The sequence below is a fragment of the Methylobacterium sp. J-092 genome (genome assembly GCF_022829325.1).
Classification (GTDB): domain Bacteria; phylum Pseudomonadota; class Alphaproteobacteria; order Rhizobiales; family Beijerinckiaceae; genus Methylobacterium.
On record NZ_JAKSXU010000070.1, the window covers coordinates 1 to 57,261 of the forward strand.

Annotated in this window: 51 protein-coding genes and 1 riboswitch (1 of these 52 only partly in view); of the genes, 33 read left to right on the forward strand and 18 right to left on the reverse strand. The window is 71.2% G+C overall.

Going from position 1 to position 57,261, the window contains the following annotated elements; genetic code table 11:
- The coding region (locus tag MKK60_RS07345; RefSeq protein ID WP_243984749.1) for an efflux RND transporter permease subunit at positions 1-787 on the reverse strand (787 nt) is incomplete at its 3' end.
- Between the two features lie 10 nt (positions 788-797).
- The gene (locus MKK60_RS07350) at positions 798-2,009 is read right to left on the reverse strand and encodes an efflux RND transporter periplasmic adaptor subunit (RefSeq protein ID WP_243984752.1); all 1,212 of its coding nucleotides are present in this window, start codon (positions 2,007-2,009) and stop codon (positions 798-800) included.
- 192 nt (positions 2,010-2,201) lie between these two features.
- On the opposite strand from MKK60_RS07350, the gene MKK60_RS07355 reads away from it, so the two are divergent.
- On the forward strand, positions 2,202-2,384 hold the full coding sequence (locus tag MKK60_RS07355; protein ID WP_147841615.1) for a hypothetical protein: 183 nt from the start codon (positions 2,202-2,204) through the stop codon (positions 2,382-2,384).
- Between the two features lie 89 nt (positions 2,385-2,473).
- On the opposite strand, the gene MKK60_RS07360 is transcribed toward MKK60_RS07355, so the two are convergent.
- Both MKK60_RS07360 and MKK60_RS07365 read right to left on the reverse strand, forming a co-directional pair.
- Positions 2,474-3,706: an NAD(P)/FAD-dependent oxidoreductase gene (locus MKK60_RS07360; RefSeq protein WP_243984754.1), complete on the reverse strand. Its 1,233-nt coding sequence runs from the start codon at positions 3,704-3,706 to the stop codon at positions 2,474-2,476.
- Entirely contained in the window at positions 3,703-4,665 is a 963-nt protein-coding gene (locus MKK60_RS07365) for a LysR family transcriptional regulator (RefSeq protein WP_147727027.1), read from the reverse strand. The genes MKK60_RS07360 and MKK60_RS07365 overlap by 4 nt, the downstream gene beginning before the upstream one ends.
- Before the next feature lie 188 nt (positions 4,666-4,853).
- Between MKK60_RS07365 and MKK60_RS07370 the strand changes: the two genes are divergently transcribed.
- The 4 genes from MKK60_RS07370 to MKK60_RS07385 all read left to right on the forward strand — a co-directional run bounded on the left by MKK60_RS07370 (position 4,854) and on the right by MKK60_RS07385 (position 8,345).
- Positions 4,854-5,912 (forward strand): class 1 fructose-bisphosphatase, encoded by a 1,059-nt coding sequence (locus MKK60_RS07370; RefSeq protein WP_243984756.1) that lies wholly within the window; start codon positions 4,854-4,856, stop codon positions 5,910-5,912.
- A 24-nt stretch (positions 5,913-5,936) separates the two neighbouring features.
- Positions 5,937-6,797 carry a phosphoribulokinase gene (locus tag MKK60_RS07375; RefSeq protein WP_243984759.1) on the forward strand — a complete coding sequence of 287 codons (861 nt, stop codon included), beginning with the start codon at positions 5,937-5,939 and terminating at the stop codon, positions 6,795-6,797.
- Positions 6,798-6,904: 107 nt separating this feature from the next.
- Positions 6,905-7,591, forward strand: coding sequence for a ribulose-phosphate 3-epimerase (rpe, locus tag MKK60_RS07380; protein ID WP_147727024.1), 687 nt, complete (start codon positions 6,905-6,907; stop codon positions 7,589-7,591).
- Positions 7,592-7,601: 10 nt separating this feature from the next.
- Positions 7,602-8,345, forward strand: coding sequence for an HAD-IA family hydrolase (locus MKK60_RS07385; protein WP_147727023.1), 744 nt, complete (start codon positions 7,602-7,604; stop codon positions 8,343-8,345).
- A gap of 4 nt (positions 8,346-8,349) precedes the next feature.
- On the opposite strand, the gene MKK60_RS07390 is transcribed toward MKK60_RS07385, so the two are convergent.
- Entirely contained in the window at positions 8,350-9,405 is a 1,056-nt protein-coding gene (locus MKK60_RS07390) for an SDR family oxidoreductase (protein ID WP_243984761.1), read from the reverse strand.
- A gap of 202 nt (positions 9,406-9,607) precedes the next feature.
- Between MKK60_RS07390 and MKK60_RS07395 the strand changes: the two genes are divergently transcribed.
- Entirely contained in the window at positions 9,608-10,354 is a 747-nt protein-coding gene (locus tag MKK60_RS07395) for a YebC/PmpR family DNA-binding transcriptional regulator (RefSeq protein ID WP_147727021.1), read from the forward strand.
- Positions 10,355-10,378: 24 nt separating this feature from the next.
- Here MKK60_RS07395 and MKK60_RS07400 read toward each other — a convergent pair whose 3' ends face one another.
- Positions 10,379-10,669 carry a hypothetical protein gene (locus tag MKK60_RS07400; RefSeq protein ID WP_243984763.1) on the reverse strand — a complete coding sequence of 97 codons (291 nt, stop codon included), beginning with the start codon at positions 10,667-10,669 and terminating at the stop codon, positions 10,379-10,381.
- A gap of 178 nt (positions 10,670-10,847) precedes the next feature.
- Here MKK60_RS07400 and ruvC point away from each other — a divergent pair, with 178 nt between their 5' ends.
- Positions 10,848-11,411 (forward strand): crossover junction endodeoxyribonuclease RuvC, encoded by a 564-nt coding sequence (gene ruvC, locus MKK60_RS07405; RefSeq protein ID WP_147841608.1) that lies wholly within the window; start codon positions 10,848-10,850, stop codon positions 11,409-11,411.
- 6 nt (positions 11,412-11,417) lie between these two features.
- Here the strand turns inward: ruvC and MKK60_RS07410 are convergent, their stop codons facing one another.
- Positions 11,418-12,044 carry a YceI family protein gene (locus MKK60_RS07410; RefSeq protein WP_243984766.1) on the reverse strand — a complete coding sequence of 209 codons (627 nt, stop codon included), beginning with the start codon at positions 12,042-12,044 and terminating at the stop codon, positions 11,418-11,420.
- Between the two features lie 176 nt (positions 12,045-12,220).
- On the opposite strand from MKK60_RS07410, the gene ruvA reads away from it, so the two are divergent.
- From ruvA to bfr, 3 genes are all read left to right on the forward strand, one after another.
- Entirely contained in the window at positions 12,221-12,838 is a 618-nt protein-coding gene (gene ruvA, locus MKK60_RS07415) for a Holliday junction branch migration protein RuvA (RefSeq protein WP_147841607.1), read from the forward strand.
- Between the two features lie 230 nt (positions 12,839-13,068).
- A complete protein-coding gene (locus MKK60_RS07420; protein ID WP_147841606.1) occupies positions 13,069-13,347 on the forward strand; it encodes a bacterioferritin-associated ferredoxin in 279 nt (92 codons plus the stop codon).
- Between the two features lie 48 nt (positions 13,348-13,395).
- Positions 13,396-13,893: a bacterioferritin gene (gene bfr / locus MKK60_RS07425; protein ID WP_147727192.1), complete on the forward strand. Its 498-nt coding sequence runs from the start codon at positions 13,396-13,398 to the stop codon at positions 13,891-13,893.
- 46 nt (positions 13,894-13,939) lie between these two features.
- Here bfr and MKK60_RS07430 read toward each other — a convergent pair whose 3' ends face one another.
- Complete coding sequence (locus MKK60_RS07430) at positions 13,940-14,569, reverse strand: pyridoxamine 5'-phosphate oxidase family protein (RefSeq protein ID WP_279604016.1); 630 nt, start codon at positions 14,567-14,569, stop codon at positions 13,940-13,942.
- Positions 14,570-14,824: 255 nt separating this feature from the next.
- Between MKK60_RS07430 and MKK60_RS07435 the strand changes: the two genes are divergently transcribed.
- On the forward strand, positions 14,825-15,817 hold the full coding sequence (locus MKK60_RS07435) for an NAD(P)H-dependent flavin oxidoreductase (RefSeq protein ID WP_243984768.1): 993 nt from the start codon (positions 14,825-14,827) through the stop codon (positions 15,815-15,817).
- Here MKK60_RS07435 and MKK60_RS07440 read toward each other — a convergent pair.
- The 5 genes from MKK60_RS07440 to MKK60_RS07460 form a co-directional block, all read right to left on the reverse strand.
- The gene (locus MKK60_RS07440; RefSeq protein WP_243984771.1) at positions 15,802-17,001 is read right to left on the reverse strand and encodes a sensor domain-containing diguanylate cyclase; all 1,200 of its coding nucleotides are present in this window, start codon (positions 16,999-17,001) and stop codon (positions 15,802-15,804) included. The genes MKK60_RS07435 and MKK60_RS07440 overlap by 16 nt on opposite strands.
- 177 nt (positions 17,002-17,178) lie before the next feature.
- A complete protein-coding gene (locus MKK60_RS07445; RefSeq protein WP_147841603.1) occupies positions 17,179-18,477 on the reverse strand; it encodes an HlyC/CorC family transporter in 1,299 nt (432 codons plus the stop codon).
- Between the two features lie 113 nt (positions 18,478-18,590).
- The gene (locus MKK60_RS07450) at positions 18,591-19,850 is read right to left on the reverse strand and encodes a glycosyltransferase family 87 protein (protein WP_243984773.1); all 1,260 of its coding nucleotides are present in this window, start codon (positions 19,848-19,850) and stop codon (positions 18,591-18,593) included.
- A gap of 81 nt (positions 19,851-19,931) precedes the next feature.
- Positions 19,932-21,050, reverse strand: a complete 1,119-nt coding sequence (gene aroB / locus MKK60_RS07455) for a 3-dehydroquinate synthase (RefSeq protein ID WP_243984775.1) — start codon at positions 21,048-21,050, stop codon at positions 19,932-19,934.
- 7 nt (positions 21,051-21,057) lie between these two features.
- Positions 21,058-21,663, reverse strand: a complete 606-nt coding sequence (locus MKK60_RS07460) for a shikimate kinase (RefSeq protein WP_243984778.1) — start codon at positions 21,661-21,663, stop codon at positions 21,058-21,060.
- A 338-nt stretch (positions 21,664-22,001) separates the two neighbouring features.
- Between MKK60_RS07460 and MKK60_RS28585 the strand changes: the two genes are divergently transcribed.
- The 6 genes from MKK60_RS28585 (at position 22,002) to MKK60_RS07490 (ending at position 29,800) form a co-directional block, all read left to right on the forward strand.
- Positions 22,002-22,154, forward strand: a complete 153-nt coding sequence (locus tag MKK60_RS28585; RefSeq protein WP_147730042.1) for a histidine kinase — start codon at positions 22,002-22,004, stop codon at positions 22,152-22,154.
- Positions 22,151-23,137 carry a site-specific tyrosine recombinase XerD gene (locus tag MKK60_RS07470; protein WP_313901115.1) on the forward strand — a complete coding sequence of 329 codons (987 nt, stop codon included), beginning with the start codon at positions 22,151-22,153 and terminating at the stop codon, positions 23,135-23,137. The genes MKK60_RS28585 and MKK60_RS07470 overlap by 4 nt, the downstream gene beginning before the upstream one ends.
- 61 nt (positions 23,138-23,198) lie before the next feature.
- Positions 23,199-24,434: an App1 family protein gene (locus tag MKK60_RS07475; RefSeq protein ID WP_243984781.1), complete on the forward strand. Its 1,236-nt coding sequence runs from the start codon at positions 23,199-23,201 to the stop codon at positions 24,432-24,434.
- Positions 24,435-24,518: 84 nt separating this feature from the next.
- Positions 24,519-24,727, forward strand: a riboswitch (cobalamin riboswitch).
- A gap of 335 nt (positions 24,728-25,062) precedes the next feature.
- A complete protein-coding gene (locus MKK60_RS07480) occupies positions 25,063-27,234 on the forward strand; it encodes a TonB-dependent receptor (protein WP_243984943.1) in 2,172 nt (723 codons plus the stop codon).
- A gap of 1 nt (position 27,235) precedes the next feature.
- Complete coding sequence (locus MKK60_RS07485; protein WP_243984783.1) at positions 27,236-28,726, forward strand: PepSY domain-containing protein; 1,491 nt, start codon at positions 27,236-27,238, stop codon at positions 28,724-28,726.
- 144 nt (positions 28,727-28,870) lie between these two features.
- Positions 28,871-29,800: a 3-keto-5-aminohexanoate cleavage protein gene (locus MKK60_RS07490; RefSeq protein ID WP_243984786.1), complete on the forward strand. Its 930-nt coding sequence runs from the start codon at positions 28,871-28,873 to the stop codon at positions 29,798-29,800.
- Positions 29,801-29,806: 6 nt separating this feature from the next.
- Here MKK60_RS07490 and MKK60_RS07495 read toward each other — a convergent pair whose 3' ends face one another.
- The gene (locus MKK60_RS07495; protein ID WP_243984788.1) at positions 29,807-31,192 is read right to left on the reverse strand and encodes an FAD-binding oxidoreductase; all 1,386 of its coding nucleotides are present in this window, start codon (positions 31,190-31,192) and stop codon (positions 29,807-29,809) included.
- A 224-nt stretch (positions 31,193-31,416) separates the two neighbouring features.
- Here MKK60_RS07495 and MKK60_RS07500 point away from each other — a divergent pair, with 224 nt between their 5' ends.
- The gene (locus MKK60_RS07500) at positions 31,417-31,674 is read left to right on the forward strand and encodes a hypothetical protein (RefSeq protein WP_147729370.1); all 258 of its coding nucleotides are present in this window, start codon (positions 31,417-31,419) and stop codon (positions 31,672-31,674) included.
- 103 nt (positions 31,675-31,777) lie between these two features.
- Here the strand turns inward: MKK60_RS07500 and MKK60_RS07505 are convergent, their stop codons facing one another.
- Positions 31,778-32,479: a hypothetical protein gene (locus tag MKK60_RS07505; RefSeq protein ID WP_243984790.1), complete on the reverse strand. Its 702-nt coding sequence runs from the start codon at positions 32,477-32,479 to the stop codon at positions 31,778-31,780.
- 42 nt (positions 32,480-32,521) lie between these two features.
- Positions 32,522-35,218 carry an ABC transporter ATP-binding protein gene (locus tag MKK60_RS07510; protein ID WP_243984792.1) on the reverse strand — a complete coding sequence of 899 codons (2,697 nt, stop codon included), beginning with the start codon at positions 35,216-35,218 and terminating at the stop codon, positions 32,522-32,524.
- Between the two features lie 177 nt (positions 35,219-35,395).
- Between MKK60_RS07510 and MKK60_RS07515 the strand changes: the two genes are divergently transcribed.
- From MKK60_RS07515 to MKK60_RS07560, 10 genes are all read left to right on the forward strand, one after another.
- The gene (locus MKK60_RS07515) at positions 35,396-36,700 is read left to right on the forward strand and encodes a glycosyltransferase (protein WP_313901116.1); all 1,305 of its coding nucleotides are present in this window, start codon (positions 35,396-35,398) and stop codon (positions 36,698-36,700) included.
- The gene (locus MKK60_RS07520) at positions 36,697-38,007 is read left to right on the forward strand and encodes a glycosyltransferase family 4 protein (protein ID WP_243984794.1); all 1,311 of its coding nucleotides are present in this window, start codon (positions 36,697-36,699) and stop codon (positions 38,005-38,007) included. The genes MKK60_RS07515 and MKK60_RS07520 overlap by 4 nt, the downstream gene beginning before the upstream one ends.
- Entirely contained in the window at positions 37,995-39,944 is a 1,950-nt protein-coding gene (locus MKK60_RS07525; RefSeq protein ID WP_243984796.1) for a glycosyltransferase, read from the forward strand. The genes MKK60_RS07520 and MKK60_RS07525 overlap by 13 nt, the downstream gene beginning before the upstream one ends.
- Complete coding sequence (locus MKK60_RS07530; protein WP_243984799.1) at positions 39,941-41,782, forward strand: ABC transporter ATP-binding protein; 1,842 nt, start codon at positions 39,941-39,943, stop codon at positions 41,780-41,782. Before MKK60_RS07525 ends, MKK60_RS07530 begins: the two co-directional genes overlap by 4 nt.
- Entirely contained in the window at positions 41,779-42,693 is a 915-nt protein-coding gene (locus MKK60_RS07535; protein WP_243984800.1) for a hypothetical protein, read from the forward strand. Before MKK60_RS07530 ends, MKK60_RS07535 begins: the two co-directional genes overlap by 4 nt.
- A gap of 137 nt (positions 42,694-42,830) precedes the next feature.
- The gene (locus tag MKK60_RS07540; protein ID WP_243984802.1) at positions 42,831-44,687 is read left to right on the forward strand and encodes an ABC transporter substrate-binding protein; all 1,857 of its coding nucleotides are present in this window, start codon (positions 42,831-42,833) and stop codon (positions 44,685-44,687) included.
- Entirely contained in the window at positions 44,684-45,700 is a 1,017-nt protein-coding gene (locus MKK60_RS07545; RefSeq protein ID WP_147724992.1) for an ABC transporter permease, read from the forward strand. Before MKK60_RS07540 ends, MKK60_RS07545 begins: the two co-directional genes overlap by 4 nt.
- The gene (locus MKK60_RS07550) at positions 45,700-46,857 is read left to right on the forward strand and encodes an ABC transporter permease (protein ID WP_279604017.1); all 1,158 of its coding nucleotides are present in this window, start codon (positions 45,700-45,702) and stop codon (positions 46,855-46,857) included. Before MKK60_RS07545 ends, MKK60_RS07550 begins: the two co-directional genes overlap by 1 nt.
- Positions 46,858-46,933: 76 nt before the next feature.
- A complete protein-coding gene (locus MKK60_RS07555; protein WP_243984805.1) occupies positions 46,934-48,076 on the forward strand; it encodes a dimethylmenaquinone methyltransferase in 1,143 nt (380 codons plus the stop codon).
- 159 nt (positions 48,077-48,235) lie between these two features.
- On the forward strand, positions 48,236-48,739 hold the full coding sequence (locus tag MKK60_RS07560; protein WP_147724998.1) for a MarR family winged helix-turn-helix transcriptional regulator: 504 nt from the start codon (positions 48,236-48,238) through the stop codon (positions 48,737-48,739).
- A gap of 114 nt (positions 48,740-48,853) precedes the next feature.
- Here MKK60_RS07560 and MKK60_RS07565 read toward each other — a convergent pair whose 3' ends face one another.
- Positions 48,854-49,216 (reverse strand): c-type cytochrome, encoded by a 363-nt coding sequence (locus MKK60_RS07565; protein WP_147725000.1) that lies wholly within the window; start codon positions 49,214-49,216, stop codon positions 48,854-48,856.
- 306 nt (positions 49,217-49,522) lie between these two features.
- Here MKK60_RS07565 and MKK60_RS07570 point away from each other — a divergent pair, with 306 nt between their 5' ends.
- Together MKK60_RS07570 and MKK60_RS07575 are read left to right on the forward strand one after the other, a co-directional pair.
- Positions 49,523-50,956 carry an FAD-linked oxidase C-terminal domain-containing protein gene (locus tag MKK60_RS07570; protein WP_243984807.1) on the forward strand — a complete coding sequence of 478 codons (1,434 nt, stop codon included), beginning with the start codon at positions 49,523-49,525 and terminating at the stop codon, positions 50,954-50,956.
- A 154-nt stretch (positions 50,957-51,110) separates the two neighbouring features.
- Positions 51,111-53,891 carry a PAS domain-containing protein gene (locus MKK60_RS07575; protein ID WP_409567375.1) on the forward strand — a complete coding sequence of 927 codons (2,781 nt, stop codon included), beginning with the start codon at positions 51,111-51,113 and terminating at the stop codon, positions 53,889-53,891.
- Between the two features lie 24 nt (positions 53,892-53,915).
- Here MKK60_RS07575 and MKK60_RS07580 read toward each other — a convergent pair whose 3' ends face one another.
- Positions 53,916-55,322 carry a TAXI family TRAP transporter solute-binding subunit gene (locus tag MKK60_RS07580; RefSeq protein WP_243935511.1) on the reverse strand — a complete coding sequence of 469 codons (1,407 nt, stop codon included), beginning with the start codon at positions 55,320-55,322 and terminating at the stop codon, positions 53,916-53,918.
- 107 nt (positions 55,323-55,429) lie between these two features.
- Between MKK60_RS07580 and MKK60_RS07585 the strand changes: the two genes are divergently transcribed.
- The 3 genes from MKK60_RS07585 to MKK60_RS07595 form a co-directional block, all read left to right on the forward strand.
- Entirely contained in the window at positions 55,430-56,020 is a 591-nt protein-coding gene (locus tag MKK60_RS07585; protein ID WP_243984810.1) for a regulatory protein RecX, read from the forward strand.
- Between the two features lie 95 nt (positions 56,021-56,115).
- On the forward strand, positions 56,116-56,547 hold the full coding sequence (locus MKK60_RS07590) for an OsmC family protein (protein ID WP_147725009.1): 432 nt from the start codon (positions 56,116-56,118) through the stop codon (positions 56,545-56,547).
- Positions 56,548-56,659: 112 nt separating this feature from the next.
- Positions 56,660-57,261, forward strand: partial view of a putative DNA modification/repair radical SAM protein gene (locus tag MKK60_RS07595; protein WP_147725011.1) — the 5' end (the start) only. Its footprint extends 610 nt past the window's final position; 602 of the gene's 1,212 nt are visible here — the first part of the coding sequence; its start codon is at positions 56,660-56,662; the stop codon falls past the right edge of the window.

Below are 57,261 nucleotides of genomic sequence, written 5' to 3' on the forward strand. Positions count from 1 at the left end.
GCGTGGCGAGCTCGTCGAGCCGCACCTTGCGGTTGCCGGAGACGACGATCGATGTGGCGCCGAGCGTGTCGAGGGTCGCCGAGGCCGCGAGCGTGCGGATCGACTGCTCCTGGCCGCCGACCTCGCCGCGTCCGCCGGCCATGTCGGCCGAGGTCAGGCGCAGCTGCCGGTTGACGTCGGCCGCGGTGATGCCGAGCGCGAGCAGCCGGTCGGGCTTCAAGGTGACGCGGACCTCGCGGGCGACGCCGCCGAGGCGCTCGACGCCGCCGACGCCGCGCACGCCCTGGATCGACCGGGCGACCACGTCGTCGACGAACCACGACAGGTCCTCCGGCGTCATCGCGGGCGCGGACGCGCCGTAGACCATGATCGGCAGGCCGGCGATCTCGACGCGGTTGATGATCGGCTCGTCGATGGTCCGTGGCAGGTTCAGGCGGATCTTCGAGACCGCATCCTTCACGTCGTTGACGGCCCGATCGGTGTTCACCTCGAGCCGGAACTCGATGGTGGTGACCGACGAGCCCTCGGTGATGGTCGAGAGGATGTGCTTGACGCCCTTCACGCCCGCCACCGAATCCTCGACCCACTTCGTGACCTGGGTCTGAAGCTCGGAGGGCGCCGCGCCCGACTGGGTGATCGTCACCGAGACGATCGGGATGTCGATGTTGGGAAAGCGCGTGATCGGCAGGGAGCGGAAGCTGACGAAGCCCAGCAGCATCAGGACGAGGAACAGGACGATCGACGGCAGCGGCCGGCGGATCGACCAGGCGGAGATGTTGAGGCGCATGACGTCGCCCCTAGCGCGCGGTCGCGTCGGCGAGCGGCGTCAGGGTCTCCGGCGGCACGGGCCGCACCCGGTCGCCGTCGCGCAGGAAGCTTCCGGCGCGCGCGACGACGGTTTCGCCGGCGGCAAGCCCGCTGCGAACCTCGGAGAACCCCGCGGCGGAGAGGCCGGGCACGACCTTGCGCGCCTCGACCCGCTCGTCCTTCACCACGAGGACCCCGGCGTTGCCGTCGGCCGCGAACAGGAGGCTGGAGACCGGAACCGCGACGCCGGTTCGCCGCGCCACCTCGACGGTGCCGCGGCCGAAGGCGCCGATGCGGAGCGCGGGATCGTCGCCGAGCGCGATGCGGACCTTGCCCAGCCGCGTGGTGCGGTCGACCTCCGGGTAGACCCGGCGGACCTTGCCGACGATCTTGCGCCCGTCCTCCAGGTCGAGCTGGGCCGGATCGCCGATCTTGATCCGCGGCAGCCAGGTCTCCGGCACCTCGCCTTCCAGCTCGATCTCGCCGCGCGCGATCAGGCGGAACAGCGGCTCGCCGGCCGCGGTCGCGGTTCCGCCGACGCGGGCGGTGCGGCGGTTCACGATCCCGGCTTCCGGCGCGCGGATCGCGGCGCGGGCGCGCTTGAGCGCGATCTCGGCACCCGAGGCCTTGGCGGTGGCAAGATCGGCCTCTGAGGCCTGCAGGCCGCCGCGGGCCGAGGCGAGCCTGCCGTCCGCGCCCTGTGCCGCGGAGACGCGCTGCTCGAGGATCGCGGCGGTGGCGTTCCCGGTCTTGATCAGGGCCTGGGCGCGCTCCAACGACAGCCGCGCCTCGGTCTGGGCCGCCTCCGACTGCACGATCTGGCTCTTGGCCTGCACGATCGCGGCTTCGGCCCGGGCGACCGCCGCCGCGTTCGCGGCTTCCTGGGTCGCGATCATCTCGGTGGAGAGTTTCACGAGCACCTGGCCGGCGGCGACCCGGTCGCCCTCCTCCGCCAGCAGCTCGATGATGCGGAAGCCCTCGATCTCCGGCGACACCAGGATCTCGTCGCGGGGCACCAGCGTGCCGGTGATGACCGCCCGCTCGACGATCTCCCGCGTCTGGGCCGGCACGACGCTGATCGCCGGCGCGATGGATTGCGGCTCGGGCACCGCCGCCGTCTCGACCGCGCCGGCGGACGATGCGCCCGCGCAGAAGGCCGCCGCGAAGCCGGCGACACGCAGGGCGGCAACGAAGGATCGCATCACGGCAGTGGTCTCGTTGGCGGCCGCGGGCTCGCCTGAGCCTGCCCTGTCGCACCGCAGCCCGGCGTTTTGAAGGCACGCGCCGACGCCCCGGGGAGCGTAGACGACGGCCTGGAAATAGGCGACCGAATACCTGCAACCGCGCCGCATTGAGGACGTTAAGCTTTCAACATCCCATGCGACGGGGCTCCCATGAGCATCTTCCAGATTCGTCAGACCAAGAACGGCATCGTCCTGTGGACCGGCTCGGCCGACGACGAGGCGACCGCCCTCGACGCGATGGCGCGCGAGGCCGGCTACCGCGACTTCCTCGCGCTGCCGGAATCGGTCCGCAGCAACGGCCTCGAAGCCGCGAAGCTCGACCTGATCTCCTAAGGGCGATCGCCCGGCCCGGGCGGGCCGGGCTCATCTCATCCGACGACAATCGACCCCGTTCGGCCCCGGCCGTGCGGGGTCGATGCGTTTTACGCCACCGCGAACGCCTTGAGGTCGAAGGCGGGGTCGGCGGCCTGCTCCGGCGTCGGCGTCCGTCCGGCGCCGAGGATGCGACGGGCCATCATGTGGTCGCCCGCGCGGTTGATCGACTCGACCGCGACCAGGCGCGCCGCGCGGTAGCGGAACACCGAGAACGCCTCGCCGGCACCCCGCCGGACCGACAGGTCCGACGGCCCCGAGAGGCCGGCGATCTGCAGCTTGTAGCGACCCTGGTCGCTCCAGAACCACGGCAGCGCCGCGTAGGCTGCCGGCCGGCCGGCGAGGCGGGCCGCGAGGCACCGCCCCTGGTCGATCGCGTTCTGCACCGATTCGATCCGCACGGTGCCGTCCGCGGACAATCCCGTCGCGAAGGCGCTGGGATGGCGCGTACAGTCGCCGATCGCCGAGATCGCCGGGTCGTCGGTGGCGAGAAACGCGTCGACCCGGATGCCGTCCGCGACGGACAGGCCGGCCTCGGCCGCGAGCTCCTGGTTCGGCAGCACGCCGATCCCGACCACGACGAGGTCGGCCGGCAGCTCGCGATCGTCCGACAGGCGGACGGCGCCGGCGCGGCCGCCCTCCCCCGCGATCGATGCGACGCCGGCACCGAAGGCGAAGCGGACGCCGAGCCCCTCGTGCGCGCCGCGGAAGAAAGCGCCGGTCTCGGTCGAGACCGCCCGCGCCATCGGGCGGTCGGCGGCCTCGATCACCGTCACGTCGAGGCCGCGCGCGGCGGCGACGGCCGCGAACTCGAGGCCGATGAAGCCGGCGCCGACCACGACGATCCGCCGCGCGATCTCCAAGGCCGCGCGCAGGGCGTCCGCGTCGGCGAGGTCGCGCAGCTGGCGCACGCCGGCAAGGTCGGCGCCGGTCACCGGCAGCGGGCGGTTGCGCGCGCCGGTGGCGAGAACGAGGTGATCGTACGGGAGGACGGTCCCGTCGCCGAGCCGCAGCGCCCTGGCCGCCCGGTCGATCGCGACGGCCCGGGTCTGCGAACGGACCGCGATGCGGTGCTCGGCGAAGAAGGCGTCCGGGCGAAGGTGCAGCCCCCCGGCGTCGGTCTTGCCGGCGAGATAGGTCTTCGACAACGGGGGCCGCTGATACGGCAGGCCCGGCTCGTCGGCGACGATGGTGACGGGATCGGCGAACCCGGCCTCGCGCAGCGACGCGGCGACCTGGAACCCCGCCTGCCCGCCCCCGACGACGACGAGGCCGGCGCTCACGCCCTGCCCCCGGCGGCGATCGCTGCGACCGTCTCCTGGCCGAGCACCTCGACCCCCGGCAACCAGCGGGCGCCGTCCTGCATCAGGTATTCCCAGAACGCGGCGGCCGCCGGACCCAGGACCTTGTCGGCCCGGCGGACCGCGTACCAGTCGCGACGGATCGGCAGGCCCTGGACGTCGAGCAGAACCAGACGGCCGGCCTCGACCTCGGCGGAGACCGTGTGCGCGGAGAGCAGCGCGATTCCGAGCCCGGCCATCACCGCCTGCTTGATCGTCTCGTTCGAGCCGGAATCGATCCCAAGCTTCGCCCGCTTGATGATGATCCCGTTCATGAATTCCTCGAACACCGTGCGGGTGCCCGATCCGTCCTCGCGCACGAGGTAGGCTTCCTCGGCGATGTCGGCCTTGGTCAGCCCGCGGCGGCCCGCCAGGGGGTGGTTGGGATCGGCGATCAACACCAGGGGGTGCGGCCCGAAGATCTCGGCCTCGATCGCGAAGTCGCGCGGCGGCCGCCCCATGATCGCGAAGTCGATCTCGTAGTTGCGCAGCGCCTCGACCGTGTTGCCGCGGTTGCGCACCGACAGGTTGATCTCGACGCCGGCATGCGCCTTCACGAAGCCGGCGATCACCTGCGGCGCGAAGTACTTCGCGGTCGAGACCACGCCGAGCGTCACCCGGCCGCCGGCGCCGCCCTTGAGGATGCGGAGCTTGTCGGCGCAGGTCTCCAGCACGGTGTTGATGCTGTCGATCGCCCAGAGCATCTCGCGGCCCGCATCGGTCGGCTTCAACCCGGTCGGCGTCCGGTCGAACAGCAGCAGGCCCGCCTCCTCCTCCAGCTGGCGGATGCGGGCATAGAGGGCGGCCGAGGTGACGTTGAGCTCCTGGGCGGCCCGCGTCATGGTGCCGAGACGTGCCACCGCCGCGACGGCCTGAAGTTGCTTGAGGGACAGGTTGCGCATGCGCTGTTTTTAGTTTTTTTGTAATCGGCCGCAAGAAGTTTTAGATTTCTTGCCCACAGGCGGCGTCGGTCCCTGGTGAAGGGCGACCCGCGTGCGGTATCCTGCCGGCTTTCGGGCAGGTAAGGCGTGCGGCAGGCGCCGTCGCACGCATGACGGCGCGGCAGGATCTCGGGCGGAAAGGCAAGCGGATGTCGACAGGTTCACCGGCACTCGGATCGCGGCTCGATGCATGCCTCGCCGAGGCTGTCGCGGCGGAGCCGCACTTGGCCGACACCGCCGCCGTGATCGCAGCGATCGCGGCGGCCTCCATCGACATCAGCGAGGTCATCGGGCGCGGAGCGCTCGGGGGCGACCTCGCGGCGGCCGGCGAGCACAACAGCGACGGCGACGTGCAGAAGGCGCTCGACGTGATCGCCCACCAGCGCGTCACGGAAGCCCTCCAAGGCGCGCCCGTCGCCGAGGTCGCCTCCGAGGAGGCCGAGGGCGTGATGCACCTCAACGCCGGGGCGCCGCTCGCGGTCGCGATCGACCCGCTCGACGGCTCGTCGAACATCGGCGTGAACATGGCGGTGGGCACCATCTTCGGCATCCGCCCGGCCCTGACCGCCGAGGGCGACCCGATCGCCTCCTTCACCACGCCCGGCACGGCGCAGACGGCGGCCGGCTTCGTCACCTACGGGCCGGCCACGGCGCTGATCCTGACGCTGGGCCACGGCACCCAGGTCTACGTGCTCGACCGTGCCGAGCGCGCCTTCCGCCTGACCCATGCCGCGCTCGAGGTGCCGGCGGCCGCCAAGGAATACGCGATCAACGCCTCGAACGCCCGGCATTGGGACGGCCCGATCAAGGCCTACATCGAGGATTGCCTGCGCGGCGCCGAGGGCCCGCACGACAAGGACTACAACATGCGCTGGCTCGGCTCTCTGGTGGCCGACGCGCAGCGCGTGCTGATGCGCGGCGGCGTGTTCCTGTACCCCGGCGACGGGCGCAAGGGCTACGCGCAAGGACGCCTGCGCCTGCTGTACGAGGCTGCCCCGATCGCCATGCTGATGGAGCAGGCCGGCGCCGGCGCCACCGACGGCGAGCGCCGCATCCTCGACATCGCCGCCGCCGGCATCCACGAGCGCGTGCCGCTGGTCTTCGGCTCGGTCGAGGAGGTCGCCAGCGTCGCCAAGTACTACGACGGGCGCAACCACGCCGCCGGGCGCTCCCCCCTGTTCGGGCAGCGCGGGCTGATGCGCTCGTGACCTCGGGACACGCCCGGTAGCAGCATGTCGGCGCGGCATCCGATCATCTCGGTCACCGGTTCCTCGGGGGCCGGCACGACCTCGGTGCGCAACACCTTCGAGCAGATCTTCCGGCGCGAGGACGTGTCGGCGGTCTACATCGAGGGCGACGGCTTCCATGCCTTCGACCGCGAGACGATGCACGCGATGATGGCGGCGGAGCCGACGCTCTCGCACTTCGCGCCGCGCGCCAACCTCCTGCCGGAGCTCGAGGAGGTGTTCCGCACCTACGGCGAGTCCGGGCGGGGCCGGACCCGGCACTACGTCCACGACGTCGAGGACGCCGCGCGCTACGGGCGGCCGCAGGGCAGCTTCACCGAGTGGGAGGATTTCGCGACCGGCTCCGACCTGCTGTTCTACGAGGGCCTGCACGGCTGCGTCGTCGACCAGACCCTGGACCTCGCGCGCTACCCCGACCTGAAGATCGGCGTCGTGCCGGTGATCAACCTCGAATGGATCCAGAAGCTGCACCGGGACCGGTCGTTCCGGGGCTATTCGACCGATGCGGTCACCGACGTGATCCTGCGGCGGATGCCGGATTACGTGCAGACCATCTGCCCGCAATTCTCCTGGACCGACATCAACTTCCAGCGGGTGCCCACGGTCGACACCTCGAACCCGTTCATCGCCCGCTGGATCCCGACGGCCGACGAATCGATGGTGGTGATCCGCTTCAAGGACCCCAAGGGCATCGACTTCTCGTACCTTCGCTCGATGCTCGAGGGCAGCTTCATGAGCCGGGCCAACTCGATCGTCATCCCCGGCGGCAAGCTCGACCTCGCGATGCAGCTCATCCTCACGCCGATCATCATGCAACTCGTCGAGCGCAAGCGCCGGCTCGCCTGACCGCACGGGTCGTCGCGGGCAATAAGTCCGGCTGTTTTGGCCGGGCTTCCCCACCCCTCATCAGCCCGCGCGAGGGCGTGTCGGCCCCGCGTCTCGGAACCTGCCGCATGCCAAAGGCCATCATCGCCCCCTCGATCCTGTCGGCCGACTTCGCACGGCTGGCGGAGGAGACCCGCGCCGTGGACGCGGCCGGCGCCGACTGGATCCATCTCGACGTGATGGACGGGCATTTCGTGCCCAACATCACCTTCGGGCCGCCGGTGGTGAAGGCCTTGCGCCCGCACACGAAGAAGTTCTTCGACGTGCACCTGATGATCGCGCCGGCCGACCCCTACCTCGCGGCCTTCGCGGACGCCGGCGCCGACGGCATCACCGTCCACGTCGAGGCCGGGCCGCACAGCCATCGCTCGCTCCAGACCATCCGAAGCTTGGGCAAGCGCACCGGCATTGCGCTCAACCCGGGAACGCCCGCCGCGATGGTCGAGCCGCTGCTCGACCTCGCCGACATGGTGCTGGTGATGACGGTGAACCCGGGCTTCGGCGGCCAGAGCTTCCTCGGAAGCGCGCTGGAGACGGTGGCGCGGGTGAAGGCGATGATCGCGGGCCGCGCCATCGATATCCAGGTCGACGGCGGCGTCGACGCCGAGACGGTCGGCCGTGCGACGGCCGCCGGCGCCAACGTGTTCGTCGCCGGCAACGCGGTGTTCAAGGACGGCCCCGACCGCTACGCCGAGCGGATCGCCGCGATCCGCGCCGGCGCCGAGGCGGCGCGCGGCCGGGCGATCCGATGCTGATGGCGACCTCATGCTGAAGGCGCTGATCTTCGACGTCGACGGGACGCTGGCCGAGACCGAGGACCTGCATCGCCAGGCCTTCAATCACGCCTTCTCCGAGCTCGGCCTGCCCTGGCACTGGGACCCGGCGTGCTACGCCGACCTGCTGACGGTGATGGGCGGGAAGGAGCGGCTCGCCCACTACGTCGCGACCCGCCACGGCGATGCCGCGGGCCTGCGAGCGCGCATGCCGGAGATCCACACCCGCAAGACCGCGATCTACGGCGGCCTCGTCGCGGAGGGCGCGCTCGCGCTCCGCCCAGGCGTCGCGAGGCTGATCGCCGAGGCGCGGGCGGGCGACGTCCGGCTCGCGATCGCGACGACCACCACCCGCGCCAACGTGGACACGCTCCTTGCCGTCAACTTTCCGGCCGGCGACCGCCCCTTCGACGTGATCGCCTCGGGCGACGAGGCCGCCCGCAAGAAGCCGGCCTCGGACATCTTCGATCTCGCGGTGCAACGCCTCGGCATCGCGCCGTCGGAGGCGATCGCGTTCGAGGATTCCGCCGCCGGCATCCGCTCGGCGCTCGATGCCGGCCTGCCGGTGCTGGCGACCCGCAGCCGCTACACCGAGAGCCACCGCCTCGACGGCGCGTTCTCGGCGGTGTCGGATCTCGGCGAGCCGGGGCATCCGCACCGGCACGTCTTCGGGTTCGCGTGGGCGGACGGGGTGGTGACGCTCGCGGGCCTGAGGGAGTGGCACGCGAGCGCCTGACCCGTCAGTCGCGACGGGCGAGCCGGCGACCGGCCAACTGCCGGCGCGCATCGTGCCGTCCCTGCGCTTCCGTCGCGAACAGCGTCGTCCCCGCGACGAGGCCCAGTGCCGCGGCAAGCCCGAGCTTCAGCCATTTCGGGTCGGCGCCGGCGACGTGGCCGACGGCGCGGTCGTCGAAACGGCCATGGGCGCCGGGATCGGTGTCCACCGGCTCGTAGAGGTTGTCGGCTCGGTGCTTGTTGGCGCGCACGCTGGTCATCTCCCCGCGATATCCGTGACGGGCGAGATACCCGTCGATCCAGCCCGGGATCACCATGTTGCCGACGATCGCCTTCCAGGCCGACGTCCCGATCCAAAGCTCGCGCGGCGCCGCCTGCGCGGCCGCGTAGACGTGGCGGGCGATCGCCTCGGGCTGGTAGATCGGCGGCACCGGCTCGAGCTTGCGCGGCAGCACCGAGCGGGCCCAATCGAATTGCGGCGTGTTCACCGCAGGCAGCTGCACCATCGTCAGCCGCACCTTGCTGCCGTCGTGCAGCAGTTCGCTGCGCAGCGAGTCGACGAAACCGCGCACCGCCGCCTTGGCCGCGCAATAGGTCGCCTGCAGGGGGATCGAGCGGTAGGCCAGGGCCGAGCCGATATGGACGATGGTGCCGGAATCCTTGGGCACCATGTGCTCGAGCGCCGCGAGCGTGCCGTGGACCTGGCCGAGATAGGTCACCTCGGTGACGCGACGGAACTCCTCGGCGGAGGTCTGCTGGACGGGCGCGTAGACCGTCACCATCGCGTTGTTGACCCAGACGTCGATGCCGCCGAACGCCGCGACGACCTCGGCGGCCACCTGGCTCACCGCGTCCGCGTCGGCGACGTCGGCCGCGAACGCCATCGGGCGTCCGCCGGCCCGCACCACGTCCTCGATCGTCCCGTGCAGGCCGGCCTCGCCCCGGGCGATCAGGCCGACGTTCCATCCATGCCGGGCGAACTCGCAGGCGACCGCCCGGCCGACGCCGGCGCTGGCGCCCGTGACCACGACCGTCCGTTTCCGCTCAACCTGTTTTCGCATTCTGTCCTCGTCGGCGCGCCGGTTGGCCGCGGTTCGTGAACGCCCGTCGCCGCCGATCTTTCCGTCGTCGGCCGATCGCGTTCCCGTGTGCCGCCCGCGTTGCCTCCCCGCGCCGCACGCGCGTATAAACCGCGGCATCCCCGCCCGGCGGCGTCGAGGGCGCGAGCCCTCCGCCGCCAAGACCCAAAGAACGCGCGACGCCATGGCCGGCCATTCCCAGTTCAAGAACATCATGCACCGCAAGGGCCGGGTGGACGCCGTCCGCTCGAAGCTCTTCGGGAAGCTCGCCCGCGAGATCACGGTGGCGGCCAAGCTCGGCCTGCCCGATCCGGCGATGAACGCGCGCCTGCGCGCCGCGATCATCGCGGCCCGCGCCGAGAACGTGCCCAAGGACAACATCGAGCGGGCGATCAAGAAGGCGGCCGGTGCCGACGGGGAGACCTACGAGGAGATCCGCTACGAAGGCTACGGCCCGGGCGGCGCCGCGCTGATCGTCGAGGCGCAGACCGACAACCGCAACCGCACGGCCTCCGACGTGCGCTCGGCCTTCACCAAGTCCGGCGGGAGCCTCGCCGAGACCGGCGCCGTCGCGTTCATGTTCGACCGTGTCGGGGTGGTCGGCTTCGCGGCCTCGGTCGCCGACGCCGACACGATGCTGGAGGCGGCGATCGAGGCCGGCGCCGACGACGTGCGCTCCGACGAATCCGGCCACGAGATCACCTGCGCGCAGGACTCCTTCGGCGAGGTCACCAAGGCCCTGGAGGCGCGCTTCGGCGAGCCGACCCGCACCGGCCTCGTCTGGAAGGCGCAGAACACGATCGACGTCGACGACGAGACCGGCGAGAAGCTGATCCGCCTCGTCGAGGTGATCGAGGACCAGGACGACGTGCAGAACGTCTACGTCAACTTCGCCCTGTCCGACGCGCTGGTGGCCAAGCTCGAGGCCTAGGGCGCGACACGCGGGGCGCGGGCGTCAGCGGGGCGAGGCCGCCCCGCTGCGGTCGCAGCGGTAGGGCGCGACCCCGATCGCCGGGTCCTGCAGCACGCGGCCGCCCGAGGCCGCGCAGCGGACCTGGAAGGAATCGTGCGGCCCCCAGAAGCTCCAGATCGTGAACATCGGCAGCACCATCATCAGGCAGACGCTGCCGATGACCATGCCCGCCGCCCAGGCGTTGCCGCGCAGCGGTTTCGGCGGCTCCGGCCGCATCGGCGGCATCGGCGCGAGGAAGGCCAGGGTCGGCACCAGCCAATCGAGGGTGTTCATCCGCCAGCCCGCCCGCAGTTTCGGCCCGCATCGTGGCGCGCCGCGAAGCCGACGGTAGTTCGATCGCCTCAGTTTCGAAAGTCGGTCAGCCGCGACCGTTTGGCGAAACCCTTCGTTCACGCTATGTGCTCAGACAGAGCCGGTACGGCGTTCCGGCCGTGCGGCCAAGGTCCGGTTCATGACGCCCATCCGCATCCTCGGCATCGATCCGGGCCTGCGCCGCACCGGCTGGGGCGTCGTGACGGTGACGGGGGCGAAGCTCGCCTACGTCGATTGCGGCGTCGTCACCTCGGACGGCGACCTGCCGCTGGCGCTGCGCCTGCGCGAATTGCACGAGGGCATCACCCGGGTCGTGCGGGACTTCTCGCCCGACGAGGTTTCGGTCGAGGAGACCTTCGTCAACAAGGACGCGCAGGCGACGCTCAAGCTCGGGCACGCCCGCGCCATCGCCCTGCTGGTGCCGGCGCTCGCCGGCGTGCCGGTGTTCGAGTACGCGGCGAACCTGATTAAGAAGTCGGTCTGCGGCTCGGGGCATGCCGAGAAGGCGCAGATCCAGGCGATGGTGCGCTTCCTGCTGCCGAAGGCCGAGTTCAAGCTGGCGGATGCGGCCGATGCGCTCGCCATCGCCATCACCCACGTCAACCATCGCGGCGCCCATGCGCTCAAGCGCGCCAACCCGCCGCCCGGCGCGGCCGGGCCGGGCGCCGCGCGGATCGCGGCGGCGTTGGCCAAGCTCGGCTGAGGCCGATCAGTTCAACGCCTTGAACTCGCCTTCGAGGCGCAGGACGACCTCGTCGCCGAGCATCGGCAGGTAGGCGTCGATGCCGAAGTCCGACCGCTTCAGCACGGCGCGGCCGTCGAAGCCGACGGTGTAGGCCTTGTCGACGGGATGGATGCCGGCCTGGTTGAAGGTCGCGTCGAAGGCGACCGGCTTGGTGACGCCGCGCAGCGTCAGGTCGCCGGTGACGCGCGCCGTGGTCGGGCTCGTCGCCTCGACCGCGGTTGCGGCGAAGGTCGCGCTCGGGAACTTCGCGGTGTCGAAGAAGTCGGGCGCCTTGAGATGCGCGTCGAGCTTCGGGTTCACGCCGGTGATGCTGTCGGTGCCGATCGTGACCTTGAGCCGGATCTTGGTCGCGTCCTTGGGGTCGAGGGTCGCGTCGCCGGTGACGTCGGTGATCTGCCCGTAATAGGTCGAGAAGCCGAGATGGCTCAGCGACCAGGTGATCTTGGCGTGGTCGGGATCGAGGCGGTATGCGCCCGGCCGGACCTGCGTCGGGTCGGCGCTGGAGGCAGTCGCGGTGTCGGCGGCCCGCGCCGGCGAGAGGGCGAGCGTCTGGGCGAGTGCCAGGGCGAGGAGAAGCAAGGGTCCGCGCATCGGGATCGCCTGGGTTGTAACCGACCGTTTCCCTGCCCTGATCCCACGAAGCTCGGCCGCTCTCAAGACTGGCCTGCAGAAAGACTCGCCACGCTTCGCCGGATGGCGGGGATGCGCGGCATTCTGTAGGCAGCGGACGGCACGCTGGACGCGGCAGCGCGAATGATCGGGATCTCATGATCGGTAAGCTCAAGGGCGTGGTCGATTCCTACGGCGGGGATTTCGTCCTGCTCGACGTCCAGGGAGTCGGGTACGAGGTGCATTGCTCGGCGCGCACGCTTCAGCGCCTGCCGAAGCCCGGCGAGCCGGCCGTCCTTTCGATCGAGACGCATGTCCGCGAGGACATGATCCGCCTCTACGGCTTCCGCTCGGATGCCGAGCGCGAGTGGTTCCGCCTGCTCCAGACCGTGCAGGGCGTCGGCTCCAAGGTCGCCCTCGGGCTGCTCTCGGTGCTGGAGCCGCCTCAGCTCGCCTCGGCGATCGCCATGGGCGACAAGACCGCCGTCGCGCGTGCGCCCGGCGTCGGCCCGCGGCTGGCCGCCCGGCTGGTGGCCGAACTCAAGGACAAGGCGCCGGCCTTCGCGCCGATCGATCCGGCGCTCATCGCCTTGTCGGGCGCGGTCGAGAACCGCTCCGCGCCCCAGCCCGTCGCCGACGCGATCTCGGCGCTGGTCAACCTCGGCTACGCCCAGCTCCAGGCCTCGGCCGCGGTCGCCGCTGCCTTGAAGGCTGGCGGCGAGGACGCCGAGGCGAAGGTTCTCATCCGGCTCGCGCTGAAGGAGCTGGCGCAATAGGGAGCCGCGAAACGCGACGACGCGATCCGATCGTGCGCTCGTGATCGCCGGAGCCTTGACCCATACGGTGCCGGATGGCATGTGGCGTTCGCTAACACGTTGAAAAAGCTTAGTTTTCAAGAGTTCTAAACTGGCGACGGTCGAGGACCGGGACGACGCACGGCGAGCGCTCTCGAACGATTCGAGGGCGTCGAAGGAAACGAGCCTCCAGCCATCGGATTTTGGATCGTATGATCGTCTGTTCCTGCAACGTCCTCTCGGATGGCGCCGTGCGCGGGTGTCTCGGCCCGGGTCCTGGCTGCCCGCGCACGCCGGCCCAGGTCTACGCCTGCCTCGGCTGCAGCCCGAAATGCGGGCGTTGCGCCCGCACGATCCGCTCGATCATGCAGAACGCCCTCGCCGCCGCGGCGCTCGAGGCGGGACAGGACGCCCATGCCTGCGCGACGGGTTGCGCAACCGGCTGCAGTTTGGGAAAGGTCCAGCCTGCAGAGGAGGGGATCGCCGCCTGAGGCGTAGCCCGGCTTTTCCCTCGCACGGCCAAGGGGAGAACGGGTTTCATGAAGGGCGACATCAAGGTCATTGAGTATCTCAACCGCGGCTTGCGCAGCGAGCTGACCGCGGTGAGCCAGTACTGGCTCCACTTCCGGATGCTCAACGACTGGGGCTACATCGACCTCGCCAAGTTCTGGCGCAAGGAATCGATCGAGGAGATGAACCACGCGGACCGGTTCGTCGACCGGATCCTGTTCCTCGACGGCTTCCCCAACCTCCAGGAGCTCGATCCCCTGCGGATCGGCCAGAACGTCGAGGAGATCATCGCCTGCGATCTCGCCGCCGAGTGCGAGGCCCGCGCGCTCTACCTCGAAGCCGCCAAGTACTGCGATTCGATCAACGACCGGGTGTCGAAGCGCCTGTTCGAGGATCTGGCCGAGGACGAGGAAGGCCACATCGACTTCCTCGAGACCCAGCAGGAACTGATCCGCCAGATCGGCCTGCCGCTCTACGCCCAGCGCCACGTCGGCGGCCTGGAGCCGATCGCCCCCGAAGCCGAATGAACGGGAGGCGGGATCGCCGGGGACCTCCGGCGATCCCGCGCGATGCTCAGTAGAGCCGGGTGCGGTAGGCCTCCTCGGTCGAGCGCTCGGCATCGGCGACGCTCACGGTGCCGGTCTGCTCGGCGAGGATGCGCCCGAGGCTCGGGAAGCTCTTGCGCTCGACCTGCGCCTCCGGCGACCACAGCTTGGCCCGCATCAGCGCCTTGGCGCAGTGGAAGAACACCTCCTCCACCGCGACGCGCAGACCCGTGACCGGGACCTTGCCCTGGGCGACCAGGGGCGCGAGCATCTCGGCCGACGTGACCAGCGCCGCGCGCCCGTTCACCCGCAGCGTCTCGTCGATGCCCGGCACGAAGAAGATCAGCCCGACCCCGGGATTGCCGAGCACGTTGCCGAAGCTGTCGACGCGGTTGTTGCCGCGGCGGTCCGGGATCAGCAACGTCGCATCGTCGAGGATCCGGACGAAGCCGGGAGCGTCGCCGCGCGGGCTCGCGTCGGCCCGCCCTTCCGCGTCCATCGAGGCGAGCACGAGGAAGGGCGAGAGCGCGATGAAATCGCGCGCGAAGTGATCGAGCCGCGGGAGCACCTTGTGCTCGGCCATCGGCCTGATCGCGCCGACATGCGTGCGCAACGCCTCGGGAACGCCGAGAATCGTGTCGTCGATCGTCCCGCTCAAGCGGCATCCTCCGAGTTCGGGCCGTCGCGGCCCTCTGACATGGCCTCGAGCCGGCCGGCACGCGCGAACGCCGCGCGAGACCGGCCCGGCTCCGACCGAGCCTGCACCTCGGCCCCGGGCTGCACAACCCGCGCCACGGCCTGTCGACGGCCGACGCCAGTGTCCGTCGATGTCGTCGGCAAACCTGCATCGGAGCCTTGACGGCGCGACCGCCCGGCCCTTGATCCTCGCCGCGACGATCGAGAGGCAGGGCGAATGACCGAATCCGCATCGAACGAACGCCTGCCCCCGGCGTTGCGCGGCACGCTGGCCCTGCCGGTGATCGCCGCGCCGCTGTTCATCGTGTCGGGGCCCGACCTCGTGATCGCCCAGTGCCTGTCGGGCATCGTCGGGTCGTTTCCAGCGCTGAATGCCCGGCCGGCCGAACGCCTCGACACCTGGCTGTCGCTCATCACCGGCACGCTCGCCGCGGCGCGGGCGGCCGAGCCGACGCGGCGGATCGCGCCGTTCGCGGTCAACCAGATCGTCCACGCCTCGAACGACCGGCTGGCCCGGGACGTCGCCGCCTGCGTCGCCCACGCGGTCCCGATCGTCATCACCTCGCTCAGGGCGCCCGACCCCGTGGTGCGGCCGATCCACGGTTACGGCGGCGTGGTGTTCCACGACGTCACCACCGTCCGGCACGCGGAGAAGGCGCTGGAGGCCGGCGTCGACGGGCTGATCCTGGTCTGCGCCGGCGCGGGCGGGCATGCCGGCACGCTGAGCCCGTTCGCCCTGCTCGGCGAGGTGCGGCGCTTCTACGACGGGCCGATCATCCTGTCGGGGGCGATCACCACCGGCAGCGCGATCCTCGCCGCGCAGGCGATGGGCGCCGACCTCGCCTACATGGGCACGCGCTTCATCGCGACGGCGGAGGCCAACGCCGCCGAAGGCTACAAGGCGATGATCGCGGAAAGCGCGGCCGCCGACATCCTCTACACCCCGTTCTTCACCGGCGTGCCCGGAAACTACCTGAGCCCCAGCATCCGCGCCGCCGGGCTCGATCCCGAGAGCCTGCCGGATGTCGACAAGAGCGCGATGAACTTCGGCAGCAGCCGGGCGAAGCCGTGGCGCGACGTGTGGGGTGCCGGCCAGGGCGTCGGGACCATCGCGGACGCGCCGCCCGTGGCGGACGTGGTCGCACGGCTCGCGCGCGAATACGCGGCTGCCCGCGCACGCCTGGGGGCCGCAGCCTACTCGGCTGCCTGAGGCCAAGGCAGTCGCCGGTTTCGGGCGGCCTGCACATCCGGACCGTCCGCCTCGGCCAGTTCCGTCCGGCTGCGGCCGTTGCGCTTGGCGCGGTAGAGCGCGAGGTCGGCCCGGCGCATCAGGTCGTCGAAACGCTCATGTCCCGGCGTGCTCACCGCCACGCCGATGCTGCAGCTGACCTCGAGGTGCGGCAGCGTCGGCAGGCGCAGGGCGGCGAAGGCGCGGCCGAAGCGGACCGCCTCGCGCCGGGCGGCCTCCGGGGTCTGGACCGGGATCAAGCACGCGAACTCCTCGCCACCGAGCCGGCCGAACGCGCGATCGCCCGGCAGCAAGGCCCGCCCCAGGGCGCAGAAACCGACCAACACCCCGTCGCCGACCGCGTGGCCGTAGGTGTCGTTCACACGCTTGAAGTGATCGAGGTCGAACAGCAGCAGCGCGCTCGGCGAGGGCCGCGCCAGCATCGCCTCGGCCTCCAGCACGAAGGCGCGGCGGTTGGCGATGCCGGTCAGCGGATCGACCGATGCGGCGAGCCGCTGTGCCCGCTCGGCCCGCTCCTTGGTCAGCGCCATGAACGTGAAGGCGAGGGCGATCGTGAACAGCATCGCGGCAAAGCACAGGATCGCGACCCAGCGCGATTGCAGGGCGTCGGGGCTGGTCGGCAGGGGGGCGAGGAAGGCTGCGGGGATCCGGACCGCGTAGCAGATCCCGTAGATGCACAGCAGGATCATCGCGGGGTAGCGCGAGACCAGCCGCTCCGCCCGGCCGCGCCAGATCTCGTACGCGCTCGCCGTGCAAAAGACGGTGGCGATCGACGAGGCGAGGACGACCCGCGCCGCGATCGAGCCGTAGAAGGCCGGGACGAGGCAGGCCGCCGCGAAGGCGCCGCCGCTCAGGATCGCGATCGACAGGCGCAGGCTCCGCCCCTCGAAGGCCCGCACGCCGCTCCAGATCAGACCGTAGGCGGCGATCATCATCGCGTTGGCGACGCCGATGGAGAGCCAGTCGGGGATCGTGCCGCGCAGGGCCAGCCCGCCGGAGGCGATCGCGCCCACGAGGTGCGCGACGCCCCAGATCGCCAGAGCGTGCGTCCGACGTGCCTGAACCCACGACAGCACGAAGAGCACGCCCACGAGGAACGTGAGGACGAAGGTCACCAGCAAGAGGGTCGCGATGTCGAGACGCATGGTCCGCTTGACGTCTCCCGACGATCACTCCGATGGCCGAGACCACACCTGTGATACGGCACCCGAGACTGAGCACAACATCAGACTAGAGCATAAACAACATCTAAACGCCTGTTTCGGGCCTGGCTACTACCAAAACTCCGTAACATAGGTTATCGAGATGACGGGCCAAATCCTTCATCCGTCGCCACGCTTGCTCCCCGTCGGCTCCAGCGGCGTGATCCGCAGGGTCGTGATGCGATTCTTTGCCTTGCGCAGGACCTGGAAGCGGAAGCCGTGGAAGTTGAAGGCGGTTCCCTGGTCGGGGATGGCGCGCGCCTCGTGGATGACGAGCCCGGCGATGGTGGTCGCCTCCTCGTCCGGCAGGTTCCAGTCCATCGCCCGGTTGAGGTCGCGGATCGGCACGCCGCCGTCGGCGTTGACCGAGCCGTCGCCCTGCGGCCGCACGCCCGAGACGGTGACGTCGTGCTCGTCGGCGATGTCGCCGACGATCTCCTCGAGGATGTCCTCCAGGGTGATGAGGCCCATCACCTCGCCGTACTCGTCGACGACGAGGGCGAAGTGGGTCTTCTTCGAGAGGAAGGCCTTGAGCTGGTCGCGCAGGCTGGTGGTGTCCGGCACGAACCAGGTCTCGAGCGCCAGCGCCTCGACCTTGAGGCCGGACGCGTCGCCGCCGGCCGCGTCGAGGGCCCGGAGCAGGTCCTTGGCATGCAGCACGCCGACGACGTTCTCCGTGGTGCCGCGCCACAGCGGCATCCGTGTGTAGGGCGAGGCCAGCACCTCGCGCACGATCTCCTCGGAGGGCAGGTCGGCGTTGATGATCCGCATCTTGGTGCGGTGGACCATCACCTCGGAGACCGAGAGGTCGTTGAGGTCGAGCAGGCCGCCGAGCATGTCGCGCTCGGCCTTGGCCACCCCGCCCTCGCGGTGCAGCAGCGCGACCTGCCCGCGGATCTCCTCGGTCGGTGACAGGATCGACTGGTGGTCGCCGATCGTGACGCCGAACGGGCGCAGCATCAGCCGCACCAGGCTCTCGATCGCGAGCGCCGCCGGGCCCATCACCGCGACCGCGAAGGCGACGGGGCGGGCCATCATCAGGGCCGCCTTGTCGGGCTTCGAGATGGCGAGCGTCTTCGGCAGCACCTCGGCGAAGACGATCACCAGCACTGACATGCCGACGGTGGCGTAGATGACGCCGCTCTTGCCGAAGACCGCGGTCAGCACGCTCGTCATAAAGGCGGAGGCGCCGATCGCGACGATGTTGTAGCCGATCAGCATCGCGCCGATGAAGCGCTCGCGGATCGCCAGGATGCGGTTGACGATGCCCGCCCGCGCATCCCCCGCCTCCTCCAGGGAATGCATCCGCGCGCGGGACGCGGCGGTGAAGGCTGTCTCCGCGCCCGCGAAGAAGGCCGAGAGCAGCAGCGAGATCACGACGATGCTCGCGGCCAGCCAGAGGTCGGTGTGGGTTTCCATCGCGTCGGGTTTTCGAGCTCATGCCGTCGCGGCAGGCTCGGGATCGAGGCGCGACGGCGACATCCCTCATAGGGGATTCGGCGCCGGATTGCCCTATCGCCGGGCGCGCAGGGTCAGGATTTGGCCGGCACCGCCGGTCCCAGGCGCGGCACGGGGCGCGGCAGCGCCCGCGCGGCGATGCAGGCGAGCGTCGCGAGGCCGAGGAGGAAGCCGAAGGGGAGGCTCGTCGCCGCCATCGCCGGGCGCAGCAGCGCGACGAAGGGGGCGGCGAGCATCAACGCCCGCTCACGGTCGTGCAGGCCGCCGGCGCGGTGGGCGGCGATCGCGAGGAGGATCGTCGCCGGAACCAGAGGGACGAGGTCGTAGACCGGCACGTAGGGCGAGACCATCGGAGCCGCGGCGAGCAGCGTCGCGGCGCGCAGGCCGAGGTCGCCGTTGCCGGCCCAGACCCGCCAGGCGACCGCGAGCGCCGCGAGGCTCGCGCCGATCTGCAGCGTCCAGGCCGCCGCGAACGAGCCGCCGGCCAGCCGGACCGCGCCGAAGGCGCTGGCGTTGAGATCGAGGCCGGCGCCGGCCTCCTGCAGGATGATCCGGTTGGTCTCCGACAGGCTCGCGACGAAGGCCTGCCAGGGCGCGAGCCCGAACAGGACGACCGAGGCGAGGCACAGGGCCAGCGCCGTGGCGAGGCAGGCGGCGAGCGCCTGTCGGCGGCCCGTCATGAGCAGCAGGAACGGCGCCAGCGCTGCGAGTTGCGGCTTGTAGGCGACGAGCCCGAAGCAGAGACCGGCGAGCCAGGGCCGCCGGTCGACCAGCATCGCTCCGAGCGTCAGCAATCCAGCGGTGACGAGGCCGTTCTGGCCGTAGGCGAGATTGCAGAGCACCAGCGGGTGCGCGAGCCCGATCAGCACTGCGTCGCGCCACCCGGTCGCACGGTGGAGCGCAGCGGCGAAGATCGCGAGCGAGAGGGTGATCCAGACGCGGAAGGCCCCTTGCGGGCTCAGCAACGCGAGGGGGGACGCCGCCAGAAGGAACACCGGCGGGTAATGCCACGCGAACCGGCATTCCGGCCCGAAGGCCGCAGCGAGGTTCTGAAGGTGCACCGGCAGGTCGTAGGCCTCCGTCGCGCGTCCGCCCAGCGCCGTCCGGCCGACCACCCAGACCTGGGCGAGATCGCTGCCCATCACGTCGCCGAGCCAGTTGTGGCGCGGATCGGGACCGGTGCCGAAGGCGAGGTAGGCCAGCGCCAGGATCGTCGGAACCAGGAACGCGGCGGCCAGGCGCGCGAAACGGAGCAGGCCGGCATCGTCGGCGAGACGTTCCCGCAGGCTGGCCGCGAAGCGCTCCGACGCGCTGACACCCTGCGACGCGCCCATGGTCCGACCCGAATCCTGGCCGAGCGCCAGCGCGGCGACGATAGGGCCGCGAGGTTCCGCCGCGGTTAATGCGGGTCGGGCTCAGCCGGCCCGCAGCTCGTCCTGCAGGAAGGCGCGCACCGCGTCCCGCTCGATTCCCGGCGCGATAAAGCTCCGGCCGATGCCGCGGGCGAGGATAAAGGTCAGCGCGCCGTCCTTCACCTTCTTGTCCTGCGCCATCGCGTCGAGCAGCGCGTCGGCGTCGCCGCAGCCGCCGGGCACGGCCTGGAGGGTGGTCGGAAGGCCGGCGAGCGCGAGGTGGTTGGCGACGCGGCCCGCATCCTGGCCCGCGCACAGGCCGAGACGGGCCGAGAAGCGGAACGCCAGCGCCAGCCCGATCGCGACGCCCTCGCCGTGGACGAGGCGGGCCGACTCGTAGCCGGTGAGGCGTTCCAGCGCGTGGCCGAAGGTGTGGCCGAGATTCAAGAGGGCGCGCTCGCCGTCCTCGCGCTCGTCGCGGACGACGACGCCGGCCTTGGCGCAGCAGCAGATCGCCACCGCCTCGTCGCGCTCCGGCCCGCCGGAGAAGATCCCGCGCCAATGGGCCTCGCACCAGTCGAAGAAGCCGGCATCGCCGATCAGCCCGTACTTGGCGACCTCGGCGTAGCCCGCCCGCATCTCGCGCTCCGAGAGCGTGTCGAGGGTCGCGGTGTCGGCGAGCACGAGGCGAGGCTGGTGGAAGGCGCCGATCAGGTTCTTGCCGAGCGGCGAATTGATCCCGGTCTTGCCGCCGACCGAGGAATCGACCTGGGCGAGCAGGCTCGTCGGCACCTGCACGAAGCGCACGCCGCGCCGCAAGGTCGCCGCGGCGAAGCCCGCGAGATCGCCGACGACGCCGCCGCCGAGGGCGACCACGAGGTCGCCGCGCTCGACCTTGTGGGCGAGCAGGCCGTCGCAGACCGACGCGTAGGTCGCGTAGGATTTCGAGGCCTCGCCCGGCGCCACCGCGACGAGTGCGGAGCGCAGGCCCGCTTCCTCCAGGCTCTTCCGCAGGGCGTCGCCGTAGAGCGCCGCGACGGTCTCGTCGCTGACGATCACCGCCGCCTTGCCGCCCAGCGCCGCCACGCGCGCGCCGGCGCCGGCGATGAGGCCGCGCCCGATCAGGATGTCGTAGTCGCGGCCCTGGTCGAGGGGGACGTGGACGGCGAGGGTCTCGGTCATGACAGCTTCACTGCGCGGCGACCGCGCGGCTCTCGTCCGGCGGGTTGAGGTAGGCGTCGAGGGCTTCGAGCACGTCCTGCACGACGCGGTCGTGGGCGACGTCGCGGGACAGCGTGGTCACGTCGGAGGCGGCATAGACCGGATGGCGCAGGTCCATCAGGTCGCGCATGGTCCGCTCGGGATCCTCGGTCTGGAGCAGCGGGCGGTTGCCGCGCTTGCGCACCCGCCGCATCAGCACGTCGAGCTCGGCCTTGAGCCAGACCGACACGCCCGATTCCGCGATCCGCGCGCGGGTCGACTCGCGCATGAACGCGCCGCCGCCGGTGGCCAGGACCAGCGGCCCCGCCCGCAGCAGGCGCGAGATCACGCGCTCCTCGCCGTCGCGAAAGCTCGGCTCGCCGTAGATCGCGAAGATGTCGGGGATGGTCAGGCCGGCGGCCGCCTCGATCTCGATGTCGGCGTCCTTGAAGATCAGGCCGAGCCGGCTCGCGAGGCGGCGGCCGACGGTGCTCTTGCCCGCTCCCATCAGGCCGACGAGCACGATCGAGCGCGAGCCGAGGGCCCGGCGCAGGCGCGCTTCGATCGGATCGCCCATCGGCTCGGGCGTGGTCATCGGGCGGGGCTCGGCATGGACGGCAAAGGGCGGGTCGGCGACGGGGCTGGGAGCGGGTGCGGCGGTGTCCCGGGTCTTATACCAAGTCTGCGGGGTTATCACCCATGCGGTCGGGCCCGCGGCCTCCACCCCCTGAAATCTCGGAAAGGGCCCGGAGACGGCGTGGAGCCGGCCCGATGGGCCGGCCCGTCGTCGCGGCGAGACGGGCGCAGGATGTGGCCTTCCAGGCCTTGCCAGCGCGGCGGCGGCATGGTGCAACCCGGGTCGCCGCGGCGCAAAACTTAAGTCCCCGCTGCGCCCTGCTCCATCGCGTCCGCGTGCCCCGAGGTTCGACCGCTGTGCCGACCCTATTCCGTTTCTTCGCCACCCTCGCGATCCTGGCCGGCCTCGTCTTCGCCGGCATGTTCGCGCTCGCGACCTTCGTGACGCCGACGCCGCGGGAAATGAGCGTGACCATCCCCGCCTCGAAGCTCCAGCCGGGCGGCCGGTGAGGGAGGAGCGTCCGCCCGAGGCCGAGCGGCGGACGCCGCCCGAGATCGCGGCCTACCTCGACATGCTGGCCGCCGAGCGCGGGGCGGCGAAGAACACCCTCGAAGCCTACCGGCGCGATCTCGACGACTACTTCGGTCACATCGCCGACGAGGGCCTCGACCTCGCCGAGATCGAGGCGGCGGACCTCCGCGCCTACGTCGCCTCCCTCGAGCCGCGTGGCCTGAAGCCGGCCTCCGCCGCCCGGCGGCTCTCCTGCATCCGCGGCTTCCACAAGTTCCTCTACGCGGAAGGGCTGGCCGAATCCGATCCGAGCGCGCCGCTCACCGGCCCGCGCCGCGGCCGCGCGCTGCCGAAGGTGCTGTCGGTCGCCGAAGTCGACCGGCTGCTCGCGACGGCGCGCGCACAGATCGATGCGGCGGTCGAGGCCGAGGCGCCGGGCCAGGCGCGGCGGGCGCAGCGGATGCTGTGCCTGCTCGAGCTGCTCTACGCCACGGGCCTGCGCGTCTCCGAGCTGATCGCGCTTCCGCGCTCGGCCGCCTCGACCCGCGAGCGCTACCTCGTGGTGCGGGGAAAGGGTGGGCGCGAACGGCTCGTGCCGCTCACCGAGCTGGCGCGCGACGCGATGCGCCGGCATCTCGCCGCCTCGCCGAGCGATGCGCCGTGGCTGTTTCCCGCCGACAGCGAGAGCGGCCATCTCACCCGGCAGGCCTTCGCCCGCGACCTGAAGGCGGCGGCGGAGGCCGCGGGCCTGCGCGCCGACAAGGTCAGCCCGCACGTGCTGCGCCACGCCTTCGCCAGTCACCTGCTGCACAACGGCGCCGACCTGCGGATCGTGCAGGAGCTGCTCGGCCACGCCGACATCTCGACGACGCAGATCTACACGCACGTCCTCGACGACCGCCTGAAGAGCATGGTCCGCGACCTGCATCCGCTGATGGACGAGCCCACCGGCCCCGACGGCGCACCGGAGGTGCAGCCGTGAGGGCTCCGATCCGACGCGTGCGGCGTTGACCGGCTCAGGCGACGGAAGCGGGCGATCGGCGATGGGAGTGCGTTTGCGGCGTTGGAGGAAGGGCGCGGTCCGGGCGCTGAAGCTCGTCGCCCGCCCGGTCCGCCGGGCGCAGGGGCGCGGCGGCATCGTCATCGAGCCCTATCGCGGCTACGGCTCCGCCGACGAGATCTTCCTGATCGGCCGCATCTTCCGCCAGTCCCACCCCGATACGGCACCGGGCGACGAGAGCCTGCGCGCGCAGCTGCGGGACATCGCCCGGCGGATCGCGCGGCGGGCGCTGAAGGATGCCGCCGTCACCGCCCGCTTCGGCGGCGCACAGACGCGGGTCGAGACCGACCGCGACGGCTACTTCCGCGTCCATCTCAGCCCGGAGGCGTTGCCCGCGGGCGACCATGGCTGGCACGACGTCGACCTCACGCTCGAGGCGGAGCCGCCGGTGCGGGCGCGGGGGCAGGTGTTCGTGCCGCCGGGCGCCACCGGCTGCGTCGTCGTCAGCGACATCGACGACACGGTGATGCGCACGGGCGTCGCCAACAAGGCCAAGATGCTGTGGCGGCTGTTCGTGGAGGATGCCGAGAACCGCGTCGCCTTCCCCGGCGTCGCCGCGCTCTACCGGGCCCTCTACGTCGGCCCGGACGGCATCGAGGCCAACCCGATGCTCTACGTCTCGCGCGCGCCGTGGGGCCTGTACGAGATGCTGTCGGAGTTCTTCACGATCCACGGCATCCCGGTGGGCCCGATCCTGTTCCTGCGCGAATGGGGCCTGTCGTGGAAGCACCCCCTCCCCCGCCGGGCGGAGGATCACAAGCGCGCCCTGATCGTCCACATGCTGTCGCTGTATCGCGACCTGCCCTTCGTGCTGATCGGCGACAGCGGGCAGCACGATCCGGAGGTCTACGGCCGGATCGTCGCCGACCATCCCGGCCGGGTGAAGGCGGTCTACATCCGCAACGTGTCGCGGGACGCCGACCGCATCCGCGAGATCGAGGCGCTGGCGCAGGTCGTCGCGGCCGCCGGGAGCCACCTCGTCATCGCCGCCGACAGCACCGCCATCGCCCGGCACGCGGCGAGCCTCGGCCTGATCGCACCGGGCGCGGTCGCCCTGGTGGCGGACGAGCACGCGGCCGGCGGCGAGCCGGCGGAGCTGACCGCGGAGACCGCCCTGCCGGGCGACCTCGGCTCCGTCCTCGGCGGCGCCGGAGGAACCTTGCCGCCGAGCGTCGTCGTCGAGGCGTCGGCGCAGGACGGATCGCATGTCTCGACCTAGCGCCACCGTGCGCGCCGTCGCTGTCGCCGCCGGGTCACACTTCACAGGAGCGTGATTCCGGCCGTTGACTCTTCGGGACCGCGGAAGCCACTTGGCGGGGACGGTTCCCCTCGGGGATCAAAAGGGAACGCGGTGAGGACGAGGCTCCGAGGAGCCTTTCCGATGCCGCGGCTGCCCCCGCAACTGTAAGCGGCGAGCCTCCATCAACACGTCACTGGGTCACGGCGCCTGGGAAGACGATGAGGGGCAGCGACCCGCGAGCCAGGAGACCTGCCGTCAGTCGTGGTCACACGCGAAACGCGTCGGGCGGGGTGCCTCGACGGGTGTCGAGACGCATGGGCCCGCGCGGCGCATGCGGGGCGGCCTCGTTCGCGGTGACGTGCCACCACACGCGTCCGCACGTCCCTTCCATGCCCTTGCCCACCGCGAGACCCGCGCCGAACGACGCACAGGAAGCCGCCCGGCATCCGTGCGCCGGCGGCCGAGCCGCGTTCGGCCGATCGCCTAATTGTAACATTGTTACATTCGATGTAGATCGAGGGTCGGGCAGGCCGTCGCGTCGCGCCGATAGAGCCGAATCCGATCCATGCTCGTTCTTCTGCAAACCGCTCGTTCCCTCGGGCGCGCGATGCGCTGCCCGCTCCTCGCCGGCACGGCGCTCGTCATCCTCGCTCCGCCGCGAGAGGCCGGCGCGCAGCCGGTCGCCGGCGAATCGGCGAGCGTCGTGCTCGACACCCTCACGGTCGCGGGCGACGGCGTCGGCTTGAGCCGCGCCGCGCCGGTCGGCCTCAACCTGCGCACGCCCGACCGCGGCGCGAGCCGCCTCGGCCTCACGCCGCTGGAGACCCCCGGCAGCGTCGACGTCATCTCCGGCGAGACCGCGCGGCTGCGCGGCCAGGACACGATCGCGGACGCCGTGACGCAGAACGCCACCGGCATCACCACCATCGCCTCGCCGGGCAACGGCAACGGCGCCTTCACCAGCCGCGGGTTCTCGGGGCCGAACTCGATCCAGCAGCTCTACGACGGCACGCGGCTGTTCGTCGGCGCCAACACGGTGACCTTCCCGTTCGACACCTGGAACGTCGAGCGCATCGAGGTGCTGCGCGGGCCGGCCTCCGTGCTCTACGGCGACGGGGCGATCGGCGGCGTCATCAACGTGGTGACGAAGAAGCCGACCTTCACGCCCATCAACGTGGTGCGGGCCGGCGTCGGATCGGACGGGATCGCGCGGCTCGCCCTCGATTCCGGCGGCCCGATCGGCGACGCGGTGGCCTATCGCCTCAACGTCAGCGGCAACCGCGCCGGCGGCTGGATCAGCCCGGACGGCGACTTCCGCAACCTCGCGGTCTCGGGCGCGATCCTGCTCCAGGCCACGCCCGACCTCGCCTTCACCCTGAGCCACGACCTCGGCTATCAGGAGCCGGCGCGCTACTGGGGCACGCCGCTGGTCGACGGGCGCATCCCGGATTTCATCCGGTTCAAGAACTACAACGTCCGCGACGCCAAGATCACCTGGGCGGACAACTGGACCCAGCTCAAGACGGAGTGGACGCCCACCGCCGACATCACGGTGCGCAACACCGCCTACCGGCTGCAGAGCAGGCGCCACTGGCTCGACGTCGAGACCTACAGCTTCAACCGATCGACGCGATTGGTCGACCGGAGCGACTACACCGAAATCTACCACCAGCAGGAACAGCTCGGGAACCGGTTCGACGCCGCGTTCAAGGGCACGCTGTTCGGCTTCCGCAACGAGTTCCTGGCCGGCTTCGACGTGAACCACATCGACTTCCGGCACATCAATAACTTCTCGACCGTCGGATCGGGCCTCGTCATCAGCGTCCCGCTGACGGATTACGACCCGGGCTCGTTCCCGCTGAACGGCCGCGCCAGCCCGGCCTACGCGACAAGCACCGACCAGGCCTCGGTCTTCGCCGAGGACCGGCTGATCCTCACCGACCAGCTCTCGTTCCTGTCCGGCGTCCGGTTCGATGCCTCGACCCTGCAGCGCGAGAACCTGATGAGCAACGCGCAGTTCGAGAAGTCCTTCCAGGGCCTCGGCTACCGCTTCGGGCTGGTGTTCAACCCGACGCCGGACACCGCGCTCTATGCGCAGGTCGCCACCGCCACGGACCCGGTGAACAGCCTGATCACGCTGTCGCAATCGCTGGCCGGCTTCAAGCTCTCCACCGGCGAGCAGGTCGAGCTCGGCGCCAAGGGCGTGTTCTGGGACGGCCGAGGCGAGTGGACGCTCGCCGGCTACCGCATCGTCAAGGACAACCTGATCTCGGCGGTGCCGGGCCAGCCGAGCGTCTCGACGCAGGTCGGCCGGCAATCCTCCTACGGGGTCGAGGCGGCGCTCTCGCTGCAGGTCACGCCGCTCTGGCGGGTCGACGCGAACCTCGCCCTGCTGCACGCGCAGTACGATTCCTTCGACCAGGCCGTGAACGGCGCGACGATTTCGTACGCCGGCAACCGGCCGATCGACGTGCCCGAGCGGGTCGCCAACCTCTGGCTCAATTACGCCTTCGCGCCGACCTGGGAAGCACGGGTCGGGTTCCAGTACGTCGGCGAGGTGTTCAGCGATTTCGGCAACACCGCGCGACGCCCGGCCTACGGGCTGGTCAACCTCGGCCTCGACCATCAGGTCACGCCGGCCTCGCGCCTGTCCTTCCGCGTCTTCAACCTGTTCGACAAGGTCTACGCGATCAGCGGAAACGCGGTGGACGGGGTCGGCACAAACTGGCTCCTCGGGCGACCGCGCTCGTTCGAGGTCGCCTTCACGACGGCGTTCTGAGATGGCCTCCGCGGCGCGCACGCTCGCCAAGCTCGCTAAGCTCGGCAAGACGGGGAAGCGGTGGCTGCATCTCGGCCATCGCTGGCTCGGCATCGTCACGGGGCTGTTCTTCGCGACGTGGTTCGTGAGCGGCGTGGTGATGATGTACGTCGCCTACCCGTCGCTGACCGAGCCCGAGCGCCGGGCCGGGCTGCCCGCGATCGCCTGGGACGCGGTGCGGGTCTCGCCGGACGCGGCATTGGCCGACGAGCCCGGCTTTCCCCGGGCGCTGAGCCTGTCGATGCGGGGGGCCGAGCCAGTCTACCGGGTCGCGCGTTGGGACGAGTCCCGCCGCGCCGTCTCCGCGGTCGACGGCCGGGTGATCGGCCCCGCGTCACCGGACGAGGCCCTCGCCATCGCCGGCCACGATCCGCGCAGCCTGCGCCCGGCCTACCGCGACACGCTCGCCTACGATCTGTGGACGGTGCACCAGCGCTACGATGCGGTGCGCCCGCTCCACCGCATCGCGCTCGGCGATGCGGACGGCACCGAGCTCTACGTCTCGCAGCCGACCGGTGCCGTGGTGCTCGACACCTCGGCGCACGAGCGGTTCTGGAACTGGTTCGGCGCCGTCCCGCACTGGCTCTACGTCGCGCCGCTGCGGGCGCAGGCGGCGCTGTGGCGCACGGTGATCGTGTGGGTCTCGGGGATCGCGATGGTCGGAGCCGTCACCGGGTTCGCTCTCGGGCTCCTGCGGATGCGGATCGCCCGACGCTATCGCTCCGGCGCGGTGACGCCCTATCGCGGCCTCGCGCGCTGGCATCATCTCGGCGGCCTGATCGGCGGGCTCGCGCTGTTGAGCTTCATCGTCAGCGGCTGGCTCTCGATGAACCCGAACCGCTGGTTCTCCTCCTCCAGCCCGTCGCAGGCGATGCTCGAACGCTACGCCGACGCACCCGGCGCCCGCACCGGGCTCGACCGCGCCGCGATCCGCCAGCGCGCCTGCACGGACGCGGCGGAGGTGCGGTTCACCTGGCTCGGCGGTGCGCCGCTCGCGGTGATCGCCTGCCGCGACGGGCGGGAGATCGCCTGCTGCGGAACGGCGCCGGTCGCGCCCGACCGGCTGGACGCCGCCGCGCGCCGCCTGGTCCCGGAGGCTCGATCGATGACGACCTCTCGGCTCGAGCGCGAGGACTTCTACTGGACCTCGCACCATCGCGCCCGGCGCCTGCCGGTGCTCCGGGTGGAATTCGACGACCCGGCGGCGACGTGGTTCCACATCGATCCCGAGACCGGCGAGATCCTGAACCGGCTCGACCGATCGGGCCGCGTCGAGCGCTGGGGCTTCGACCTGCTGCACACCCTCGATCTCGGCATCCTCCTGCGCCACCGGCCCGCCTGGGACGGGGTCATGCTGCTGCTGCTCGCGGCCGGATCGGTGATCGCGGGCTCGGGCGTGGCGATGGGCTGGCGCCGGCTGAGACGGCCGGCGGCCGGATCGCGCCCGGCTTGAGTGCGGGCCGATCCCCTCGCTCGGCTCGGCGAGGCTTGCTCAGCGAGGCTTGCTCAGCGAGGCTTGGCCCGCACGGGGCGGCAGCGCTACCATCGCAGCGAAGGGCCCGGAGCGGTTCGCGAACAGACAGGGACGGACGCTGCCATGGCGCGCGCGCGAAAAGTCATCATCACCTGCGCCGTCACCGGCGCGATCCATACGCCGAGCATGTCGCCCTACCTGCCGGTGACGCCGGAGGAGATCGCCGACGCCGCAATCGGCGCGGCGGAGGCGGGCGCGGCCATCGTCCACCTGCACGCCCGCAACCCGCAAACCGGCGAGCCCGACCAGACGCCGGAGGCCTTCGCCAAGTTCCTGCCCGTCATCAAGCAGCGCTCGAGCTGCGTGGTGAACATCACCACCGGCGGCGCGCCGACGATGACCATCGAGGAGCGCGTGCGCCCGGCCGCGACCTTCAAGCCGGAGGTCGCCTCGCTCAACCTCGGCTCGATGAACTTCGGCCTGTTCGGGATGCTCGACCGCTTCAAGGATCTCGAGCACGAATGGGAGCGGACGTATCTGGCCAACAAGGACATCATCTTCCGCAACTCGTTCGGGCAGATCGAGCACATCCTCACCACCTGCGCCGGCAACGACACACGATTCGAGTTCGAGTGCTACGACACCGCCCACCTCTACAATCTCAAATACTTCTTCGACCGCGGCCTGGTGAAGGCGCCGCTGTTCATCCAGACCGTGTTCGGGTTGCAGGGCGGCATCGGCTCGCACCCGGACGACGTGATGCACATGAAGCGTACCGCCGATCGGCTGTTCGGTGACCAGTACCGCTGGTCGGTGCTGGGCGCCGGGCGCAATCAGATGAACATCGCGGCGATGGCGGCGGCGATGGGCGGCAACGTCCGCGTCGGGCTCGAGGACAGCCTCTGGGCAGGCCCGGGCCGGCTCGCGCAGTCGAACGCCGAGCAGGTCGCCCAGGTCCGCCGGATCATCGAAGGGCTGGGGCTCGAGGTCGCGACGCCGGACGATGCCCGCGAGATGCTGTCGCTGAAGGGCGGCGACCGCGTCGGGTTCTGAGGCCCGTCACCCGGCGGGGTTCGCGAGAATCTTGCCGGGATTGAGGATGTTCCTCGGGTCGAGCGCGCGCTTGACCGCGCGCATCGTCGCGATCTCGGCGGTCGAGCGCGAGAGCCCGAGCTTGCCGCGCTTCTCCAGCCCGATGCCGTGCTCGGCCGAGACCGAGCCTTGAAGCGCGGCGAGCGGCTCGTAGATCGCCGCCTCGACCTCCGCTTCGAGGGCGGGGTCCGGCAGGCGCGCGGTGTTCCAGTGGATGTTGTTGTCGCCGACATGCCCGTAGGCGACGCTGGCCGCGTCCGGGTGGATCGCGGCGATCCGCGCGCGCGCCTCGGCGACGTAGCCGGCCATGGCCGAAAGCGGGACGCTGACGTCGAACGGGCGGGCGAGCCCGGCCTCGACCAGGATCTCGACGCGGTCGCGGATGCGCCACAGCGCGCGGCGCCGCTCCTCGGACGCCGAGACCACGGCATCGTGCACGACCGCCTCGGCCATCAGGGTCTCGAGCAGGCTCAAGAAGCGCGGTTCCTCCTCGGGCACGCACTCGACCTCGATCAGCGCGTAGTACGGGTGCTCCCGGGGGAGCGGCGGGGTGAAGCGGCCGGGCGCGGTCATCGTCCGGTAGAAGTCGGGCCACATGCCCTCGAAGGACGACACCCGGCCCTGGAACGCCCGCTGCGCGCGGGCGAGAATGGCGGCGGCGGCGTTCACGTCGGCGCAGGCGACGAGCGCGGTGGCGTAGCCGGCCGGCGCCGGGCGCAGGCGCAGCACCGCGCGGGTGACGACGCCGAGCGTCCCCTCCGTGCCGACGAAGAGCTGCTTCAAGTCGAGCCCGGTGTTGTTCTTGATCAGCGGCCGCATCGACGAGACGATCGTGCCGTCGGCGAGCACCGCTTCGAGGCCGAGCACCATCTCGCGCATCATCCCGTAGCGCAGCACCCGCAGGCCGCCGGCATTGGTGCTGATCGTGCCGCCGATCGTCGCCGAGCCGCGGGCTCCGAGATCGAGGGGAAAGAACAGGTCCGCCACTTCCGCCGCCGCCTGCACCGCCTCGAGCGTGGTGCCGGTGCGGACCACCATCGTCATCGCCAAGGGATCGAGCGCCTCGATCCCGGTCATGCGCTCGAGCGACAGGGCGATGTCCCCGGGCGCGCAGAGGATGCCGTCGACGAGGCCGGTGGCGCCGCCGCGCGGGACGACGGCGCGCCCCGCCGCGTGGCAGGCGGCGAGCACCGCCGAGACGTGCTCGGTGCTGCGGGGGCGGACGAGCGCGGCCGCGGCGCAAGGCTCGTCCGCACGGGTCCAGCTCGCGGGTCGGCTCGCGAGCTCGTCGCCGACGACGAGGCCGTCGGGTCCGAGGATGTCGGTGAGCCGGTCGAGAAGCGGGTCCGTCATGGGCGTGCGCGGCGTTCGGCGATCATGGGGTCGGGCGACGACGGTCTACACGATCGCGTGCGCGGCCGAAGCCGGCGGCGTGACATTCCGCACCTGCGTTCGGGGGATCGATGCGGCTCCCGCGGGCAACCGCCGCCCGCCGCATTGCATCATCCCACCCCTCGCCCTTCCACGGCCGGAAACAGCTCATACGGTCCGGCGCTTCGAAAACCGCGGAGCGCGCCATGGGAACCTACACGCTCGCCATCGCCGACGGCGTCCTGTTCGCCTGCCTGCCGGACGAGGCCGACATCGGCTCGGCCATCACCGAGGCGACGGCGACCAATTACGGTTTCGGCATCGCGCTCAGCATCGTGCGCGGCACCGAGCTGACCGATGCGGCGCGGCCCGAGGACGACGTGGTCTGGCGCGAGACCTCCGACAGCGAGCTGCTCGACGCGGAGGGGCGCCGCTATCGCTACGCCGTGCGCCGGGCGGCCTGACGCCCCGCGCCTGGCCGCAACCAGGATCCCCGGATCACAGGACGTTCGTGCGACGGGTGCCGTCGCATGGAGCGAGCCGGCGCCCGGCTCGCACGAACGTCGGCTAGCGGCAGGAGCGCGGCAGGCGCCGCTTCCAGCGCTGGCCCGGCGCGAGGGCGGGTTCGGTCGATCGCGACTTCGTCGGCCTGCGCATCACGACAGGCGCTGCGGCGACCGGAGCGACGGCGGTCACCGGCGGAGCCGGGATCGCCGGGGCAGCGACGGCCGGCTCCGAGGACGCGTCCGCGATGTCGGCGAACGACCAGATCGCATCGGGGCGCACCATTTCGGATCGTGCCTGATCCGAACGGCCGGCTTCGGAGCGCGGGCTTTCGGACCGCATCTGCGGAGGCTTCACCCGCTTCACGCGCGGAAGCCGAAGCTCGCGCTCGATCACGGGTTCGGCCACCTCGGGCTCGGGGTCGGCCACGATCAGGCTCTGCAGGATTCGCCGAGGCTTCTCCGCCGGCACCGGCGGCGCGGGGGCGGCGGCCTGGTCGGGCCAGACCGTATCGAACGGCGACGGCGTCTCGGGCGCCGGATCGAGCGCGGCCCAGTTCAGGGGCGCCGGGGTAGGATCATCCGGCCAGGACAGGGAGTGGCGGTTCTTCGACTTGACCTCGACGGTAAAGGACCGTCGCACACGGCTGCGCAACATGCGGCGTATGATTCTCTTGGATTTGGACAGGAACGCGCGGACGCGTACCGTATTCCATGACGCTTCTTCGGCATTTTGTCGAGACGACAGTGCAGAATCGGTTTCCAACACGGAAATTCCAGGCAGAAAGCCGGCGTTTCACGCGCCGCCTCAGGCCGAACGCGCGGTCGGCACCGAGACCTCCGGCTCCGGCGCGGTCTCGACGCGGACCGCACCGGTCGTGTCGAAGCGCAGACGAACCGGGAACGGCGCCGCCTCGGCTTCCGTCGCCGCGACCGCGACGAGGCTGATCTGCGGCCCGCCGCTGGTGACGGCCGCGATCAGGGCCGATGCGCCGCCGTCGAGATGCGGGATCGTTCCGTCGACCACCAGGATCTCCGGCCGCCGCAGGATCGCGCGGGCGAGGTCGACGAGCGCCTGCTGACGCGGGGTGAGCAGGCGGCCGCGGTTGCCGACGGGGAAATCCAGCCCGCGCAGGCGGATGCGGCGTTCCAGGTCGAACTCCTGCACGACGAGGCGGACCTGGCGTTGGATCTCGGCTTCGCCGTGCATCCGCGCGGTGTTGATCCGGCCGAAGAGCAGCGCATCGAGGATCGAGCTGTGCCGGTTGATCCGCTCGGGATCGTAGGGCTCGACGTCCTCGGTGCCGTCCTCCCGTCGAAGCGCCTCGCGGACCGTGTAGCGCGCCGCCACCAGCCGCGCCCGATAAGGCGCATCGAGGAGGCCGAGCCGCTGGCGCGGCTCGACGTAGGCCAGGGCGAGGGCGAGGAACGCCTCGTTGTCGGCCGCCGGCGGCGCCTCGTCGGCACCGAGGGCCGAGAGCCGCTGCTCGAAGACCGGCAGCTCGTCCGGCGCGATCAGCGAAAACCTGCGGAACAGCGGATGGCCCGGTGGCACGTCGCGGAAGATGTCGACCAGGTTCCGGGCGATCGCCACGCCCATCCGGGCGAGGTCGTCGAGCAGGAACAGCTTGTCGAGGGCAGCGCGGAAGCGCGGTTCGGACGCGAGGTTGCGCCCGGTCAGTTCCGGAACGATCGGCACGCCGAACAGGAGGTTCTCCGCGATCGTCGCCTGCTCGTTGTAGCGGCGCGGATCGAACGGGATCACGAGGTCGGCCATGCCCGCGGCCGCGAAGTGCTGCTGCAGGTGCCGGCGCGCGGCGACGACCCGACGCCCGGGCTCGGACTCGTGGTGCACCAAGCTGTAGGCGCTGAGGCCGAAGCGGTAGAGGTCGTCGCCCATCCCGAGGCGCTGCAGCAGGTCGAGCATTCGCGCGTCGAGGGCGGCGGCGTCCGCCAGGCCCAGGGCGGCGTAGTCGATCCAGGGATCGCTCGCATCCTCGACCGGGTTTCCGGTCCGCCGCGCTTCCGCGCGCCGGCGCCGCGCACGCTCCGGGCTGCCGGCGTCGTCGCGGATCACCGGGCGCCGGCGCAGGCCGTAGGCGAGATTGTCGCGGATCGTGCCGGGAAACAGAACCGGCTCCGGGCCGGCATAAGCGAGCGCGCGGGCCCGGCGGGCCTGCGGCAGCGTGGCGACGTCCGCGCCGCCGATCCGCACCGTTCCGCCCTGCGGCGCCTGCAGCCCGGCGACGAGCCGCGCGACCACGTGGCCGAGGCCGCCCGCGGGGGCGAGGATCGCGGCCTGCACCGGCATCGGCAGGCTGACGGCCCCGAGCTCGAGCGCCGGGCCGCCGAGGGGATCCTTGAGGCTGACGCCGTCCAGCTCGAGCGGGCCGCCGAGGGGCCGGACCAGGCCCTGGCCCTCCGGCTCGGACGGCCGCAGCCGGTGCGGCGCGAAGTGGGCGGCGACGGTCTCGTACTTCACCTCGACGTCGAGGCGCTGCTGGTCCCAGTCGATCAGCTCCTTGAGCGGCGGCGGCAGGTCGCGATAGGCGGCCAGCACGGCCACGAGCTGGCCGATGTCGAGCTCGCCGCGCAGCGCGAACAGGCCGCCGATCGCGTAGAAGAGGAAGGGCGTCACCTGCGCGAGCAGGTTGTTCAGGTACTTCACCAGGAACTTGCGCCGGTAGATCCGCAGGCGCAGGTCGTAGAGGCTGAACAGCCGGCCGCCGATCTCGGCACGCTCCCAACGCCCGGTGTCGTTGACGGTGACCGCCTCGAGCCCGTCCAGCACCTCGCCGACCCGGCCGGCGAAGCTCCGCGACGCGATCTGGCGCTTCCGGCTCAAGCGGATGATCTCGCGGCGCAGGCGCGGGATCACAACGATTTGCACGAGGACGATCGAGCCGGCGACGAGCCCGAGCCACAGGTTCTGCATCAGGATGAAGATCAGCGCGGTCGCCGCCTGCGTGCCGAGGAAGCACGGCACCACGATCGCGTCGCCGATGAAGGCGCCGATCGGCTCGACCTCGTCGCGGATGATGGTCGCCGTCTCCGACGACTTCACCTCGCGCGTCGTGTCCGGGGTGAAGCGGAGCATCAGCGAGAACAGCTCGAAGCGCAGGCGCCGCAGCATGCGCTCGCCGAGCACGCCCTTGCTGAGGTTGATCCAGAACTTGAACGCGCCGTTGATCAGCACGAGGGTCAGGAACAGCCCGGAGAGCCCGAACAGCAGCCCGGTGCGGTCGACCTCGAAGCCGGAGAACAGCACCTCCTGCTCGCCGCCGAGCCAGCCGGGCCAGTGGATGATGAGGTCGAGGAAGTCGACGGTCTCGCGCCCGCCCTTGAACGCCTTGCCGGAGATGGCGTCGTTGACGATGCGCTTCGGCAGGTCGAGCGAGGCGAAGTAGAACGGCAGCGATGCGAGCACGACGGCGCAGATCGCGAACTGGTCGCGCTTCGAATGTCGCCAGATATAGCCGAACAGCGTCGGCTCCAGATCCCGCATCGCCCGTCCCCGGCCCCCGTTCCGGCTCCCATACCCTCTCGCGAGCCCGCGCGTCACACGCATGTCATCGTGCAACGAAAAGGCGAAGCCCGAGCGTGCGCGGACTCACAGCCTCGGGCCTCCGTCACTCCGGAATGCGGTGTCGCCCCACGCGAGGCATTGTCACGGCGGCCCGGCTTGTGCGACCGCAGACCGGCTGCGACGCTGCACCTGCATGCGCTGCGCGTGCCGGGGCGCGGATGGCGGCGGCGCGAGGGGGCGTTCGAGGATGAGACCGTGATGCGCCCGAGCCGCGTCCTGATCTACAGCCACGACACGTTCGGGCTCGGGCACCTGCGCCGCTCGCGCACCATCGCGAACGCGCTGGCCGGCACCGGCGAGGTCGAGGCGATGATCGTCTCCGGCTCGACGGTGGTCGCGCGCTTCGCCTTCGCCCGCGGCGTCTCCTCCGTGCGCGTGCCCGGCGTCACCAAGCGCGCCGACGGCAGCTATGCCGGGCTCGACCCGCAGGCGTCGCTGCAGGAGACGGTCGCCCGGCGCGCCGACATCGTCCTGCGCACCGCCCGCGACTTCCGGCCGAACCTGGTGATCGTCGATAAGGAGCCGACGGGCTTCCACGGCGAGATGCTTCCGACCCTGGAGCACCTGCGCGCCCGCGGCTGCCGTGTGGTGCTGGGCCTGCGCGACGTCCTCGACGACCCCGACCGCCTCGTGCCGGAATGGGAGCGAAAGGGCGCTTCGGAGGCGGTCCGCCGGTTCTACGACGAGATCTGGATCTACGGCCTCGCGCGCATCCACCGGCCGCTGGACGCGCTTCCCGTGGGTGCGGAATTCTCGGACCGGACGACCTACACCGGCTATCTCCACCGCGCCGCGCCGCGCCCCCGACCGGACCGGGCCGAGCCCGGCGTCGCGGCCGAGCCGTTCATCCTGGTCACCCCCGGCGGCGGCGGCGACGGCGACGGGCTGATCGACTGGGTGATCTCGGCCTACGAGGCCGATCCCGCGATCCCGCTTCCCGCGCTGATCGCCTTCGGACCCTTCCTCGCCTCGAAGAGCCGGGCGGCATTCCTGGGCCGGATCGCGCGGCTGCCGGGCCGGCTCTCCGCGATCACCTTCGACAGCGAGATCGAGCTCCTGATGGAGAAGGCGTCGGGCGTCGTGGCGATGGGCGGCTACAACACGTTCTGCGAGATCCTGTCCTTCGACAAGCGAGCGGTTCTGGTGCCGCGCACCACGCCGCGGCGTGAGCAGGAGATCCGCGCGGTGGCCGCCGAAGGCCTCGGACTCGCCCGCACCGTGCTGGAGGCGGACGGGCGCGACCCCATGCGCATGGCGGCGGCGCTCCGGGCCCTGCCGGACCAGGCGCCTCCGTCGCGCGCGCGGATCCCCGACCTGCTCGGCGGCCTCGACCGGATCGCCGAGCGCGTCCGCGTGCTGAACGCTGGCGGACCCGTCCTCGCCCTCGGTGACAGGCCGTGAGCGAGGCGCGCATCGCGATCGTGCTGAAGGGCTATCCGCGATTGTCGGAGACCTTCATCGCGCAGGAGATCCTGGCGCTCGAGGGCCGCGGCCTCGCGCTGGCGATCTGGTCGCTGCGCCGCCCGACCGACGCGAGCCGCCATCCGATGCACGACGCGATCGCGGCGCCGGTGGCTTACCTCCCCGAATACCTGCACGAGGCGCCCCTGCGGGTGCTGCGCGGGCTGGCCTGGGGCCTCCGCCGCCGGCGCTTCGTCGCGCTGGCGCTCCAATTCGCCACAGATTTCCTGCACGACCCGACGGCCTCGCGCATCCGCCGCCTCGGGCAGGCTCTGGTGCTGGCGCGGGAGCTGCCCGAGGCGGTCCGGCACCTGCACGCGCATTTCCTCCACACGCCGGCCAGCGTCGCGCGCTACGCCGCGCTCCTGACGGAGCGAAGCTGGAGCTTTTCCGCGCACGCCAAGGACATCTGGACGACGCCGGACCGCGAGCTGTCCGACAAGCTCTCCGACGCGGCCTGGGGGGTGACCTGCACCCGAGACGGCCTCGGCCGCCTGCGGGCGGTGTCGGCGGGTCGGGCGGCAGCGGAAGCCGGCTCCGTCGCGCTGGCCTATCACGGCCTCGATCTCGCCCGCTTTCCGGCGCCGCCCCTCCGGCCGCCGCGCGACGGCACGGATTCGCAGGATCCGATTCGGATCCTCAGCGTCGGCCGGCTCGTCGCCAAGAAGGGGCACGACGACCTGATCGACGCGCTCGCGGCCCTTCCGCCGGACCTGCATTGGCGCCTCGACCTGATCGGCGGCGGCGAGCTTCGGGAGGACCTGAAAGACCGCGTCGCGGAGCGCGGGCTCGGCGGCCGCGTCGCCTTCCGGGGCGCCCTGGCCCAACCGGCGGTGATCGCGGCGATGCGGGCGGCCGACCTTTTCGTGCTGCCGACCAAGCCTGCGCCGTCCGGCGACCGCGACGGCCTGCCCAACGTGCTGATGGAGGCCGCCTCGCAGGGGCTGCCGATCCTCGCGACCGCCTTCGCGGGCACGCCGGAATTCGTCACCGACGGCGTCGAGGGATGCCTGGTCGCGCCGAGCGATCCCGCGGCGTTGTCCGCGGCGATCCTGCGGCTCGCCGGCGATCCGGTGCGGCGCCGGAGCTTCGCGGACGCCGGCCGCGCGCGCCTGCTGCGGGATTTCTCGCTCGATGCCGGCATCGACCTGATCGGCGGGCGGCTCGCCGCCTCGGCGGGAATCGCGCCGCTGCGTCCCGCATCGGCGCCCGAGCGAGCGGCGGAGGCCTGCGCATGCGGGTGCTGATCGCCGTCACGCATCTTCTCGGCGCCGGTCACTTGACCCGCGCCGCCGCGATCGGCCGCGCCTTCGCCGCCTCGGGCCATGCGGTGACCCTGGTCTCGGGCGGCGGCCCCGCGCCGATGGTGCGGCTCGACGGCCTCCGCCTCGTGCAACTGCCGCCGCTGCACATCGTCGGCACCGCCTTCGCGCGGCTTCTCGGCGCGGACGGGCACGCGGCCGGCGCCGACCTGCTCGCGGCACGCCGGGCACTGCTTCGGCGGGTGCTGGCCGAGACGGCTCCGGACGTGGTGATCACCGAGCTGTTCCCGTTCGGCCGCCGCGCGCTCGAAGCCGAATTCCTCGACCTCGTCGAGGCGGCATCCGTGCGGCGCCCGCGACCGCTGATCCTCGCCTCGATCCGCGACGTGCTCGTCGCGCCGGAGAAGCCGCGGAAGATCCGTATCGCGCATGCGCGCGTGGCCGAGATCTACGACGCGGTGCTGGTGCACGGCGACCCCGATCTCGTCGCCCTCGACGCCTCCTGGCCGGTGGACGAGGATCTGCGCGCCAAGCTGCGATACACCGGCTACGTCGACGAGGACGCGGCGCCGATCGAGGATGCGGATGCCCGCGCGGGCGTCCTGGTCTCGGCCGGGTCGAGCGCGGCCGGGCTCGGCCTCTGCCGCGCCGCCGCGGACGCGGCGCGGCGGAGGCCGGACCTCGGCTGGCGCATCCTTGCCGGCCACGGCATCGCGCAGGCCGAGATCGATGCCATGCGCGCGAGGCTGGCCGACGGCGTCCTGACGCGGGCGCAGCCGAATTATCGCGCGCTTCTGGCGCGGGCCGCGGTGTCGGTGAGCGCCTGCGGCTACAACACCGCGGTGGATCTCCTCGCCACCCGGACGCCCGCCGTGCTGGTGCCGTTCGCGGCAGGCGCCGAGACCGAGCAGAGCCTGCGTGCCCAGCACCTCGCCGCCCGCGGCCTGGCCCGGATCGTGCCCGAGGACGCACTTTCCGCGGCGACGCTGCTCGACGCCATCGCGTCTGCAGCCGGAGCGCCGATCCCGGCAGATCACGGCATCGCGCTCGACGGCGCACGGCGCACGGTCGCCATCGTCGAAACGCTCCTCGCCGCGAAGAAACGGAGCGCCCGTGCGGAGAAGACCCCGCTCGACCGCCTGCGCGCCGTCCTCGACGAGTCCGGCGCGCACGGCCGCCGCGTGCCGATCTGGTGGCGGGACGACGATGCCGTCGCCGCGACGCCCGCCCTGGACCGCCTGCTCGACCTCTCGGACACCTTCGCGTCCCCGCTGCTCGTCGCGGCGATCCCGGCAGGCATCGAGCCGTCCCTCAGCGAGCGTCTCGCCGACGCGCCACGCGTCAGCCTCGCCGTGCACGGACTGGCCCACACCGATCACGCCGCACCCGGCAGCAAACCATCGGAGTTCGGCGCCGACCGGCCCCTGCCGCTCGCGATCGCGGACGCCGCGGAAGGCCTGCGCCTCGCCCGCGCGCGGCTTCCGGCGGACCGGCTCCTGCCGGTGTTCGTGCCGCCGTGGAACCGCCTCGCCCCCGAAATCGCCGCCGCCCTTCCGGCGCTGGGCTATCGCGGGCTGTCGTCGGTGCCCGGAGCGGCGGTGCCCGGCCTGATGCGGGCCGACGTCGCGATCGACCCGATCGACTGGCGCGGCACGCGCTCGCTCGTCGATCCCGCACGGCTGATCGACACCCTGTGCCGGACCATCGCGGAGAGAAACGATCGGCCGGTCGGGCTGCTTACCCACCACCTCGCCCACGACGAAGCGATCTGGGACTTCCTCGGCGCCCTGTTCGCGATCCTGTTCCGGCATCCGGCGGTGACGCTCTGCGACCCGCGGCATCTGTTCCGGCCGCCGGCGGTGGACGGGGCGGTTCCGGCGTGGTGGACTTGCCCGGCCGACGCGCCTGCGAGGATCGCTTGAGCCCGCTCCTGTCCATCCAGAACCTGCAGGTCGATTTCGGCGGCCACGGTGCGCCGTTCCGCGCCCTGCACGGCCTGTCGCTCGACGTGATGCGCGGGCGGACCCTGGCGCTCGTCGGCGAATCCGGCTCGGGCAAGTCGGTGACCGCACAGGCGATCCTGCGCATCCTGCCCCGGGTGGCCACGATCAGCGCCGGCCGCATCCTGTTCGACACCGGCCGCGGGGCGACCGACATCGCGGCGCTGCCCCCCGACGGCCCGGCGATGCGCGCGATCCGCGGCGCCGGCATCGCGATGATCTTCCAGGAGCCGATGACCTGCCTGTCGCCGCTGCACACCATCGGCGACCAGGTCGGCGAGGCGCTGCGCATCCACGGCAACGCCACCCGGGCCGAGGCCGACGCGCAGGCCAGGGACGCCTTCGCCCGCGTCGGCTTCCCCGATCCGGCGCGGGCGCTGCACACCTATCCGTTCGAGCTCTCCGGCGGCCTGCGCCAGCGGGCGATGATCGCGATGGCGCTGATCCTCAAGCCCGCCCTGCTCGTCGCCGACGAGCCGACGACGGCCCTCGACGTGACGACCCAGGCCCAGATCCTCGCGCTGCTGACCCGGCTGCAGGACGAGACCGGCATGGCGATCCTGCTGATCACCCACGACCTCGGCGTCGTCGCCAACGTCGCCCACGACGTGGCGGTGCTCTATCGCGGCCGCCTCGTCGAGTCCGGCCCGCGCGGCGCGGTCATGCGCGACCCCGGCCACCCCTACCTCAAGGCGCTGCTCCACGCCGTGCCGCGCTTCGACATGGCGCCGGGCGAGCGCTTGACGCCGATCCGCCCGGCCAGGGCGGTGATCCCGCCGGCACGCAGGCCGGCGGCGATCGACGGGCCGATCCTGCGCATCGAAGGGGTCTCGAAGGTCTTCACCCTGCGCTCGGGGCGGTTCGGCGGGCCGCTGCGGGTCGTGCGGGCGGTCTCCGACGTGTCGCTCGACCTCGTGCCCGGCAGGACGCTCGGCCTCGTCGGCGAATCCGGATCGGGCAAGACCACCGTGTCGAAGATGGTGATGCGCGCGCTCGCGCCCGATGCCGGCCGCATCCTGTTCGACGACGGCACCGGCCCGCGCGACGTCCACGCCCTCGCCGGCGCCGACCTGTTCGCCTACCGCCGCGCCGTGCAGTTCGTGTTCCAGGACCCCTACGCCTCGCTCGATCCGCGGATGACCGTGCGCCAGATCCTCACCGAGCCGATGGAGATCCACGGGATCGGCGGGCGCGAGCGCCGGGCGCGGGCCGAGGCGCTGATGGCGATGGTCGGCCTCGAAGCCGGCGCGCTCGGGCGCTATCCGCACGCCTTCTCCGGCGGCCAGCGCCAGCGCATCGGCATCGCCCGGGCGCTCGCCCTCGATCCGAAGGTGCTGGTGCTCGACGAGCCCGTCTCGGCGCTCGACGTCTCGGTGCAGGCCCAGATCCTGAACCTGCTGAAGGACTTGCAGGCCGCGCTCGGCCTGACCTACCTCATCGTCTCCCACAACCTCGCGGTGATCGACTACATGGCGGATACCATCGCGGTGATGTGCCGGGGGCGGATCGTGGGGCAGGCTCCGAAGGCCGCCCTGTTCCGCAACCCGGTCCATCCCTATACCCGCGCGCTGCTCGCCGCGGTGCCCGACCCGAGCCTCGACCACCCGCTCGATTTCTCGGCGGTCACCGGCGACCATTCCGACCCGGGCCGCTGGCCGGAGCCCTACCGGCTGGCGCCCGACGAGGCCGGCCATATGGTCGAGATCGAGCCGGGCTACCACGTCCGCCACGGCGCAGCCGATGCGCGGCGGGCCGCATGAGCACGCCCCGCCCGTCCCGCACGCTGGAACGGCTCCGCCGCCGCGTGCTGGCGCCGTTCTTCGACCGGCTCGGCTACGACCTCGTGCCCGCCGCCCCCGACTGGTCGCACCGCCCGACCTCGCCGCGCGAGGTCGACCAGTTGCTCGGCTCCGCGGCCGACAGCCTGCAGCGCGACCTTGCCGCGTCGGGCATCGCGACCGGCCTCGACGTGCCCGCGGCGGTGCGGCGGTTCTGGACGCTGATCCCGACGGCGCCGGTGCGCCAGCGCCGCGGCGGCAGCGGATTCAACGGCGCGCTCCAGCTCTACGTGGCGATGCGCGCGCTGGCGCCGGCCACGGTCATCGAGTCCGGGGTCTTCCGCGGGCTCACCACCTGGGTGATCCGGCAGGCCTGCCCGGACGCGACGATCCATTGCCACGATCCGGACCTGTCGAACCTGCATTATCGCGACCCGAGAGCGCATTACAGCACCGCCGACTGGTCGACGGCCGACTGGTCGCAGCTCGATGCGGCGACGACGGTCGCGTTCTTCGACGACCACGTCTCGCAGGGGCGGCGGGTGATCGAGGCGAGGCGCCTGGGCCTCACCCGCCTTCTGTTCGACGACGACGCCGCCGGCCATCGCATCCATGCCCATGGCGGCCCGGCGCATCCCACCATCGCGATGATCGAGACCTTGCGTGACGAGGCTGGGCGCGACGAGGCTCGGCGCGTCAGGGCCGAGCCGATCCGCTGGCAGCGCAACGGCCGCAGCTTCGAGCAGCCGGCCGACGACCCGCTCGCCCGCGAGGCCGCAGCCGGCATCGCCCGCGCGCACGCCTTCGACGACCTGCACCGCGCCACCGGCTACTCGCCGGCCCGGCTGACCTACGTGGCGCTGCATTCGCCGAAGCGAGGAATAGCCGCTTGATCGGGCTTCGGAACGACGAAAGCGCGGGCTCCCCCTCCCCCCCTGCTGCGCAAGGTACCCTTTCCCGCAAGGGGGGGAGGGAGACGCGCGCCGAGGCGGCGCGCACATCGGATGCCGGGATTTCGCGCCGTGCATTGTTGATCGGCGTCGCGACTGCCTCGACGGTTTTCGCCGCTCCTCGTTTCGCCCGCGCGGATACCCCTCGGACAGGGCCGCCCGAAACCCCGCTCGTCGTCGATCCCGCCGCCGCCGCGCGCAAGCTCGGCACCAGCGGCGGGACGATCCGCACCCTGATCGCCAAGGCGCGGGACGTGCGCTACCTCTCGGTCTACGGCTACACCCGCCTCGTCGGCTACGATGCGGACCTCGTGTTGAAGCCCGACGTGCTGGCGGCCGTCGCGGTCGAGGGCGGGCGCTTCACCTTCACCCTGCGCAAGGGCCATCGCTGGTCCGACGGCGAGCCCTTCACCACGGAGGATTTCCGCTACTACTGGGAAGACGTCGCCAACGACAGGGATCTGAGCCCCGGCGGCCCGCCCGATTTCCTGCTGGTCGACGGCAAGCCGCCGACCGTCGAGATCGTCGATCCGGTCACCGTGCGCTTCACCTGGGATCGGCCGAACCCGCGCTTCCTGCCGGCCCTCGCCGCGCCGCGCGACCCGCTGATCTACCGCCCGTCGCATTACCTGAAGCCGGTCCATCCGCGATACGTCGGGCGCGAGAAGGCCGAGGCCGCGGCCAAGGCGCAGAAGCTCCGCGGCTGGGCGGCGCTGCACAACCGGATGGACGACAACTACGAGCTGAACAATCCCGACGCCCCGACCCTGCAGGGGTGGCGGCCCCGCACCCGCGCGCCGGCGACGCGCTTCGTGTTCGAGCGCAACCCCTACTACCACCGCGTCGACACGGCCGGCACGCAGCTCCCCTATCTCGACCGCATCGTCATGGACGTCGCCTCGAGCGGGCTGCTCGTCGCCAAGACCAATGCCGGCGAGGCCGACCTGATGTTCCGCGGCCTGACGATGGCCGACATCCCGAGCCTCAAGGAGGGCGAGCGCGCGCACGGCTACCGCACCAACCTGTGGCCGCTCGCGCGCGGCTCCGAGATCGCGCTCTACCCGAACCTGACGACCCTCGATCCCGGCTGGCGCGCCCTCAACCGCGACGTGCGCTGGCGCCACGCGCTGTCGCTCGCCATCGATCGCCGCACCCTCAACAACACCCTGCTGTTCGGCCTCGGCACCGAGGGCAACGACACGCTGATCCCCGAGAGCCCGCTCTACGCGCCCGAGATGCGCACGCTGCATGCGGGCTACGATCCGGCGGCGGCCGAAAGACTGCTCGACGCCGCCGGCCTCGACCAGCGCGACCCCTCCGGCATCCGCCTGATGCCGGACGGCCGGCTGCTCGAGCTCGTCGTCGAGAGCGACGGCGAGGTCTCCATGGTCCTCGACGGGCTGCTGCTGATCGGCGAGTTCTGGCGCGAGGTCGGGATCAAGCTCGTGGTCAAGCCGCAGGAGCGCACGAACCTGCGCCGTCGCTCGGTGGCCGGGATGACGGTGATGGTGGCGGCGCAGGGGCTCGACCTCGCGGTGCCGACGGCGATCATGCCGCCGACCGAGCTGAGCCCGGCGCAGAGCGACCATTATTCCTGGCCGCGCTGGAGCCTTCACGTCGAGACGCACGGGGCGAGCGGCGAGGCGTGCGACGTCGAGGCCGTCCGCCGCCTGATCGACCTCGACCGCCAGTGGCGCGACACCGACGACGCGGGCAGGCAGGCGGCGATCTGGCGCGAGATGCTGATGAACCACGCCGAGAACACCTGGGTCATCGGCACGGTCGGGGGCGCGCTGCAGCCGGTGGTCGCATCGAGCCATCTCGCCAACCTGCCGGCCAAGGCGCTGTACGCCTTCGAGCCGACCGCGATGATCGGCGTCCAGCGCCTCGACGAGATGTTCTGGGACCGCCCGGCCGAACGCCAGGCCCAGCTATGACGATCGCCGTGCTGCGCCGCGTCCTCACCATGGCGGTGACGCTGCTGGTGATCTCCGCCCTCGTCTTCGCAATCATCAAGCTGCCGCCGGGCGACTTCCTGACGAACCGGATCATGGAGCTGCGCTCCATGGGCGAGGCGGCCTCGGTCGCCAAGGCCGAGCTGCTGATCCGGCAATACGGCCTCGACCGGCCGGTCTACGAGCAGTACCTGATCTGGATCGGGCTGATGCCCGGCCCGGCGGGCTTCTCCGGGCTGCTGCAGGGCGATTGGGGCTGGTCGTTCGAGTACGATCGCCCCGTTTCCGAGGTGGTGGGCGATGCGCTCTGGCTGACGCTGGTGGTCAACCTCGCGGCCCTGGTCTTCGTCCATTTGGTCGCGATCCCGATCGCGATCTACTCGGCGACGCATCGCCATACCGCGGGCGATGCGGTCGTCACCGTGCTCGGCTATGTCGGCCTCGCCGTGCCCGGGTTCCTGCTGGCGCTGATCCTACTGTTCTACGCCAACATCTGGTTCGGCCTGTCGATCGGCGGCCTCTACGACGCATCCTTCACCGGCAAGCCCTGGGACTGGCCGAAGGTCCAGTCGCTGCTGGCCCACCTCGCCGTGCCGACGCTCGTGATCGGGCTCGGCGGCACGGCGGCGATGATCCGGCGGATGCGGGCGAACCTGCTCGACGAGCTCGCGAAGCCCTACACCGTGACCGCGCGGGCCAAGGGCCTGCCGCCGCTGCGGGCGCTGCTCAAGTATCCGTTCCGGATGTCGCTGAACCCGTTCGTCGCCGACATCGGCAACCTGCTGCCGCACCTCGTCTCCGGATCGGTGCTCGTCTCGCTGGTGCTGAGCCTGCCGACCGTCGGCCCGCTGCTGCTCGACGCGCTGAAGAGCCAGGACCAGTTCATGGCCGGCTTCATCCTGATGTTCGTCGCGCTGCTGACGCTCGTCGGCATGCTGATCTCGGACCTCGTCCTGGTCTGGCTCGATCCGCGCATCCGCATGGGGGCACGCTGATGGTGCCCGAGACGGCACCCGTGGCACCTCACTTCGTCGACCCGGCGCCGTTCGATCCGGAGGCCGGCGGCGGACGTGATTCCGGCACGGCCTACGCCTCGGCTTGGCGGCTGATCTTCCGGAAGTTCCTCGGCCACCGCATCGCCGTCGCCTCGGCGCTCGTGCTCCTGGCACTCTACGCCGCCGTGCCCTTCGTCGAGTTCCTGGCCCCCTACGAGCAGGCGAGGCGCAACGGCGACTACCTGTTCGCGCCGCCGCAAGCGGTGCACCTGTTCCACGAGGGGCGGTTCGTCGGGCCGTTCGTCTATCCGTACCGGGCCGAGCTCGACATGGAGACCTTCCGCCGCGGCTACGTCACCGACACCGCCACGCCGCAGCCGCTGCGCTTCTTCTGCCGCGGCGACGCCTACACCCATCTCGGGCTCGGCCGGGGCGACCGGCACCTCGTCTGCCCGTCCGAGGGCGGGACGCTCTATCTGCTGGGCACCGACCGGCTCGGCCGCGACCTGCTCTCGCGCATGATCTACGGCGCGCGGGTCTCGCTGGTGATCGGCCTCGTCGGCGTCGCGATCTCGTTCGCGCTCGGACTCCTGCTCGGCGGCATCGCCGGCTACTTCGGCGGCTTCGTCGACGCGGCGGTGCAGCGGCTGATCGAGGTGGTGCGCTCGCTGCCCGAGCTCCCGCTCTGGCTCGCCCTGTCTGCGGCGCTGCCGCCGAGCTGGAGCCCGCTCTGGGTGTTCTTCGGCATCACCATCATCCTCGGGCTGCTCGATTGGCCGGGCCTCGCGCGCGCCGTGCGCGGCAAGCTGCTGGCGCTGCGCGAGGAGGATTTCGTGCAGGCGGCGGAGCTGATGGGCGCCTCGCCCGCCCGCGTCATCGGCCGGCACCTGATCCCGAACTTCATGAGCCACCTGATCGCCTCGGCGACGCTCTCGATCCCGACGATGATCCTGGGCGAGACCGCCTTGTCGTTCCTCGGCCTCGGCCTTCGGCCGCCGGTGACGAGCTGGGGCGTGCTGCTCAACGACGCCCAGAACCTCTCGGCGGTGCAGCTCTACCCCTGGCTGCTGCTGCCGGTGGTGCCCGTGCTGGTGACGGTGCTGGCGTTCAACTTCCTGGGCGACGGGCTTCGGGACGCCGCCGACCCGTATCATTGAGGCACGCCTCGGCAGGGCTCGCCCCGGGCCGCGCCGTGCCGCATAAGGCGGCGAGATCGCTCCCGAGGACCGCCCCGTGACCGTCACCCAGATCACCCATCACGACCTCGACGGCTACGGCGCCGTGGCGATCGTCGGCAACCACGTCGACGTCGCGCGGATCGTCCACGTGCCGCGCTACTCCGATGTCGGCCCGGTGGTCGAGGAGGAGCTGAAGCGCCTGTCGAAGGCGGAAGCCTCCGAGATGCTGATCATGACCGATCTCGGGCTCGAGCCGGTGGCGGTGAAGTTCCTCAAGAGCTTCGTCGCGATGAACCGCAAGCGGGCCGAGGATGCCCGCCACCGCCTGATCGTCCTCGACCATCACGCCTCGTCGATCGACCAGCTGCGCCAGCACGGGGTCGAGCCGGTGGACGAGGCGGCCTCGCCGAAGCGCTTCGAGCTGGACGACCCGGACGTCGTCGTCCTGATCGACGAGACCTACTGCGCCACGCGGATGGCGCACGCCAACCGCAGCCTCTACGCGACGCGCGAGGGCGAGGATCTTAACGCCCTGGTCGAGGCGGTGGACGCCCTCGACCTGTGGAAGAAGGAGCGCCCGACCTTCGCCGGCGGGCTGATGCTCGACGAGGTGTTCTGGGACAACGTCGGCAACCTCGTGCCGGTCGGCCACCCCTGGCACGACCGCTTTGTCGTGGCGCTGCTCCGCGCGGTCTCGGGGCTGATCGACCAAGGCCTGGCGCCCGCCGAGATCGAGACCCGGGTCGCCGCGCTGCGCCGGCAGGTCCTCGATCGGCTCCTCGATGGGGAGGACGACGACGACCGCAACCTGACCACGCGGATGCGGATCGCCCGCGTGCTCGCGCGCTCGGACGTGCTGTTCCGCCCCCTCTCGGACGGGACCCTGCTCTCGTTCGGCCTCGATTCGGGCACCTTCCAGCGCGTCTCGGACCTGATCATGGATCGCGGCGGCGCCAAGCGGGTGTGCAACGTCCAGCGCACGGGCTCCCTGTCGTTCCGCTCGAACGACGAGACCGCCCTGGATGCCGCGCGCAAGTTCCGCGGCGGCGGCCACAAGGACGCCGCCGGCGGCAAGCTGCCCGCCGGCTCGGCCTTCTCGCTCGCCGACGCGATCGCCCAGGTCGAGCCGATTCTCAATCCGCCGCCGCCGGATCGCTCGGGCAGCCCCTTCGCCGCGCTGAAGGATTGGAAAGGGTAGTCCGTCTCGAAAAGCCGCAGGATGATCGCATAGATTGTGCAATCGCTCCGTGCTGGCTAAGATATTGCCCGACCGAGATACTGCGTCCGATCTGTGCCTACGCCTGACCGAATTCGTGCTGGGATTTGACCAGCGTCGTCAACCGGAGTCGAAAAGCCCATGTCCGTTCGGCAAGGCTCGCAGCGGCGAGCGCCGAGGAAGCCCGCAATCGTCCCGGAGGCGTCCGCGGACTCGCAGCGCCTCGACAACCAGCTTTGCTTCGCCGTCTACGCCGCGGCGCATGCCTTCGGCCGCGCCTATCGCACGCTGCTGGGCCAGCACGACCTCACCTACCCGCAATACCTCGTGCTTCTCGTCCTGTGGGAGGAGGAAGGGTTGTCGGTGAAGGAGATCGGGACGCGGCTGTTCCTCGATTCCGGGACGCTCACGCCGTTGCTGAAGCGGCTCGAGGCGTCGGGCCGGGTCCGGCGCGCCCGCGACCGTGCGGACGAGCGCCAGGTCAGCATCTTCCTGACTGATTCCGGCCGGGCCCTGCGCAAGCCGCTGGCCTGCATTCCCGATCAGGCCGGCGGCATGACCGGTCTCGACGTCGAGGGGCGCCGCGCCCTGCTCGACCATCTCGTCACCCTCCGCACCGGCCTGCACGACGGCACCGACGCCTGATCGGGCCGGCAATGTCGACTCCTGCGAAACTCGGCGACCGCAAAGAAAAAAAGCCGTCCCCGCGCGAGCGGGAACGGCCCTCGGCCTGACCTGAATGGCCGGGTCGTCGAACGCTCAGGTCTTGGACTTGAGGTAGGCGATGATGTCCTCGACCTTCTTCTCGTCCTTGATGCCCGGGAAGACCATCTTGGTGCCGGGGACCTTCTTCTTCGGGTCGACCAGCCACTCCTTGAGGTTCGCCTCGTCCCAGGTGATGCCCGAGTTCTTCAGCGCCGCGGAGAAGGCGTAGCCGTCGCGGCCCTCGCCGGCCTTCTCGCCGACGATGCCCTTGAGGTTCGGGCCGACGCCGTTCTTCTCGAAGTTGTGGCAGGACTTGCAGGGTGCGAACGCCTTCTCGCCGGCGGCCGCATCGCCTTCCGCCTGGGCGGCGATCGGCAAGAGCAGGGCAAGGGCGGCGCCGAGGATGACATGACGCATCGGGATTTCCTCCATTATGACGGCTATGGCCGTCAGGCTTATGGCAGAGCTTGGTCGATTGGAACAGGTCGAAGGTGCAAACGCCGTTCACGCCGATGTGCTGGTGCGACCAAACGTTGCAGTAGCCTCTCAGTCGCCTTCGAGCCGCCCCTTCGCCCGACGGTGCGGACCCGCCGGGAGTGCGATAGACTGATCTCCAAACGGTCCCCGCACCGCCGCGGAACCCGTCTAGGCCCACGCTCCTGAGCGGCGGCTGAAGGGCCTGACGCGGTGACGATCGGATCGACGAAATCCGGAGGTTTCGCCATGTCCATCCGCTTCCCCGAGCCCGATGCCGGCGTCGTCGCCCGCCGCGACGCGATCGTCGCCGGCCTGCGGCCGCTGGTCGTCCCCGAGGCCCTGGTGACCACGGAGGACGAGCGCCGCGCCTTCGAGACCGACGGGCTCACCGCCTACCGCAAGATGCCGCTGGCGGTGGTCCTGCCCTCCACCACCGCCGAGGTCTCCGCGGTGATGGCCTATTGCCACGCCCACGGCGTCCGCGTGGTGCCGCGCGGCGCCGGCACGTCGCTGGCCGGCGGCGCCATCGCGCAGGAGGATGCGATCATCCTCGGCGTGGGGAAGATGACCCAGGTGCTCGCCCTCGATTTCGAGAACCGCATCGCCCGCGTCCAGAGCGGGATCACCAACCTGGCGATCTCGGGCGCGGTCGGCCACGAGGGCTTCTTCTACGCGCCCGACCCGTCGAGCCAGCTCGCCTGCACCATCGCCGGCAACATCGCGATGAATTCCGGCGGGGCGCACTGCCTCAAGTACGGCGTCACCACGAACAACCTGATGGGCGTGACGCTGGTGATGAACGACGGCACCGTGGTCGAGATCGGCGGCGACCATCTCGATGCCGGCGGCTACGACCTGCTCGGGCTGATCTGCGGCTCGGAGGGGCAGCTCGGCATCGTCACCGAGGCGACCGTCCGGATCCTGCGCGCCGCCGAGGGCGCGCGCCCGGCGCTCGTCGGCTTCTCGTCGGTCGAGGATGCCGGCGCCTGCACCGCGGCGATCATCGCCGCCGGCATCATCCCGGTTGCGATCGAGTACATGGACCGCGAGGCGATCCTGATCACCGAGGATTTCGCGCAGGCCGGCTACCCGCGCGACGCCGAGGCGATGCTGATCATCGAGGTCGAGGGCTCGGACACCGAGTGCGAGGCGATGCTCGCCCGCATCGCGGCGATCGCGCAGGATTTCCGCCCGACGAGCATCCGGGTCTCGCGGTCGGAGGCCGAATCCGCCGCGATCTGGAAGGGCCGCAAGTCGGCCTTCGGCGCCACGGGGCGCATCTCCGACTACATCTGCATGGACGGCACGATCCCGACCGGGCAGCTCTCCGTGGTGCTGGAGCGCATCGGCGCGATCTGCAAGGCGCAAGGGCTTCGCGTCGCCAACGTGTTCCATGCCGGCGACGGCAACCTGCACCCGCTGATCCTGTTCGACATCAACAAGCCCGGCGAGCTGCAGAAGGCCGAGACCGCGGGCGACGAGATCCTCAAGCTCTGCGTCGAGGTCGGCGGATGCCTGACCGGCGAGCACGGCGTCGGCATCGAGAAGCGCGAGCTGATGCGCTTTCAGTACACGCAGGCCGACCTGGAGCAGCAGATGCGGGTGCGCAACGTCTTCGACCCGCACTGGCTGATGAACCCGGCGAAGGTCTTCCCGCTCGAAGGGCGGGTCGCCGCCTGAGAGCAGGACCCGCCGGACCCGCGTTGACACCCATCGGACTTGCCGACATCCCTCCTGCGATGTTCCGGACCGACGTTTCGACAGCCACCGCCCGCCAGGAACGCCGCCTCGGCCGACGTCCGGATCGCGACCGGACCGTGCCGAGACCGACCCGGTGACGATCGGCATCGAGGACCCGAAGTTCCGCTTCCTCGCCGAGGGCGGCGAGACCGGCCGCGAGATCCTGATGAAGGATTGGTCCGGCTCGGTGCTCGGCCCGCTGGCGGAATGGCCGGTGGCGCTCCGCACCACGCTCGCGACGATGCTCGCCTGCCCGGTGCCGATGTTCCTGGCCTGGGGGCCGGACCTCGTCAGCTTCTTCAACGACGCCTATCGCGAGGTGCTGGGCGATCGCGTCTCCCGTGCGCTCGGCGTGCGGTTTCCGGAGCTGTGGGCGGACCTGTGGCCGGAGATCGGGCCGCTCTGCGCCCGGGCGCTCGCGGGCGAAGGCGTGTCGGTGCGCGACCTGCCGCTGACGATGCACCGCCGCGGGCAGCCCGAGCGGACCTGGTGGACCTTCTCGTACTCGCCGGTCCACGACGACGACGGCGCGGTCGCAGGCATGATCTGCATCACGCGGGAGACCACGGCGCAGATCCTGGCGGAAAAGGACCGCGAGGACAGCCGCAGCCGGCTCGACCTCGCGCTCTCGGCCGGCGACGGCATCGGCACCTGGGACTGGGACGTCGCGGCCGACCGCGTCACCGCGGATGCCCGCTTCGCCCGCCTCTACGGCGTCGATCCCGACCGGGCCGTTGCCGGCGCGCCGATCGCCGAGTTCTTCGGCGGCATCCATCCCGACGACCTGCCCGCCGTGCAGGAGCGGATCGCGGCGGCGATGCGGACGGGTGGCGACTTCGCGGCCGAGTACCGGCTCGTCCAGCCGGACGGCGTGCGCTGGGTCGCGGCGCAAGGGCAGTGCGTGCTCGATGCGGACGGCCGCCCCGTTCAGTTCCCGGGCGTGACCTTCGACATCACCGAGCGTCGCGACGCCGAGGACGCGGTCCGGGCGGCTGCGCGCGAGCTTCGCCTGGTGGCCGACGCGCTCCCGAGCCTGATCGCCTTCATCGATCCGACGCTGACCTACCGCTTCGCGAACGCCGCCTACGAGACGTGGTTCTCGCGCCCGCTTTCCGAGGTGATCGGCCGTACCGTCCGCGACCTCGTGGACGAGGACGGCTTCGCGCGGCGTGAGCCGGCCTTCGCCGCGGCGCTCGGCGGGGAGGATGTCCGCTTCGAGATGGAGTGGCCGCATCCCGACGGGCGCGAGCGCGTCGCGGACATCCGCTACATCCCGCGGCGGGATGGCGACGGCGCCGTCGACGGCTTCTACGCCTTCGTGCAGGACATCACCGACCGGACGCGGATCGAGGCAGCGCTGACGCGGGAGGTCGAATCGCGCACCCGCGAGCGCAACCGGCTCTGGGAGACCACGACCGACCTGATGGGCACGGCCGGGCTCGACGGCTACCTCAAGGCGGTCAACCCGGCCTGGACGCGGGTGCTCGGCTGGAGCCGCGAGGAACTCCTCGGCGAGCCGTTCGCGACGATCATCGACACCGCCGACCATGCCGAGACCGCCGAGGTCGTCGCGCAGCTCGCCCGCGGCGAGACCGTCGACGGCTTCGTCGACCACGTCATCCGGAAGGACGGCGAACGCCTCACCATCTCCTGGAACGCGGTGCCGGAAGGCGACCTGTTCTACATCGTCGGCCGCGACATCACCGAGCAGCGTGCGGTCGAGGAGCTGCTGCGCCAAGCGCAGAAGATGGAGGCGGTCGGCCAGCTCACCGGCGGCATCGCCCACGACTTCAACAACCTGCTCACCGGCATCGTCGGCTCGCTCGACCTGATGCAGACCCGGATCAAGCAGGGCCGGACCGAGCAGATCGAGAAGTACGCCACCGCGGCTTTGTCCTCGGCCAACCGCGCCGCCGCGTTGACCCACCGCCTGCTGGCCTTCGCCCGCCGCCAGCCGCTGGAGCCGAAGCCCACCGATGCCAACGGCCTGATCGCCGGCATGGAGGACATGCTGCGCCGGACGCTGACGGAGCAGGTCAACCTGGAGATCGTCACCGCCGGCGGCCTGTGGCTCACGCTCTGCGACCCGCACCAGCTCGAGAACGCGCTGCTCAACCTCGCGATCAACGCCCGCGACGCGATGCCGGACGGCGGCCGCCTCGTGATCGAGACTTGCAACACCCACCTCGATCGGGCCTACGCGCGGCTGCATCCGGAGGTGGAACCGGGCCAGTACATCTGTGTCTGCGTGACCGACACCGGCACCGGCATGAGCGCGGACGTGGCCGCCAAGGCCTTCGACCCATTCTTCACCACGAAGTTGCTGGGCCAGGGTACCGGCCTCGGCCTGTCGATGATCTACGGCTTCGCCAAGCAATCGGAGGGGCACGCCAAGATCTACTCGGAGCTGGGATCGGGCACGACGATCAAGATCTACCTGCCGCGCTACCGCGGCGAGGCGGCGGCCGAGGGCACCGGTCCCGGGATCGCCACGGCCCTGCGCGCCGAGCGCGGCGAGACGGTGCTCGTCGTCGAGGACGACCCGGTGGTGCGCGATCTCATCGTCGAGGTACTGGGCGAGCTCGGCTACCACGCCCTCGAGGCCGCCGACGGGCCGGCCGGCCTGCGCATCGCGGAATCGCGCGCGCGGATCGACCTGATGGTCAGCGACGTCGGCCTGCCCGGCCTCAACGGGCGCCAGCTCGCCGACCGCGCCCGGCTGGTGCGGCCCGGGCTGAAGATCCTCTTCATCACCGGCTATGCCGAGAACGCGATCTTCGGCAACGGCGGCCTCGACCCGGGCATGCAGATGATCACCAAGCCGTTCCCGGTCGAGGTGCTGGCCAGCCGCATCCGCGAGATCATCGAGGGATAGGGCGACGCCGCGTCCCGGGCTCGCCTATTCGGCGGCCGAGAGGTTGAGGGCGAGCGACCGGGCGGCCCGCGTGCGGCCGCCGGGGCGATGCTCGGCCCCGGCGGAAAGCCCGCGTCGGCCGTCGTTGATCGCCGCGTGGACCCCGTCCACCGCCAGAATCAGGGCGCTGACCGTGCGCGCGTCGATCGAGCGCTCGCGGGCGTAGCGCACCACGTCGGCGACGAGATCGTCCACCTCGATCGCCAGGGCGTCGAGCTCGGCCATCGTCGGCGCGGCGCGGACCTCGCGCATCACGTCGAGCAGGCGGTCGAGCACGATGTCGACCCGCTCGCGCCGCTTGCGGGCGAGGCGCTGGCCGAGCCAGGCGACGGCGGAGCCGATCGTGCCGCCGAAGAAGGCGAGCAGGTAGATGTAGTCCTCGTAGCGGTCGAGGAACGTCTGCTGCTCGCGCTCGAAGTAGTCCACCGCACCGGGGTGGTTGGGCAGGCGCGCCGAGGTGGCGGCGACCGTGGTGTCGAAGTCGGGCGCCTTCATCAGCCTGACGATCGGCGCGGCCGCCGCGAGGCGCGAGCGCCACTCGAACAGGTGCTGCGTCGCGGAGGCGACGGCGACCCGGCTCACGGTGCCCCGTGCCATCAGGCGATACGAGGCGCCGACGGTCTTGACCTCTTCGGCCGGACGCTTCGGGCGCCCGCCGAAGGTTCCGGCCGGGATCGTGACGGATTGCAGCTCGGGATAGCGCTGCAGGATCGCGTCGCCGTCGGGCACCGAGACGAGGCCGACCTTCTTGTCGGGAAGGCCGATCTCGACGGCGTGGACCATGGCGCCCGCGGCCTTGGAGGTCGGGCTGGCGATGATCGCCACCGCCTCGACCCGCTTCTCGGCGATCGCGGCGGTGACCTCGGACGGCTTGAGCGGAACCAGCACGACCTGCCCCGGCGGGGCTTCCTCGCCGTCCGGGATGTCGGCGGCGGCGGGGACGAAGTCGTAGAAGGTCAGCAGGTTGGTGATGAACGGGATGTCGGCGCTGTGGCGCACGACGATGCCGAGGCGCCGGCGTGCAAGGTCGGGAAAATCATCGATCTCGCCGGCCTCCGAGGCGGCGACGATCAGGGCCTCGTCGTGCAGGATGGCGAGCGTCAGGCCGTTCTCGGGCAGCAGCACGTCCGGCCGCACCACCGCGAGGTCGGCCTTGTTGGCCTGGAGCGCGGCCGCGCTGTCGCGCACGTCGGCGTAGCGCACCACCTTCAGGCGTACGTCCTCGCGGGCGCGGGACAGGGCGTTGGCGTAGGCCTCCATCAGCGCGGCCTCGGGGCCGTCCTGCGGCCCGACCGCTACGGTCAGCGTGGTCGGACGGGACAGGTAGACCACCGCCGCCGCGGTGGCGGCGAGCCCGAGAGCGAGCAGCACGAGGAGCCACTCGCGTCTCAACAGGATGGCCGATGCTGCGGGGAGGAGACCATGACCGATCCTGCCGCGTTGCCTGGGTTCCATGGCTGATCCATGAAACCGAAACCTGTCCGGATCGTGAAGAACCCGTGAAACGCGCAACCGTTGCAGACTCCGGTGCGGCCCGCGCTGCAAGGCCCGCGCCGCCCGTCACGGCCGCCTATCTCGAGCGGGCGGCGTTGCACTACCTCGAGCGCTACAGCGCCTCGGTGGAGATGCTGCGCCGGACGCTGCGGCGGCGGGTCGAGAAGCGCGCCCGGGCCCGCGGCGAGGAGGCGAGCGCCTTCTTCGAGATGATCGAGGCGACGGTGGCGCGGGCGGTCTCCGCCGGGCTGGTCGACGACGCGCGCTTCGCGACTGCGCGGCTCGCGACGTTGCGCCGGCGCGGCACCTCTTCCCGCGGCGCCTCGGCCAAGCTGTCGGCCAAGGGCCTGTCGCGCGATGCGGTCGAGACCGCGATGGAGGCCGAGCGCGAGGCCGTGCCCGAGGCGGATTCGGCGGCGATCGAGGAGAAGGCCGCCTTCGCCTACGCCAAGCGGCGGCGGCTCGGGCCGTTCCGCCGCCCGGACATCCGCGCTCTCCACCGCGACCGGGATCTGGCGGCGCTGGCGCGGGCCGGCTTCGGCTACGATCTCGCGCGCCGCACCGTCGACGCCGAGGAGGTGCCCGACGGGGCCTGAGCCTGGAATTCGCCGGAGCCTGCGCCACTTGGCCGGTCATCGACGGTGACGTCGCGCACGGTCGTGCGCGGCACCGCGAACCCTGGAGAGCTTCGATGATCAACCGCAAGGCGCACGCTGTCTGGCAGGGCAACGGCAAGGACGGCAAGGGCACGATCACGACCCAGTCCGGCGTGCTCTCGCAGCAGCCCTACGGCTTCAACACGCGCTTCGAGGACAAGCCCGGGACCAATCCGGAAGAGCTGATCGCGGCGGCGCATTCCGGCTGCTTCACCATGGCGCTGGCGTTCCAGCTGCAGGAAGCCGGGCTGGCCGCGACCGAGATGACCACCGAGGCGGTCGTGACGCTCGAGAAGGACGGTGCCGGCTTCAAGGTGACGAAGTCCGCGCTGACGCTGACCGCGGCGATCCCGGGCATCGACCAGGCCAAGTTCGACGCGCTGGCGCATGCCGCCGAGATCGGCTGCCCGATCTCGAAGGTTCTGGACTGCGAGATCACCCTGAAGGCCACCCTCAAGCAGGGCTGATCGGTCCTCGGAGCCGCGCCCCGCGAAAGGCAGGCGGGGTGCGGCATCGCCGCCCGGGGGCAACGCCGGCCGACGCCTTGTATTCACGCTCCCCAGGTTCATTGTTTGTTCGATGGATGAAACGCTCGCCAAGAAACTGCGCATCCTCGCCGATGCCGCCAAGTACGACGCCTCGTGCTCGTCGTCCGGCGCGCCGAAGCGCAAGGCCGGCAAGGACGAGCTCGGCTCGACCACCGGATCGGGGATCTGCCACGCCTACACTCCGGACGGGCGTTGCATCTCGCTGCTGAAGATTCTGCTGACGAACTACTGCCTGTTCGATTGCGCCTACTGCATCAATCGCCGCTCCTCGAACGTCGAGCGGGCGCGCTTCTCGGTGCAGGATGTCGTGACGCTGACGGTGGAGTTCTACAAGCGCAACTACATCGAAGGGTTGTTCCTCTCCTCCGGCATCATCAAGTCGCCCGACTACACGATGGAGCTGCTGACGCGGGTGGCGAAGTCGCTGCGGCGCGACCACGGGTTCCGCGGCTACATCCACCTCAAGTCGATTCCGGAGGCGAGCCCATGGCTGATCGAGGAAGCCGGCCTCTACGCCGACCGCCTCTCGATCAACGTCGAGCTGCCGACCGAGGCGAGCCTGCAGAAGCTCGCCCCGGAGAAGGACGGAGCGACGATCCTCGGGGCGATGGCGCAGGTGGCCGAGCGCATCGT

Coding starts and splice junctions, on each gene's coding strand:
- MKK60_RS07350 (WP_243984752.1), bottom strand. CDS start 2,009: ATGCGATCCTTCGTTGCCGCCCTGCGTGTCGCCGGCTTCGCGGCGGCC.
- MKK60_RS07355 (WP_147841615.1), top strand. CDS start 2,202: ATGAGCATCTTCCAGATTCGTCAGACCAAGAACGGCATCGTCCTGTGG.
- MKK60_RS07365 (WP_147727027.1), bottom strand. CDS start 4,665: ATGCGCAACCTGTCCCTCAAGCAACTTCAGGCCGTCGCGGCGGTGGCA.
- MKK60_RS07370 (WP_243984756.1), top strand. CDS start 4,854: ATGTCGACAGGTTCACCGGCACTCGGATCGCGGCTCGATGCATGCCTC.
- MKK60_RS07375 (WP_243984759.1), top strand. CDS start 5,937: ATGTCGGCGCGGCATCCGATCATCTCGGTCACCGGTTCCTCGGGGGCC.
- rpe (WP_147727024.1), top strand. CDS start 6,905: ATGCCAAAGGCCATCATCGCCCCCTCGATCCTGTCGGCCGACTTCGCA.
- MKK60_RS07385 (WP_147727023.1), top strand. CDS start 7,602: ATGCTGAAGGCGCTGATCTTCGACGTCGACGGGACGCTGGCCGAGACC.
- MKK60_RS07390 (WP_243984761.1), bottom strand. CDS start 9,405: ATGCGAAAACAGGTTGAGCGGAAACGGACGGTCGTGGTCACGGGCGCC.
- MKK60_RS07395 (WP_147727021.1), top strand. CDS start 9,608: ATGGCCGGCCATTCCCAGTTCAAGAACATCATGCACCGCAAGGGCCGG.
- MKK60_RS07400 (WP_243984763.1), bottom strand. CDS start 10,669: ATGAACACCCTCGATTGGCTGGTGCCGACCCTGGCCTTCCTCGCGCCG.
- ruvC (WP_147841608.1), top strand. CDS start 10,848: ATGACGCCCATCCGCATCCTCGGCATCGATCCGGGCCTGCGCCGCACC.
- MKK60_RS07410 (WP_243984766.1), bottom strand. CDS start 12,044: ATGCGCGGACCCTTGCTTCTCCTCGCCCTGGCACTCGCCCAGACGCTC.
- ruvA (WP_147841607.1), top strand. CDS start 12,221: ATGATCGGTAAGCTCAAGGGCGTGGTCGATTCCTACGGCGGGGATTTC.
- MKK60_RS07420 (WP_147841606.1), top strand. CDS start 13,069: ATGATCGTCTGTTCCTGCAACGTCCTCTCGGATGGCGCCGTGCGCGGG.
- bfr (WP_147727192.1), top strand. CDS start 13,396: ATGAAGGGCGACATCAAGGTCATTGAGTATCTCAACCGCGGCTTGCGC.
- MKK60_RS07435 (WP_243984768.1), top strand. CDS start 14,825: ATGACCGAATCCGCATCGAACGAACGCCTGCCCCCGGCGTTGCGCGGC.
- MKK60_RS07440 (WP_243984771.1), bottom strand. CDS start 17,001: ATGCGTCTCGACATCGCGACCCTCTTGCTGGTGACCTTCGTCCTCACG.
- MKK60_RS07445 (WP_147841603.1), bottom strand. CDS start 18,477: ATGGAAACCCACACCGACCTCTGGCTGGCCGCGAGCATCGTCGTGATC.
- MKK60_RS07450 (WP_243984773.1), bottom strand. CDS start 19,850: ATGGGCGCGTCGCAGGGTGTCAGCGCGTCGGAGCGCTTCGCGGCCAGC.
- aroB (WP_243984775.1), bottom strand. CDS start 21,050: ATGACCGAGACCCTCGCCGTCCACGTCCCCCTCGACCAGGGCCGCGAC.
- MKK60_RS07460 (WP_243984778.1), bottom strand. CDS start 21,663: ATGACCACGCCCGAGCCGATGGGCGATCCGATCGAAGCGCGCCTGCGC.
- MKK60_RS07475 (WP_243984781.1), top strand. CDS start 23,199: ATGGGAGTGCGTTTGCGGCGTTGGAGGAAGGGCGCGGTCCGGGCGCTG.
- MKK60_RS07480 (WP_243984943.1), top strand. CDS start 25,063: ATGCGCTGCCCGCTCCTCGCCGGCACGGCGCTCGTCATCCTCGCTCCG.
- MKK60_RS07485 (WP_243984783.1), top strand. CDS start 27,236: ATGGCCTCCGCGGCGCGCACGCTCGCCAAGCTCGCTAAGCTCGGCAAG.
- MKK60_RS07490 (WP_243984786.1), top strand. CDS start 28,871: ATGGCGCGCGCGCGAAAAGTCATCATCACCTGCGCCGTCACCGGCGCG.
- MKK60_RS07495 (WP_243984788.1), bottom strand. CDS start 31,192: ATGACGGACCCGCTTCTCGACCGGCTCACCGACATCCTCGGACCCGAC.
- MKK60_RS07500 (WP_147729370.1), top strand. CDS start 31,417: ATGGGAACCTACACGCTCGCCATCGCCGACGGCGTCCTGTTCGCCTGC.
- MKK60_RS07510 (WP_243984792.1), bottom strand. CDS start 35,218: ATGCGGGATCTGGAGCCGACGCTGTTCGGCTATATCTGGCGACATTCG.
- MKK60_RS07525 (WP_243984796.1), top strand. CDS start 37,995: ATGCGGGTGCTGATCGCCGTCACGCATCTTCTCGGCGCCGGTCACTTG.
- MKK60_RS07535 (WP_243984800.1), top strand. CDS start 41,779: ATGAGCACGCCCCGCCCGTCCCGCACGCTGGAACGGCTCCGCCGCCGC.
- MKK60_RS07545 (WP_147724992.1), top strand. CDS start 44,684: ATGACGATCGCCGTGCTGCGCCGCGTCCTCACCATGGCGGTGACGCTG.
- MKK60_RS07550 (WP_279604017.1), top strand. CDS start 45,700: ATGGTGCCCGAGACGGCACCCGTGGCACCTCACTTCGTCGACCCGGCG.
- MKK60_RS07560 (WP_147724998.1), top strand. CDS start 48,236: ATGTCCGTTCGGCAAGGCTCGCAGCGGCGAGCGCCGAGGAAGCCCGCA.
- MKK60_RS07565 (WP_147725000.1), bottom strand. CDS start 49,216: ATGCGTCATGTCATCCTCGGCGCCGCCCTTGCCCTGCTCTTGCCGATC.
- MKK60_RS07570 (WP_243984807.1), top strand. CDS start 49,523: ATGTCCATCCGCTTCCCCGAGCCCGATGCCGGCGTCGTCGCCCGCCGC.
- MKK60_RS07590 (WP_147725009.1), top strand. CDS start 56,116: ATGATCAACCGCAAGGCGCACGCTGTCTGGCAGGGCAACGGCAAGGAC.